The sequence below is a fragment of the Solibacillus sp. FSL H8-0523 genome, from assembly GCF_038051985.1.
In the GTDB taxonomy this organism is placed as follows: Bacteria; Bacillota; Bacilli; order Bacillales_A; family Planococcaceae; genus Solibacillus.
The window spans coordinates 3,055,402-3,113,072 of the sequence record NZ_CP150291.1; the positions used below are offsets into that span (position 1 = coordinate 3,055,402).

General features: G+C 39.4%; 53 protein-coding genes and 2 other annotated features (2 of these 55 only partly in view). Of the genes, 9 read left to right on the plus strand and 44 right to left on the minus strand.

Annotated elements, in window-relative coordinates; translation table 11 throughout:
* From pheT to NSQ62_RS15290, 7 genes are all read right to left on the minus strand, one after another.
* Window positions 1-2,014: the 5' portion of a phenylalanine--tRNA ligase subunit beta gene (gene pheT, locus NSQ62_RS15260; RefSeq protein WP_341320992.1), read on the minus strand. Its footprint begins 392 nt before the window's first position; the window shows 2,014 of its 2,406 coding nt (coding positions 1-2,014); its start codon is at window positions 2,012-2,014; its stop codon lies beyond the left edge, outside the window.
* Window positions 2,015-2,028: 14 nt separating this feature from the next.
* Complete coding sequence (gene pheS, locus NSQ62_RS15265) at window positions 2,029-3,066, minus strand: phenylalanine--tRNA ligase subunit alpha (RefSeq protein ID WP_341320993.1); 1,038 nt, start codon at window positions 3,064-3,066, stop codon at window positions 2,029-2,031.
* A gap of 126 nt (window positions 3,067-3,192) precedes the next feature.
* Window positions 3,193-3,431, minus strand: a binding site (T-box leader).
* A 64-nt stretch (window positions 3,432-3,495) separates the two neighbouring features.
* Window positions 3,496-3,777 carry a cytochrome aa3 quinol oxidase subunit IV gene (qoxD, locus tag NSQ62_RS15270; protein ID WP_341320994.1) on the minus strand — a complete coding sequence of 94 codons (282 nt, stop codon included), beginning with the start codon at window positions 3,775-3,777 and terminating at the stop codon, window positions 3,496-3,498.
* Between the two features lie 3 nt (window positions 3,778-3,780).
* On the minus strand, window positions 3,781-4,380 hold the full coding sequence (locus NSQ62_RS15275) for a cytochrome (ubi)quinol oxidase subunit III (protein WP_341320995.1): 600 nt from the start codon (window positions 4,378-4,380) through the stop codon (window positions 3,781-3,783).
* Window positions 4,380-6,344, minus strand: coding sequence for a cytochrome aa3 quinol oxidase subunit I (gene qoxB, locus NSQ62_RS15280; protein WP_341320996.1), 1,965 nt, complete (start codon window positions 6,342-6,344; stop codon window positions 4,380-4,382). Before qoxB ends, NSQ62_RS15275 begins: the two co-directional genes overlap by 1 nt.
* A gap of 30 nt (window positions 6,345-6,374) precedes the next feature.
* Complete coding sequence (qoxA, locus tag NSQ62_RS15285; protein WP_341320997.1) at window positions 6,375-7,256, minus strand: cytochrome aa3 quinol oxidase subunit II; 882 nt, start codon at window positions 7,254-7,256, stop codon at window positions 6,375-6,377.
* Window positions 7,257-7,843: 587 nt separating this feature from the next.
* Window positions 7,844-8,605, minus strand: coding sequence for an RNA methyltransferase (locus NSQ62_RS15290; protein ID WP_341320998.1), 762 nt, complete (start codon window positions 8,603-8,605; stop codon window positions 7,844-7,846).
* Between the two features lie 275 nt (window positions 8,606-8,880).
* On the opposite strand from NSQ62_RS15290, the gene sspI reads away from it, so the two are divergent.
* Both sspI and NSQ62_RS15300 read left to right on the plus strand, forming a co-directional pair.
* Entirely contained in the window at window positions 8,881-9,090 is a 210-nt protein-coding gene (sspI, locus tag NSQ62_RS15295) for a small acid-soluble spore protein SspI (protein ID WP_341320999.1), read from the plus strand.
* A gap of 395 nt (window positions 9,091-9,485) precedes the next feature.
* The gene (locus NSQ62_RS15300; protein WP_341321000.1) at window positions 9,486-10,511 is read left to right on the plus strand and encodes a PTS sugar transporter subunit IIC; all 1,026 of its coding nucleotides are present in this window, start codon (window positions 9,486-9,488) and stop codon (window positions 10,509-10,511) included.
* 40 nt (window positions 10,512-10,551) lie between these two features.
* Here NSQ62_RS15300 and NSQ62_RS15305 read toward each other — a convergent pair whose 3' ends face one another.
* Entirely contained in the window at window positions 10,552-11,088 is a 537-nt protein-coding gene (locus tag NSQ62_RS15305) for a TetR/AcrR family transcriptional regulator (RefSeq protein WP_341321001.1), read from the minus strand.
* 156 nt (window positions 11,089-11,244) lie between these two features.
* Between NSQ62_RS15305 and NSQ62_RS15310 the strand changes: the two genes are divergently transcribed.
* Window positions 11,245-12,066 carry a pirin-like C-terminal cupin domain-containing protein gene (locus NSQ62_RS15310; protein ID WP_341321002.1) on the plus strand — a complete coding sequence of 274 codons (822 nt, stop codon included), beginning with the start codon at window positions 11,245-11,247 and terminating at the stop codon, window positions 12,064-12,066.
* A 258-nt stretch (window positions 12,067-12,324) separates the two neighbouring features.
* Here the strand turns inward: NSQ62_RS15310 and argF are convergent, their stop codons facing one another.
* A complete protein-coding gene (gene argF / locus NSQ62_RS15315) occupies window positions 12,325-13,290 on the minus strand; it encodes an ornithine carbamoyltransferase (RefSeq protein ID WP_341321003.1) in 966 nt (321 codons plus the stop codon).
* A gap of 290 nt (window positions 13,291-13,580) precedes the next feature.
* Between argF and NSQ62_RS15320 the strand changes: the two genes are divergently transcribed.
* Window positions 13,581-14,027, plus strand: coding sequence for an SRPBCC domain-containing protein (locus NSQ62_RS15320; RefSeq protein ID WP_341321004.1), 447 nt, complete (start codon window positions 13,581-13,583; stop codon window positions 14,025-14,027).
* 42 nt (window positions 14,028-14,069) lie between these two features.
* Here NSQ62_RS15320 and NSQ62_RS15325 read toward each other — a convergent pair whose 3' ends face one another.
* The 3 genes from NSQ62_RS15325 to NSQ62_RS15335 form a co-directional block, all read right to left on the minus strand.
* Window positions 14,070-14,810, minus strand: a complete 741-nt coding sequence (locus tag NSQ62_RS15325) for a DUF3784 domain-containing protein (protein WP_341321005.1) — start codon at window positions 14,808-14,810, stop codon at window positions 14,070-14,072.
* A 121-nt stretch (window positions 14,811-14,931) separates the two neighbouring features.
* Window positions 14,932-16,020, minus strand: a complete 1,089-nt coding sequence (locus tag NSQ62_RS15330; RefSeq protein ID WP_341321006.1) for a M42 family metallopeptidase — start codon at window positions 16,018-16,020, stop codon at window positions 14,932-14,934.
* 93 nt (window positions 16,021-16,113) lie between these two features.
* Window positions 16,114-16,596, minus strand: a complete 483-nt coding sequence (locus tag NSQ62_RS15335; RefSeq protein WP_341321007.1) for a dUTP diphosphatase — start codon at window positions 16,594-16,596, stop codon at window positions 16,114-16,116.
* A gap of 90 nt (window positions 16,597-16,686) precedes the next feature.
* Here NSQ62_RS15335 and NSQ62_RS15340 point away from each other — a divergent pair, with 90 nt between their 5' ends.
* The 3 genes from NSQ62_RS15340 (at window position 16,687) to NSQ62_RS15350 (ending at window position 18,888) form a co-directional block, all read left to right on the plus strand.
* Window positions 16,687-17,067 carry a sigma-w pathway protein ysdB gene (locus NSQ62_RS15340; RefSeq protein WP_341321008.1) on the plus strand — a complete coding sequence of 127 codons (381 nt, stop codon included), beginning with the start codon at window positions 16,687-16,689 and terminating at the stop codon, window positions 17,065-17,067.
* Window positions 17,068-17,155: 88 nt separating this feature from the next.
* Window positions 17,156-17,833: an ABC transporter ATP-binding protein gene (locus tag NSQ62_RS15345; RefSeq protein WP_341321009.1), complete on the plus strand. Its 678-nt coding sequence runs from the start codon at window positions 17,156-17,158 to the stop codon at window positions 17,831-17,833.
* A 2-nt stretch (window positions 17,834-17,835) separates the two neighbouring features.
* Window positions 17,836-18,888 carry an ABC transporter permease gene (locus NSQ62_RS15350; protein WP_341321010.1) on the plus strand — a complete coding sequence of 351 codons (1,053 nt, stop codon included), beginning with the start codon at window positions 17,836-17,838 and terminating at the stop codon, window positions 18,886-18,888.
* A 374-nt stretch (window positions 18,889-19,262) separates the two neighbouring features.
* Here NSQ62_RS15350 and NSQ62_RS15355 read toward each other — a convergent pair whose 3' ends face one another.
* The 23 genes from NSQ62_RS15355 to citZ all read right to left on the minus strand — a co-directional run bounded on the left by NSQ62_RS15355 (window position 19,263) and on the right by citZ (window position 44,227).
* Window positions 19,263-19,529 (minus strand): DUF1294 domain-containing protein, encoded by a 267-nt coding sequence (locus NSQ62_RS15355; RefSeq protein WP_341321011.1) that lies wholly within the window; start codon window positions 19,527-19,529, stop codon window positions 19,263-19,265.
* A 78-nt stretch (window positions 19,530-19,607) separates the two neighbouring features.
* Window positions 19,608-19,967 (minus strand): 50S ribosomal protein L20, encoded by a 360-nt coding sequence (gene rplT / locus NSQ62_RS15360; RefSeq protein WP_341321012.1) that lies wholly within the window; start codon window positions 19,965-19,967, stop codon window positions 19,608-19,610.
* Window positions 19,968-20,043: 76 nt separating this feature from the next.
* Window positions 20,044-20,244, minus strand: a complete 201-nt coding sequence (gene rpmI, locus NSQ62_RS15365) for a 50S ribosomal protein L35 (protein ID WP_036156293.1) — start codon at window positions 20,242-20,244, stop codon at window positions 20,044-20,046.
* A gap of 34 nt (window positions 20,245-20,278) precedes the next feature.
* Window positions 20,279-20,782, minus strand: coding sequence for a translation initiation factor IF-3 (gene infC, locus NSQ62_RS15370; RefSeq protein WP_341323949.1), 504 nt, complete (start codon window positions 20,780-20,782; stop codon window positions 20,279-20,281).
* A gap of 118 nt (window positions 20,783-20,900) precedes the next feature.
* Window positions 20,901-21,044, minus strand: a sequence feature (ribosomal protein L20 leader region).
* Window positions 21,045-21,365: 321 nt separating this feature from the next.
* Window positions 21,366-23,297 carry a threonine--tRNA ligase gene (thrS, locus tag NSQ62_RS15375; protein ID WP_341321013.1) on the minus strand — a complete coding sequence of 644 codons (1,932 nt, stop codon included), beginning with the start codon at window positions 23,295-23,297 and terminating at the stop codon, window positions 21,366-21,368.
* Window positions 23,298-23,640: 343 nt separating this feature from the next.
* A complete protein-coding gene (dnaI, locus tag NSQ62_RS15380) occupies window positions 23,641-24,582 on the minus strand; it encodes a primosomal protein DnaI (protein WP_341323950.1) in 942 nt (313 codons plus the stop codon).
* A 2-nt stretch (window positions 24,583-24,584) separates the two neighbouring features.
* Entirely contained in the window at window positions 24,585-25,952 is a 1,368-nt protein-coding gene (locus NSQ62_RS15385) for a DnaD domain protein (RefSeq protein WP_341321014.1), read from the minus strand.
* Window positions 25,953-25,968: 16 nt separating this feature from the next.
* Window positions 25,969-26,436: a transcriptional regulator NrdR gene (gene nrdR, locus NSQ62_RS15390; RefSeq protein ID WP_341321015.1), complete on the minus strand. Its 468-nt coding sequence runs from the start codon at window positions 26,434-26,436 to the stop codon at window positions 25,969-25,971.
* A gap of 189 nt (window positions 26,437-26,625) precedes the next feature.
* Window positions 26,626-27,645: a glyceraldehyde-3-phosphate dehydrogenase gene (locus NSQ62_RS15395; RefSeq protein ID WP_341321016.1), complete on the minus strand. Its 1,020-nt coding sequence runs from the start codon at window positions 27,643-27,645 to the stop codon at window positions 26,626-26,628.
* Between the two features lie 421 nt (window positions 27,646-28,066).
* Complete coding sequence (gene coaE, locus NSQ62_RS15400; protein WP_341321017.1) at window positions 28,067-28,663, minus strand: dephospho-CoA kinase; 597 nt, start codon at window positions 28,661-28,663, stop codon at window positions 28,067-28,069.
* A 15-nt stretch (window positions 28,664-28,678) separates the two neighbouring features.
* Window positions 28,679-29,551, minus strand: coding sequence for a bifunctional DNA-formamidopyrimidine glycosylase/DNA-(apurinic or apyrimidinic site) lyase (gene mutM, locus NSQ62_RS15405; protein ID WP_341321018.1), 873 nt, complete (start codon window positions 29,549-29,551; stop codon window positions 28,679-28,681).
* A 12-nt stretch (window positions 29,552-29,563) separates the two neighbouring features.
* Window positions 29,564-32,191, minus strand: coding sequence for a DNA polymerase I (gene polA, locus NSQ62_RS15410; RefSeq protein WP_341321019.1), 2,628 nt, complete (start codon window positions 32,189-32,191; stop codon window positions 29,564-29,566).
* A 155-nt stretch (window positions 32,192-32,346) separates the two neighbouring features.
* Complete coding sequence (locus NSQ62_RS15415) at window positions 32,347-32,784, minus strand: DNA polymerase I (RefSeq protein WP_341321020.1); 438 nt, start codon at window positions 32,782-32,784, stop codon at window positions 32,347-32,349.
* Between the two features lie 182 nt (window positions 32,785-32,966).
* Window positions 32,967-33,677, minus strand: a complete 711-nt coding sequence (locus NSQ62_RS15420; protein ID WP_341321021.1) for an ABC transporter permease — start codon at window positions 33,675-33,677, stop codon at window positions 32,967-32,969.
* Window positions 33,674-34,525, minus strand: a complete 852-nt coding sequence (locus NSQ62_RS15425) for an ABC transporter ATP-binding protein (protein ID WP_341321022.1) — start codon at window positions 34,523-34,525, stop codon at window positions 33,674-33,676. Before NSQ62_RS15425 ends, NSQ62_RS15420 begins: the two co-directional genes overlap by 4 nt.
* Window positions 34,526-34,658: 133 nt before the next feature.
* Entirely contained in the window at window positions 34,659-35,588 is a 930-nt protein-coding gene (locus tag NSQ62_RS15430; protein ID WP_341321023.1) for a LytTR family transcriptional regulator DNA-binding domain-containing protein, read from the minus strand.
* 173 nt (window positions 35,589-35,761) lie between these two features.
* Window positions 35,762-36,826, minus strand: a complete 1,065-nt coding sequence (gene hflC / locus NSQ62_RS15435; protein ID WP_341321024.1) for a protease modulator HflC — start codon at window positions 36,824-36,826, stop codon at window positions 35,762-35,764.
* Window positions 36,826-37,791, minus strand: coding sequence for an FtsH protease activity modulator HflK (gene hflK / locus NSQ62_RS15440; protein ID WP_341321025.1), 966 nt, complete (start codon window positions 37,789-37,791; stop codon window positions 36,826-36,828). The genes hflC and hflK overlap by 1 nt, the downstream gene beginning before the upstream one ends.
* 369 nt (window positions 37,792-38,160) lie before the next feature.
* Window positions 38,161-39,699, minus strand: coding sequence for an ATP-binding protein (locus NSQ62_RS15445; RefSeq protein ID WP_341321026.1), 1,539 nt, complete (start codon window positions 39,697-39,699; stop codon window positions 38,161-38,163).
* Window positions 39,699-40,409, minus strand: a complete 711-nt coding sequence (locus NSQ62_RS15450; protein ID WP_341321027.1) for a response regulator transcription factor — start codon at window positions 40,407-40,409, stop codon at window positions 39,699-39,701. The genes NSQ62_RS15445 and NSQ62_RS15450 overlap by 1 nt, the downstream gene beginning before the upstream one ends.
* Window positions 40,410-40,607: 198 nt before the next feature.
* Window positions 40,608-41,546, minus strand: coding sequence for a malate dehydrogenase (gene mdh, locus NSQ62_RS15455; protein WP_341321028.1), 939 nt, complete (start codon window positions 41,544-41,546; stop codon window positions 40,608-40,610).
* 223 nt (window positions 41,547-41,769) lie between these two features.
* A complete protein-coding gene (icd, locus tag NSQ62_RS15460) occupies window positions 41,770-43,032 on the minus strand; it encodes an NADP-dependent isocitrate dehydrogenase (RefSeq protein ID WP_341321029.1) in 1,263 nt (420 codons plus the stop codon).
* A 79-nt stretch (window positions 43,033-43,111) separates the two neighbouring features.
* Window positions 43,112-44,227 (minus strand): citrate synthase, encoded by a 1,116-nt coding sequence (gene citZ, locus NSQ62_RS15465; RefSeq protein WP_341321030.1) that lies wholly within the window; start codon window positions 44,225-44,227, stop codon window positions 43,112-43,114.
* A 324-nt stretch (window positions 44,228-44,551) separates the two neighbouring features.
* On the opposite strand from citZ, the gene NSQ62_RS15470 reads away from it, so the two are divergent.
* The gene (locus tag NSQ62_RS15470) at window positions 44,552-45,457 is read left to right on the plus strand and encodes an AI-2E family transporter (RefSeq protein WP_341321031.1); all 906 of its coding nucleotides are present in this window, start codon (window positions 44,552-44,554) and stop codon (window positions 45,455-45,457) included.
* Here the strand turns inward: NSQ62_RS15470 and NSQ62_RS15475 are convergent.
* The 8 genes from NSQ62_RS15475 to NSQ62_RS15510 all read right to left on the minus strand — a co-directional run bounded on the left by NSQ62_RS15475 (window position 45,441) and on the right by NSQ62_RS15510 (window position 56,185).
* On the minus strand, window positions 45,441-45,830 hold the full coding sequence (locus NSQ62_RS15475) for an FxsA family protein (protein ID WP_341321032.1): 390 nt from the start codon (window positions 45,828-45,830) through the stop codon (window positions 45,441-45,443). The two genes, NSQ62_RS15470 and NSQ62_RS15475, sit on opposite strands and share 17 nt — an antisense overlap.
* Before the next feature lie 647 nt (window positions 45,831-46,477).
* Entirely contained in the window at window positions 46,478-48,238 is a 1,761-nt protein-coding gene (gene pyk, locus NSQ62_RS15480; protein WP_341321033.1) for a pyruvate kinase, read from the minus strand.
* A gap of 26 nt (window positions 48,239-48,264) precedes the next feature.
* Window positions 48,265-49,224, minus strand: coding sequence for a 6-phosphofructokinase (gene pfkA / locus NSQ62_RS15485; protein WP_341321034.1), 960 nt, complete (start codon window positions 49,222-49,224; stop codon window positions 48,265-48,267).
* 159 nt (window positions 49,225-49,383) lie between these two features.
* Window positions 49,384-50,337 (minus strand): acetyl-CoA carboxylase carboxyltransferase subunit alpha, encoded by a 954-nt coding sequence (locus tag NSQ62_RS15490; RefSeq protein ID WP_341321035.1) that lies wholly within the window; start codon window positions 50,335-50,337, stop codon window positions 49,384-49,386.
* Window positions 50,330-51,202: an acetyl-CoA carboxylase, carboxyltransferase subunit beta gene (gene accD / locus NSQ62_RS15495; RefSeq protein ID WP_341323951.1), complete on the minus strand. Its 873-nt coding sequence runs from the start codon at window positions 51,200-51,202 to the stop codon at window positions 50,330-50,332. Before accD ends, NSQ62_RS15490 begins: the two co-directional genes overlap by 8 nt.
* A 28-nt stretch (window positions 51,203-51,230) precedes the next feature.
* Complete coding sequence (locus NSQ62_RS15500) at window positions 51,231-51,866, minus strand: GntR family transcriptional regulator (protein WP_341321036.1); 636 nt, start codon at window positions 51,864-51,866, stop codon at window positions 51,231-51,233.
* 283 nt (window positions 51,867-52,149) lie between these two features.
* Window positions 52,150-55,224, minus strand: coding sequence for a DNA polymerase III subunit alpha (gene dnaE / locus NSQ62_RS15505; protein WP_341321037.1), 3,075 nt, complete (start codon window positions 55,222-55,224; stop codon window positions 52,150-52,152).
* Between the two features lie 19 nt (window positions 55,225-55,243).
* Entirely contained in the window at window positions 55,244-56,185 is a 942-nt protein-coding gene (locus NSQ62_RS15510; RefSeq protein ID WP_341321038.1) for a bifunctional oligoribonuclease/PAP phosphatase NrnA, read from the minus strand.
* Between the two features lie 92 nt (window positions 56,186-56,277).
* On the opposite strand from NSQ62_RS15510, the gene NSQ62_RS15515 reads away from it, so the two are divergent.
* Window positions 56,278-56,589: a YtpI family protein gene (locus NSQ62_RS15515; RefSeq protein ID WP_341321039.1), complete on the plus strand. Its 312-nt coding sequence runs from the start codon at window positions 56,278-56,280 to the stop codon at window positions 56,587-56,589.
* 64 nt (window positions 56,590-56,653) lie between these two features.
* Here NSQ62_RS15515 and NSQ62_RS15520 read toward each other — a convergent pair whose 3' ends face one another.
* Window positions 56,654-57,671, minus strand: the 3' portion of a protein-coding gene (locus NSQ62_RS15520) for a DRTGG domain-containing protein (RefSeq protein ID WP_341321040.1). The gene runs 290 nt beyond the window's last position; only the last 1,018 of its 1,308 coding nucleotides appear in the window; the start codon falls outside the window, past its right edge — the gene reads right to left on this strand; the stop codon is at window positions 56,654-56,656.

Sequence of the window (57,671 nt, forward strand, 5' to 3'; positions counted from 1 at the left end):
GTTGCGCAATAACACCCACTTTTTCGCCATCTAAGAACACTTCAGCCGTACGACCTGGATGTAAGCCGTCTAACTGTGCTTTTGCGTAAGTTACGCGAGAAGTTAAGCCTAATTTTTCGAATACGGCTTCCACAATACCTTTTGCTACGAAGAAATCAACGTTTTTCTTCTCGCCTTGCCATGTGTTGTCAATCCATTTCCCTGTCAGTACAAGCGCTAAATGCTCTTCTTCAAATGGAAGTTCTTCAGCAGTTTGACCTAGGAATACCGAACCGATTTCATACATCGCTACTGTTTCTGCTTGGCGTGCTACGTTATAAGCTGCTGCTTCTACTAAGTGTGGAATTAAGCTTTGACGTAATGTCGAACGCTCTTCAGACATTGGCATTAGAAGTTTTGTTGTTTCTTCTGCTTGTAATGCAAACTTTTGAGAAAGTGCTGCAGACGTTAATGAATACGTCACGGCTTGGAATAGGCCTGCACCTTCCATAACGTTACGTACAATACGACGACCTGCTTGGTAAGGTGTTAAGCTACCAATTTGGTCACTTGCTGGTAAGCTTACAGGAATTTCATCGTAGCCATACATACGCGCGATTTCTTCCACGATATCTTCTTGAATTTTAATATCTTGACGACGAGTTGGCGCATCGATAATTAATTGACCGTTTGCTGCTTCAACGTCGAATTTTAAACGATTTAAAATACTTAGCATATCTTCTAACGAAATCTTCATGCCTAAACGGCCGTTGATGAAGTCAGGAGATACGACAACGCGAGCCGGTGCTTTGTCTAGCTCGTCTACTAATACGGTACCTTCTAATACTTCGCCACCAGCAAGTTCAGCAAGTAGCTGTGCTGCACGCTCAGCTGCTGGTAATACGCGGTTCGGGTCTACACCTTTTTCGAAACGAGCTGATGAATCAGAACGTAAGCCGATTTCTTTTGATGTACGACGCACTGACGCTGGGTTGAAGTAAGCTGATTCGATCACAACTGTTGTTGTCGCGTCAGATACCTCTGATTTTGCACCACCCATTACACCCGCAACGGCTTCAGCTTCTTGACCATTTGTGATCACTAAGTTATGAGACGCTAATGTACGCTCTTGATCATCTAATGTCGTAATTACTTCACCGTCTCGTGCCATACGTGTTACGATTTCGCCTGTTGCTAGCTTGTCATAGTCAAATGCATGAAGTGGTTGACCGTATTCCATTAATACGTAGTTTGTAATATCGACTACGTTGTTATGTGGACGTACCCCTGCTGCCATCAATGCATGTTGTAACCATAATGGTGACTCTTTTACTTCAATGTTTTTCACAACTTTTGCTGCGTACATTGGGTTCGCTTCTTTATCTTCTACAGATAATTTTAGAACGTCTGCTGCTTTTTGTGTTGACGTTGTATAGCTAATTTCAGGAAGCTTTACTTCTTGCTCTAAAATCGCTGCTACTTCATAGGCAACACCTAGCATGCTCATTGCGTCAGAACGGTTTGGTGTTAAACCAAGCTCTAGAACTGTGTCGCGTAAGCCTAAAACTTCTAATGCATCTGCACCAGGAGTCGTATCTGCTGGTAACACGTAAATGCCCTCAGCATATGCTTTTGGTACAAGACGACCTTCGATACCTAACTCTTGTAAAGAACAGATCATACCGTTTGATTCTTGACCACGTAATTTTGCTTTTTTGATTTTAATGCCGCCTGGTAATTTTGCGCCTGGACGTGCAACGATTACTTTTTGACCTGCATCCACGTTTGGTGCGCCACATACGATTTGTTGTAACTCTTCTTCACCAACGTCAACTTGGCATACATTTAATTTATCTGCTTCTGGATGCTTTTCTTTTGAGACAACGTGACCAACCACAACATTTGTCATGCCTGATGTGCGGTCGATTACAGCATCAACCTCGATACCTGCGCGCGTAATTTTTTCAGCTAGCGCGTTTGCTTCTAACGATGAAATATCAACATATTGGCTTAACCATTTTAATGAAACTAACATTTATTTTGTCCCCCTTACATTTCTGCCTGGTGGAATTGTGATAAGAAGCGAGTGTCATTTGTATAGAAATGACGAATATCATCCACACCGTATTTTAACATTGCGATACGTTCTGCACCGATACCAAACGCGAAGCCTGATAGCTTAGTTGAATCGTAACCAGCCATTTCAAGTACGTTCGGATGAACCATACCTGCGCCTAAAATTTCAATCCAACCTGTTTGCTTACATACATTACAGCCTTTACCTGAACACTTGTGACAAGAAACGTCTACTTCTACAGATGGCTCTGTGAATGGGAAGAATGATGGACGTAAGCGGATTTCACGCTCAGCACCAAACATTTTCTTCGCCAATGCATCAAGTGTACCTTTAAGGTCAGACATGCGAATGTTTTCGCCAATGACTAATCCTTCGATTTGCATAAATTGGTGAGAGTGCGTTGCATCATCTGTATCACGACGGAATACTTTACCTGGGCAAATTACGCGAATTGGCTCGCCTTTTTTCGCCTCCATTGTACGTGCTTGTACTGGTGATGTATGTGTACGTAATAATGTTTCTTCAGAAATATAGAATGAATCCTGCATGTCACGTGCTGGGTGACCTTTTGGTAAATTCATTGCTTCGAAGTTGTAATAGTCTTTTTCTACTTCTGGGCCTTCTACGATTTCGTAGCCCATTCCTAAGAATAAGTCTTCGATTTCTTCGATAACGCGTGTTAATAAGTGACGATTTCCTACGCGTACTTTTGCGCCTGGTAATGTTACATCGATTGACTCGCCTTCGAGTTGTTTAAGAATAGCAGCCTCTTCTAAAACGGCAACCTTCTTTTCAAGCTCGGCTGTTACGTTTTCGCGCACTGTATTCACAAGTGCCCCCATTTTTGGGCGTTCTTCAGCAGAAAGCTTACCCATTCCTTTTAAAAGATCCGTGATTGGTCCTTTTTTACCTAAGTACGCAACACGAACGTCGTTTAATGCTTTTAAGTCAGCAGCTTCTGCAATTTTCGCTAAAGCTTCTTGTTCTAATTGCTTTAATTGTTGTTCCATTGATAAATTCCTCCTACATAAAGATTTGGACATAATGTTATTATTGCTACCCGTTGTTTTCTAACAATCAGGCACAATTAATCACAATTATTCCATTTTTGAAAACAAAAAAACCTCGCCCCCTAAAAAAGGGACGAGGACGAGTTTCGCGGTACCACCCTAGTTATTGCAGAATATGCATTCTACAATCACTTCATTTGAGCTAACGACTATCTCTAGCCGGCGTTCCTTTCACCAAAACGGCTCCCGGACGCTGCTCGCGGGGTGAACTTCATTATACGTTTTGTTAGCATACTTTCAGTCAGTGGCATGCATTTCCTAAAAACAAAACTTGTACAATTACTCTTCCCGGTCAAAGCATTTAGTAATTATTCTTCAACTAGTCTACTTGATTTTCGACAATTTTTCAACTAGTTGAAGTAAGTTTGATTACATATCCCAAAGAAGGATTAAAAGTGTACCAAGAATTGTAACAACTACTAAACCTAAACCGTAAACGATGTTTGAGTAAATCGACCAACGATCTTCTGTTTCACCAGCATGCATGAAGATGGCGAACTGTAATGTTGCTTGTAAGAAAGCTGTTACTAAAAGTACGATCATTCCTGTTGTGAATGACATGTCCGTATAGTATACAAGTAGCGCGATTACAGTTAAAACTAGTGAAGACACAAAGCCCATAATTTGGCCCATTGGAAAGAACTTAGCCATAGATTACATCATTCCTTTCAGGTAAATGAAACTGAAGATGAAGATCCATACAACATCTAGGAAGTGCCAGTAAAGTGAGAAGACGAATGTTTTACCCGCTGTTACTGAGTTTAGACCACGTTTCGCAATTTGATAAATCAGGAATGAACCCCAGAAGAAGCCCATTGTTACGTGTAGTCCGTGTGTTCCTAACGTTGTTAATAATATTGAAGTGAAGGCACTAACTGTTAAACCTGCACCGATGTGTACATAGTGTACGAATTCATAAATCTCAACGCCTAAGAATACAAGACCTAAAGCAAGTGTAATTGCCATAAATGAAATTGTACCTTTTTTACTACCTAGACGCATTGCATGAATCGCTAAACCAATTGTAAAACTTGATGTTAAAAGAACGAATGTTTCGATTAACACTGGTGTAATTTCGAAAATTTCCGCACCAGTTGGGCCCGCACCTGTGCGGTCAACTAATGTGAAGTATGATGCGAATAATGTACCGAATAACATAATTTCCGCACCTAGGAATACCCAGAAACCAAAGATTTTCAGGTTGTTTTCCTCAGTAGAGTACTCTAATGGAACATTGTTGTTAACCTTACCCATTATTTCGCACCTCCTTTTTTAGCGTGATTTTTCTCGTCTTCTTCAATTTCTTTCACATGGATATGGTAACCATGATCGTCTTCCATTGAACGGTATGCCATACAAGCAAGAACTCCGATTAAACCGAAGATTGCTAAGTACCACATACTGAATACCATTGCGAACGATAAGATGAAGAAGAATACAGACATAATGAACGGTTGACCTGAGTTATTAGGCATATGAATTTCTTCAATTTTACCTTTAAACAGGTTAACACCATGTTTTTTAGAATCCCAGAATGCTTCTGAAGTTGCATCAGATACGTCTGGAGTAATTGCAAAGTTGTAGTGCGGAATTGGCGTATGAGTCGCCCATTCAAGACCACGTGCATCCCAAGGGTCGCTTGAAATATCGCGTGAAGAGTTTTTAAAGCTGTACCAGATGTTCCAAACTAACATTAAGAATGAAATTGTCATGATACCGGCACCGATGAACGCTACCATGTTTAAAGTTGAGAATCCTGTAGATTCTGAGAATGTGTACATACGACGAGCTTGGCCATCAAGACCTGTAATGTACATTGGGATGAATGATAGTACGAAACCAGTAGACATTACCCAAACAGTTGCTTTACCGATTTTTTCGTTAAGCATGAAGCCAAACATTTTTGGCCAGTAGAACGTTAAACCTGCTAACATCGCGTAAACAACACCAGGGATGATTACGTTATGGAAGTGGGCTACTAAGAACATTGTGTTGTGGTATTGGTAGTCAGCTGCTGACATCGCAAGCATAACCCCTGTTACACCACCAAGTGTGAATAAAGGAATGAAGTGCATTGTGTATAACATTGGTGTTGTCATCACAATTTTCCCTTTGTAGAGCGTGAATAGCCAGTTGAAAATCTTAACCCCGGTTGGGATTGCGATTGCCATTGTTGTAATCGAGAAGATTGAGTTCGTGAATGCACCTTGACCCATTGTGAAGAAATGGTGAGTCCATACAGCGAACGCGAAGATTGAAATTACAACCATTGACCAAACCATTGACGTGTAACCATATAAGTTACGACGAGCAAATGTTGAGATAATCTCAGAGTAAATACCGAATGCCGGTAAGATTAAGATATAAACCTCTGGGTGACCCCAAACCCAGAATAGGTTGGCCCAAAGCATGTCCATACCACCGTTACCAGTAGTAAAGAAGTTTGTATCGAATAGACGATCCATCGTACCCATAGCTAATGCTACTGTTAATACTGGGAACGCGAATACGATAATTAAGTTTGCAATAAGTGCTGACCAAGTGAACATTGGCATTTTGAATAATGTCATACCTGGGGCACGCATTTTCATAATTGTTGTAATGAAGTTAATACCAGTCATTAATGTACCAAGACCTGCAATTTGCAGTGATAACATGTAATAGTTTGTACCAACATGTGGAGAGAATTCATTACCCGCTAATGGGAAGTAAGAAGTCCATCCTGCATCTGGAGAACCACCCACGATGAATGAGATGTTGAATAATCCCATACCCATGAAGAATAACCAGAACGCTAAGTTGTTTAAACGTGGGAACGCTACGTCACGTGCCCCGATTTGTAATGGTACTAAGAAGTTAAAGAAGAATGTGATAAATGGCATTGCCATGAACAGGATCATTACAATCCCGTGTGTTGTGAATACTTCATTATAGTGCTGTGCATCTAAGAAAGTATTTTCAGGAACAGCAAGCTGCAAACGCATCATTACTGCATCGACACCACCACGGAACAGCATTAATAACGCTGTAACAAGGTACATGATACCGATTTTTTTATGGTCTACAGTTGTGATCCACTCACGCCATAAATAGCCCCATAATTTAAAGTACGTAACGACTGCTACTAGAGCAATACTACCAAGGATGATAGAAGCCATTGCGATATAAATTAATGTGCTTGGGTGTGGAACCGCAAACTGTGCAAAAAATTCGCTCATTGTAGTACTCCTTTCAAGTTTGATACTTGATTATTCGTGAGAAGAATGTCCTTCTTCTTCAGTTGCTTCTTCATCATCATGATCGTGATGAGGAGCTGGTGAGAACTCTAAGTGAGTTCCAGTGTAAGTTGATTTACCAAGGTGACCTGGCTCAAGTAATTCTGTGAATTTTTCTTCAGTGATAGGTTCAGCATTTGCATGAACTTCTGCTACCCACTCGTCAAATTCAGCATTTGTCATTGCTTGTACATCAAATAAGTTTTCTGCTGTACCACGACCTGAGAAGTTCGCGTTACGTCCCCAGAACTCGCCTGGGTTGTCAGCAGCTAAGTGTAAAGTTGTTACCATGTCTGCCATCGCGTATTTCTGACCACCTAATTGTGGAATCCAGAAACTTGAAATCGGACCGAAAGAATATAATTTGAATTCAACTGGTCGATCAGCTGGGAAGTTAACATAGTTTACTGTTTCAATACCTTGTTCTGGATAGCTGAAATGCCATTTCCAGTTAGATGATGAAGCATAAATAACGATTGGTTCCTTATCTTCGAAGCCTTGTGGAGTAGATTCTACGATGTAGTTACTACGTACAGACACTACAGATAAGACAATTACAATAAGAACCGGAATCCCGATCATAATTGTTTCTACAAGCCAGTGACCGTGAATGTGCGGTGGCTCGTAATCAGCACTTTGTTTTGAAGCACGGTATTTCACTAACATAAATACCATAATAGCTAATACGACAAGCACGATCGCACCCATAACGTAAATTAATAACATTGTGTCATCTGCTTGACGTTGTGCTTGAGGACCTTTTGGATCTAGTACGATTAATTTGTCATTACAACCTGCTAATAACATCGCACCTAGAGCCATGAAAGAGAGTAAAGTTCCCTTCAAATTTTTCATAGTTGGACTCCTTTCCAATAAATAGAGCTTGTTAGAATTGTGTTAAAGCCTGCAAGCAATGCAAAACAAAATAATAAAAGTTATGCATGTCATGGGAAAATGTTTCTGCCTTTCCCACTATGGCAATAGTAGAAAACAAAAAATATATTCCTGGTATACATACACAATGATTGGGTATGTATGTTTTTTAAATGAAACCGTTTTATAACGATTCCAAATAAATAATATTACTTTGCTTAGCATGTTGCGTTAATTAATTTTCTAACCTTCCTCGATTTTAGTGAAACATCAAATAAGTGTCAAAACATCAAATTGGAAAAATGCCTTGTTTATGACTATTTTCTCTTTAATATTTTTCCCTATTTTGAAATAATGATGACAAACACAGTAAAACCGCGCAATTACGAGCATTAAAAATCACTGTGTCAAAAATGACATTTCTATGAACTTCTTAAAGTAATTTTTTTCAGAACTATCAGAACAATCCATAGCTTGTAACCGTTGGATTTTTTTAACATTAAATTCCCAATAATAGCTAATAAATAAAAAAGAGAACGATAAGCACTATACTTATCATTCCCCAAAATTTATTTTACAAAAGCATATAATAAAATTCCTGTTGCCACAGCAACGTTTAATGATTCAGCGCCACCTAAAATTGGAATGATGACGTTTTGATCCGTTTTCGCTAAAATTTGTGGATTGATGCCACTACCTTCATTCCCTACAATTAGTGCAAATGCATTACTTGGCTCAACTTCCTTGTAAGAAATCGATTCTTCTAATGATGTGCCGTACACTTTCACATCATCTTGCTGTAATTGCTCGATCCATTCGATTAAGTCTCCGCGCACGACTGGGATATGGTAATGAGAGCCTTGTGCTGAACGTAATGTTTTTGGATTGAATGCATCCACACAGCCTTTTCCTAATACAACTGCATCGATTCCCGCAGCGTCCGCTGTACGAATCATCGTACCAATATTCCCCGGGTCTTGTACGGCATCTACTAATAACACTTTGCGCCAATCGTATTTCTCATCTTCTGAAATTTCACGTTGCTTACAGTGCGCAAATACACCTTGTGAATTTTCAGTTTCTGCAATTTCTTTCGCGACTGCATCATTCACATGTACTAGTACGACATCATCAATTGCCCATAATAATGGTAAATCTACACCATCACGCACGATAATTTGTACTATTTGGTCTTTATGCTTTAAGGCCTCTTCTACTAAGTGGAAGCCTTCGATAATGTATTCGCCTGATTTTTCACGTTCTTTACGTTGGGTTGCAAGCTTTTTCCAGTGTTTAACTAATGCATTTTGAGTTGATTCAATTCGTTTCATAATTTCCCGTCCTTTATAAGTACTCGAAATTTTATTCTATCATAAATAGAGAAGATTCCATAACGAGATGTCATGTATAAAAATGATTTCGTTGGAACAGACTTCATAGGAAAAGCGCTAAAGCGCCCTTTAAGCTCCGAGAGGCATTAGATGGCCCGACGCAAAAGTAAACGCTCTCCCACTTTTGCATGAGGGTTCGAAATGTCCGAGGGGCTGTCGCTTTAGCCTAGACACTGTTATAACAGTCATTTCATCTTAAAAAGGAGGCGTTTTTAATGGATTTTCAAATTCGACAAGCAATTACCGCCAATGTGTCGGGCTCAGATGCAGCAGAGTTTCAGGATATCGTAAACGATGCGATTAATCGCGGAGAGGAACATTTACTACCTGGCTTAGGTGTATTTTTAGAAACTTGGTGGCAATCCGCAACAGAACAAGAAAGAACACAATTTGCAGAACAATTAGCTAAGAAATTTGCGCACTAAAAAAATCGACGCGTTCGTCGCGTCGATTTCCCCATTATTCTTTTGATACATTCAAGACATCATCACTACTCGATGGATAAGGTACATAATTTTGAACGTTTCACTAACCTCTACTACCGCCCCACCCCTCTTCCAGTGTAATTATTTGTAAAATACTTCTACCCTCCTCTTCAAAAACACCCTCTTTTTTCTGAAAATTAACTTTTCACATTGAAATTTGTATGAACTTTTTCGCTACTCCAACTTAAAAATTTGCTATAAAACTACAAAATCATAATTACTTCCAGTTAATTGATTTAAATTTCAGAATATTCACTATTGAAAGATTATTATTCTAGTATTACACTAAAGCACATCAACTTAGAGACGCATTACGCTAGAAGGGAAATGAGTTTATGAAAAATTTTATTAATAATGTATTAACCGGAATGAGTATGGGGATTGTCGTTTGTTTAATTCCGAACGCACTGGTCGGAGAAATCTTAAAGCTCATTATTCCATATGTACCACAATTACAAATTGTTTTAGATACATCGATTATTGCTATGAGTTTACTACCAGTTGTAATTGGTGTGATGACAGGAATTTGCTTTAAGCTAACACCAATTCAAACATGTAGTGTCGGACTTGCTTCTTTTATCGGGAGTGGCGTTTATACGATGCAAGAAGGTACATTAACACTTGCGGGGATTGGGGTCGTAATTAATATTGGTCTTACAGCAGCACTTGCTGTTTTATTCGTTCAATTTTTAGGCAATCATTTAAAGGATTTCACACTGATTGCGATGCCGGCATTAACAATGTTTGTACCCGGCTTAGTTGGGGCGGCCTTCCTACCTTATGTAAAATCAGCTTCAGGTTGGGTTGGGGAAGTGATTATGTATGCAACATCACTACAACCCGTATTAATGGGGTCAATTATTGCGATGATTTTCGCAGTGCTTATCATTTCACCAATTTCTACAATTGGTGTTGCAACGGTAATTATGCTGTCAGGTATTGGTGCTGGTACAGCGAACTTAGGTGTTTGTGCTTCTGGGGTTGGGATGTGTATCGCCAGTTACCGTGCAAACAACTTTGGTACAGCCATTGCACATGTCGTTTCAGCGAAAATTCAAATGCGTAACTTCTTTATGAAGCCAACGATTGCCTTTCCTATGATTATTACCGCTGCGATTTTAGGCGCACTTGGTGGATACTTTGAAATTGTTGGTACGCCGTATAGTGCAGGATTCGGGTTAGGTGGCTTTGTTGGCCCATTAAAATACCTTGATTTAGTAGGCTGGAATATGACATCGATTACGTTGTCATTAACAATATTTATCGCACTACCCATCATTTTAAATTTAATATTATTAAAGCTATTTGAACGTAAATTTAAATGGATTAAATCAAGCGATTACGCTGTAAATTACGAATGATTCTTAAACCACGCCGTGTCAGACAACACGGTGTGGTTTTTTAAATTAATAACAGGAGGGGCTGTGCGACTTGTTTAGCATAGATTGCTGCATCCCCACCTTTATGATGGTCCCAATCGCTATACATGCCGTACAGTCCCCAGCCAATTATTACCGCATTGGCTCTGTGTTCGGTTGGCAATCTTTTTTCAATCGCTTGTACTAAATACTGTTTTAATTTTTCATCAATTGTATGTGTAAACGAATTGTAACCTCTTCGGCAATTGGCATACATTTGATCATGCACACGCACGATGCCTAAAAAATATTGTACAACTACCTGTTCAGACAGTTCTTCTGTCTCGATTCCCTCTAAACTTTCCTTCATAATTCGCTCGATTAATTCTGTTAAGACTTCTTCAAGCAAGGCATATTTATCAACAAAATGTGCGTAAAATGTGGCACGGTTAATCGTTGCGCGTTCGGTAATATCTTTAACCGTCATCTGTTCAAAGCCTTTTGTGACAAGCAGCTCATTAAAGGCATCTATAATTAACTGGCGTGTACGAATCGTTCGTGGATCGGTTGCTTTCACCATGAAAATCCCCTCTTTTCCCAACAATATTTGCGAAGTGTTGCTTACACAACGAACGAAGCTAGCTGTTCATTGTAGGTCATAAGTAAATTTACTATGATACAAGTATACAACGCGTATGCTTTAGTTCACAAATACTCATAAAGGTAGGGGAATTTCATGTTAACGATTAAAACAACGCAGCATATTGATTTACAAAAAAGTGATGGCCGTAACTTGCGCTATACATTACGTCCAGACGATTTAATGGACAATGACCCATTCATCATTTTAGCGGATGACAAATTTGCACATAACACATTTGCCGACCACCCACATAAAGGGATTCAAACGGTGACGTATGTGCTTGAAGGTAGCTTAGAGCACTATGATAGTCGCACTGGTGGTGGCGGTCGCTTAGCAGAAGGTGATTTTCAAATTATGACGGCCGGTCGTGGCATCATTCACAATGAAAACCCAGACCGTGGCGAGGAAGTTCGCGTCTTACAGCTATGGGTGAACCTCTCACCAGAACATAAAAAAGTTGAAGGACAGTACGAGGATTTAAAATACGCTGACGTTCCCGTACTTGAATTCGATGGTGGGAAATTTGAAGTGTATGCTGGTGAAGTGAACGGCGTCGCTTCTCCAATGAAATTATTCACACCGTTTCTATACACAGCCGTAACTGTTCAAAGTGCTTCGAACGAAATAACGATTCCAGCCGGCTATAACAGCTATTTATATGTACTTGAAGGCGATGTTGAAGTAAACGGACAGAAAATCAACACATTCGATGTCATTCATTTCGAACAGGCCGAGCAAGACGACTCGATTGCATTTATCGCTACAAACAACGCAAAATTCATCGTCTTTGCAGGCGAACCGATTAAAGCACCCGTTGTCGCACGCGGACCTTTTGTAATGAATACCGAACAAGAAATTATTGAAGCGTTTGAAAGCTATCGTAACGGATCGTTTTTAGACGGGAAGCCGTATTAAATAACAAAAGCACTTTAGCCTAGACGAAAAAATAAAAAAGCAATCCAGCGTCTCCCGGATTGCTTTTTCTATGTAGTGATGGGGCATTCCATCTTGAATACAGACATCACTGTAGAACGCCACCTTTTGTCACAGCGTCTCCCGTTTCAAAAGGTTTTGTTCTACTACCTCACTTGCTCGCCCTACCTGCTTACAAGTGCTGCACATTTTTGACTAGATAAACACTACAACCCGTAGCACACTTTATCTAGTTGATCTTTAAGCTAATAAAGATACTAATACTGCTTTTTGGGCATGCAGACGGTTTTCTGCTTGCTCAAATATATAAGAATTTGGTCCATCAATAACTGATGTCGCAACTTCTTCCTCTCTGTGTGCTGGTAAGCAATGAAGGAACATATAGTCTGGCTTTGCATGTGATACCAATTCATCATTGATTTGGTAGCCTGCAAAGTCTTTTAAGCGCTTTTCTGTTTCCTCCTCTTGCCCCATTGACGTCCAAACGTCTGCATAAATCGCATCAGCATTTTTCACTGCTTCTACTGGATCGTTTGTAACGTAAACGATACTGCCATTACGCGCTGCAAGTTCTTGCGCTTTTTCAATAATCGTATCGTCACATTCATAGCCTTCTGGTGTCGCGATTGAAACATGCATGCCAACATGTGCTGCTGCAACTACTAATGCATGTGCAACGTTATTTCCATCACCTACATATGCAATTTTTAAGCCTTTTAACTCGCCTTTATTTTCAGCAATTGTTTCAAGGTCTGCTAATGCTTGGCAAGGATGATCAATATCCGTTAATCCATTGATTACTGGAATCGATGCATATTCAGCTAACTCTTCTACCATCGCATGTGAGTTTGCTCGGATCATAATGCCATCTAAATAGCCTGATAACACACGGCCCGTATCTGGAATCGGCTCCCCGCGTCCAATTTGCATATCGCGTGCATTCATATACATACCGTAGCCACCTAGCTGTTGCATGCCAACCTCAAATGAGACACGCGTACGAGTCGAGCTTTTTTCAAAAATCATGCCGAGCGTCTTACCTTCTAGTAGACGAGGACATTTGCCCGCTTTTGTAATCGTTTTTAACTGCGTTGCTAGTGACAGTAACTGTTGTACCTCTTCACTCGTATAATCTAGCAGCGTTAGTAAGTCCTTACCCTTTAGGCTTTCGACTGGCTTTAACTGCACTTCTTCTAATAATTTCATGTCTTACACACCTCTGTAATGTTTATGTTGATTTTTATTTTACATATGCATAAATATAAAGTCAAGCGAATTAATATAAATATTTATAATTAATTAAATTATTCGATAATTATACATATTCGGTTTTTATGGATTTAGAATAAGAATTTTACCTAAAGGAGAAATTTTAATGTTTTTATAGAAATTAAGACTTAAACCATTGAATTACCATTCTTTTTCTAGCATAATAAAGTCAAGATATTCTTTGGGAATATTTTACTTAGTCTAAACAATTCGGGGAGGAATCGTTCATGCCACAAGCAACGCATAATGTGATGGTAAACGCAGCACCAAACGCTGCATGGGATTTTTTAAAGGAGTATGAAAACTGGGCGCCATTAATTCCAGGATACATCGCACATGAGGTTCAAAGTGATAATCAATTTACTTGGATTTTTTTAGCGGATTTAGGCTTTACGAAAAAAACGATCAAACTGGGTGTAACGGTTGCCGATTTAGTGGAACCAACTGATGTGAAATTTGATTTAAAGGGCATTTCAGACAATTTTAATGGTAATGGCTATTTCAAAATTGCAGGTGATACACAAGCTGAAGTAACAGGTAGCTTAGATTTAGCAGCTGGTGGCATGATGGGCATGATGATCAACTCGGTATTAGAAAACTTCGTACCAAAAGCAACAAAGGAATTTACGGAATCCATCCAAACAAAAATTTCAGAACTGCACGGTGTAAAATAAAAAAATGCGGCATTCGCTCACAAGTTGAGGAACGCCGCATTTTTATTTTGTCTGATTGCTTAGCTTTTCATACAGTGCACGCGTTTCAGCCTCTGTTGATAAATTGAAAATGACGGTTTTGCCTTCATTAGTAAATTGAATGAATGGTGGAAATTTTTTATCAACAAAAAGCTTTGCCTTCTCACCATTTTCAAATTTAAAATATCCTTCAAGCTTCGAGCCTACCGCTGAGCCATTTGTACGCATTGCGATTTCAGGAAGCTCCTCTAACAGGGTCAGCTGCTTCATTTTTGCAAATTCATACGTATCTCCATACATGCCCGCAATTTCAATCGCATCGTCTGTTAAGCTCACTTCGGTTGGCTGTAGGGCAAAATAGAAAATCACCGCTACCCCAATAAGCGTAATTATTGAAATAATCGCCGGACGCTTAAAGTTTTTACTCGCGCCCTTCTTCCACTTGCCGTTTTCATCAACTAAGTTGTGATTGTACTTTTGCGCTTTCACGACAACGATTACTGTAAAAACAACAATAAGTGCAACAAGCGGTAGTATCAGATTGGTATACTCTAAGTACGCCACAATACCAATGACAATAAATAATGCTGCGAGTGCGTAAGAATACAAGCCGAATAGCTTTGCCATCCCTTCGACATCAACGTTTTGCTTTTGCTCCTTGGTCATTGTGTTATAGCCTGAAATTAAAAAATACCATTTTAGCTTCGTCATCGCGAAGCCTAAAAAGATAAAGAGCAGTGCGAGCAAGATCCAAATGATTTCCATCAAAATCCCCCTTTCTATATGTATATTTATAAATTGAATAAAGGCAGATTCGTTCTAAATAAGAACAAACCTACCTTTTATTATAGTATAAGTGGTACCAAATTATGGCGTTTTATGCAGTTTAGTCGAATTTAATCTTATCCACTGCTGCACGGTCTAAACGCTTAATCACTTCAACGATTAACTTCACCGCATTATCATAGTCATCACGGTGCAGAATGCCTGCGTGTGAGTGGATATAGCGTGTTGCGATACCGATTGCAAGAGCTGGTACACCGTTTTGTGTGATGTGGATAGAACCAGCGTCTGTACCACCGCCAGCGATTGCTTCGAATTGGTACGGGATACCTGCTTCTTCTGCCACATCTAATACGAATTCGCGTAAGCCTGTGTGCGATACCATTGAAGCGTCAAAAATCACGATTTGTGGACCTGCACCCATTTTAGACGTTGATTCTTTTGCTGTTATACCTGGTGTATCCCCAGCAATACCAACATCTACTGCGAAGCCGATATCTGGTTGTACTTTGAATGTCGACGTTTTCGCACCGCGTAGGCCAACTTCTTCTTGTACATTCCCAACACCGTATACAACGTTCGGGTGAGTTTCACCTTTTAATGCTTTTAAAACATCAATTGCGATCGCACAGCCAATACGGTTATCCCATGCTTTTGCTAATAAATGCTTTTCATTTTTCATGACGTGGAATTCGAAATATGGTGTGATCATGTCGCCTGGACGAATGCCCCACTCCATTGCTTCTTCCTTAGAAGTCGCACCGATATCAACGAACATTGTTTTCACATCTACTACTTTATTACGTTGGTCAGCAGGTAAAATATGAGGTGGCTTTGAACCGATTACCCCAATAATTTCTTCGCCTTTACGTGTTGTGATCGTTACGCGCTGAGCAAGCATCACTTGGCTCCACCAGCCACCTACTGTTTGGAAGAAAATGAACCCTTTATCATCAATGCGCGTTACCATGAAGCCGACTTCATCTAAGTGACCGGCAACCATGATTTTTGGACCGTTTTCGTCACCCACTTTTTTAGCGATTAAGCTACCTAAGTTATCTGTTTCAATTTCATCCGCGTACGGCGCGATGTATTTTTTCATGACTTCACGAGGCGCACGTTCGTTCCCTGGAATACCGTTTGCATCCGTTAAATCTTTGAACATTTGTAATGTTGGATCAAGCTTTGTCATAAGAAATTGCCTCCTAAATAGATTCACCTTTTATTATAACGATATTATTTCGAAAAGTGAAATAGTTTTGTGCAACTATTCAAAATTCAACAGTTAATAACCGTTACGCTGACGCTCATAGTTTTTCTCGTTTTTTTCTTTGTAGGCTTCAATAATATCTTCTACCGTAAAGCCTAAGTTATAAGCAATTAAGCTATATTGCTTCCAAATTGCTTTGTAGTTGCCTTCTGTTTGTTGCTGCAAAAATGTTAATACCGTTTGCGTGGCATCGATAAATGCTTGTGTCAAATCCGCTTCCTTCTCAACGACCGGCCACTCCTCTAATGTGAAATCGCGCATATAACCAAGTGACAGCATAAAATGAATGGAATCCACAAACTCCTCTAAAATGACGCTTTTTTCAGATGGTCCTTTCGTTGACCAAAACTTAAAGCAGCGTGTTTCGTTTGCTAATTCTCCTAATTCAACGAGGAGCGCTAACCCCTTTTCGTTGAATACATCCTTGTTGATGTTTTGCGTTTCTTCAATAAATTTGTCTAATGCACGTTGCATGTCAAATAACTCAATAAATTCCATAAAAAATTACCTCTTTTTCTAAAATAAATGAAACTTTTCTTACTAGTTAATCGTATAGCATGAAAACACAGTAAGCAAGGAGGAACTTAGGTGGCATTATTTCTACGCTTTGCGATCATCATCCTCATCATCTACATATTCTACAAAGGCGTTCGTTACTTAATCGACCCAAAACGAAAGCTAGATGAGGCACATGAAAACGGCGATTATTATTTTTATGATGACGTGAAAAATATTCGAAAAAACTTTTTCATTACGTATAAAGGGGCTTTTTTTGAAGGTGAGAAATATTTAGGAACAACTGAAAATGCCTTTGAAGTCATTAGTATTTTTGTATTTGTTCACGATGCGATGAAGCTACAGGGCTTTACGAAAGAAGATTTCGTCTATCTGGAGAAAGAAATCTTAATGAACTATCCAAATGCTAAGATTAATTGGAAAAATCCGATTGAACAATTAATGAAAGACTGACCGTTCATTAGCGAATCGTAACTATGCGATTCGCTATTTTTTTGAAACTTATTGCTACTATAGCCGTATAGTAATTTGAGGTGAATTTATGGACATACATATTCAAAAAGCAGGCTATGCAACAAATGAACCAAGTATTGAACAGATCGATTTCTCAATAAAGCCCGGTGAAATTGTCGGCTTAATTGGTGGCAATGGTGCTGGTAAAAGTACTACCATTCAATCAATGTTAGGTGTTATCCCTTATTTTGAAGGTGACGTTTCCATTCCTTCATACGGTTATGTACCAGAACGCCCATTATTATACGAACATTTCACATTGCGCGAGCATCTTCAATTTTTAATTGATGAATTTCAAGATGATACGTTGTGGCATAAAGCACAGAATCTATTAACGCTCTTTCAAATTGACAAGCGCCTTGATGATTTACCTATTTACTTCTCAAAAGGGATGCAGCAAAAGGTAATGCTTGTGTTAGCGTTTTTAATCGAACGTCCGCTTTACATATTAGATGAACCATTTATGGGACTTGATCCCCGAGCAACGCGCGAACTACTTACGCTAATCGGCGAACGTAAACAACAAGGTTCGAGCTTTTTACTTTGTACACACCAATTAGAAATGGCTGAAAAGCTTTGTGATCAATATGTATTATTGCATGAAGGACAACTACAAGCACAAGGAACATTACACGAATTACAGCAAATTGTTGGACAACAAATTTCTTTATTAGACATTTTTTACGAGTTACAAGGTAGGTTATAGTCATGTTTTTAAAACGACTTTATCGCTATTATCACTTTAATTTTAAACTCTTTAAATCTGTCTTTGATTGGACGGTACTTCTTTACATAGCACTTCCCACTGTTGTCATTAGCTTTTTCTTATATCGTGACATTTCAATCGCATTTCAAGCTATTGAAATTCAGCCCAATGTATTACTCGCTTTATTATTTGGACTAAGTTTTATTTTAATCAATTCTTCTTTGCGATTATTTTTATATGACGCTGACCTGTTATTTTATAAGCAGATTGCCACGAGATTACGTAACGTCAAACTTTGCGGATATATCTATTCATTTTTACGATATAATTTTGTACTATTTGTCGTACTATTACTCGCTTCTCCTTTTATTGTACTGCCCTTATTCAAAATTATTCTCGCTTTTAATAGTATTAGTACGCTTCACATCATCGTTCTATACAAATACCAAAAGTGGTATATGAAATGGCCTCTGTTATTCATCAATCATGCCCTTATTGCGTTCAGTCTTTTTCTATTACCAATTTGGGGATATAGTGCCTTACTTATTATTGCACACGCGATATTATTGAGTTTCGTATTAAGCAATCGCTACTGGACAACAGAGGTTCGCTGGGAATACGAGGCATTTTATCAATGGATGAAGCGCCTGTATTTATTTAGTATGGAAATGCGCTATTATTTGCCTGCCAAAACAAGGCTGCCTTACATTCTACTGGCTAAAAGAACTATTTTAAGCAAACATCGCATTGACAATTTAGTTTATAAAACGTTGCTACGTAAATTACATTATTTGATTTCACCGCTTCAGCTAATCGCGATAAATATTGGTCTGTTTTTTATTTTACCGACATGGGCTAAAGTTATTGTATTTGGATTTTCATTAGTCGGTCTGAATGTAGCATTTCGATCCATTATAAATGACATAAAACAAGCTCCATTTTTCCAACTGGTGACAGTCGATGAAGAAGAATGGTTGAAAGCTCAATCACGGCTCCAAAATCGATTGCTCCTACCAGCCGTTATCATTTTGACACTGTTATTTTTTGTACTTTAAAATTAAAAGACGGATGCTACCAATACTGTAGCATCCGTCTTTTATCGATTATGTCCATAATGACCTGGGTTGAGGTTTATCCGTTAATTTCGCTGTACGATAATTATACGTAAGTTGATCGACTCAGCCTGGATCTTTTGTTATCCCACGCAAAACATCGCTATGTAACGTTAAGCAGTTAAAGATATTCCTTGATGACACAACCAAACCAATCATTTCTTTATCGGCAATTGATAAATAGCATGTTTCTTTATTAAATAGCGTATTTAAATTCTAAAAATCCTTTATACTGCGCTGCATTAAGTGATAGTACCATAAATAAAATATTCACAAAGCCATTTTCCTCTAATTGTTTTTCAACCTGTACTAAATGATTACATTTTATATAGCTGTACTAATAGAAAAACGTGAACCGCGGCCATCAAAGGAAAGCCAAACGCAAAGGCATTGTGCTTTGTTTTGTGTCGGAATAAATACATGCCTAACACACCACCACATGCCCCACCAAAAAAACCTAGTGTTAACAAGGTTTTTTCTGAAATACGCCATTCTTTGTTTTTTGCACGCTGTTTATCTAAATACATATATACACATAAAATGAGTGAAACGATCACCACATATGCAAGTGCTGCTAAAGCCATACGATATCCCCCCTGGATTTAAAAAAAGACTGATAAGGAAAGTTCCCTATCAGTCTTTTATAAAATAATTAATTAAAATTATTTAGCGATTGCTTTTTTAGCAGCGTCTGCTAATTGAGCGAATGCTGCTGCATCAGTTACAGCTAGGTCAGCTAACATTTTACGGTTAACTTCGATACCTGCTAATTTTAAACCGTGCATTAAACGGCTGTATGAAAGTTCATGCATACGAGCTGCTGCATTGATACGAGTGATCCAAAGACGACGGAAATTACGTTTCTTTTGACGACGGTCGCGGTATGCATATTGACCTGATTTCATTACTGCTTGGTTAGCTACTTTGTATAATGTATGTTTTGAACCGTAGTAACCTTTAGCTAATTTTAAAACTTTTTTGCGACGAGCGCGTGTTACTGTTCCGCCTTTTACGCGTGGCATAGAAATTACCTCCTGCTTATTCTTTCGAATATTAGTTGTATTTTTGTTTGTGAATAACCTTTTAAACGGTCAAAGATTATTTCATGTAAGTTAATAATGTACGAATACGTTTGAAATCGCCTGAAGATGCAACTTTAGCTTTACGTAAATGACGTTTTGCTTTAGTAGATTTGTTAGCGAATAAGTGAGAGCCGTAAGCACGGTCAAATTTTAATTTACCAGTACCTGTTTTTTTGAAACGTTTCGCAGCTCCACGGTGAGTTTTCATTTTTGGCATGTCGATTTCCTCCTAAACTGTTTCTACATACGTATTATTTCTCGATCTTCGGTTGAAGAACTAAGAACATGCTTCTGCCTTCCATCTTCGGTTTTTGTTCAACCGTAGATACTTCAGCACAAGCTTCAGCAAAGCGATCTAGCACACGCTGACCAATTTCTTTGTGTGTGATTGCACGACCTTTGAAGCGGATACTACATTTAACTTTATCGCCTTTTTCAAGGAACTTGATGCCGTTACGTAGTTTCGTTTGGAAATCATGTTCATCGATTGTTGGGCTCAAACGAACCTCTTTCATCGAAATTACTTTTTGATTTTTACGAACTTCTCGGTCTTTCTTTTGCTGTTCGAACTTAAATTTACCATAGTCCATGATACGAGCGACTGGTGGTTTGGCTTGAGGGGCCACAAGGACAAGATCCAAGTTAACACGAGTAGCAATTTCTAGCGCTTCATTACGTGTTTTAACACCAAGCTGATCACCGTTATGGTCGATTAGACGAAGTTCACGTGCACGAATGCCTTCGTTTACATACATGTCTTTGCTAATAATAATCCACCTCCAAGGGTTTGTCGCGAATACATGAGTTGGTGTAAAGTATAACCCGGTCGAACGGTACACCTCCACGTCATGTCCATATAATCTTTTTTATTTTTGCAAACAAAAAAGACGGACATTCGAGATGTCCGCCCGCTATATGTGCATACGCATGAAAGCGCAAAACAATTCAACGTGTCTGTACCTGTAGATAACATAATGCATCATTCAGGTGAGAAGCGGGCAGCCTCTACTTGCTAACTAAGTATTCATAACTTAAACAATAATATCACGCAAACAAATTCATGTCAACAATCTATTACTATTTATTTTTGAAAAGAACATTTCTTTTCTTAACCTTACATACTATCTCACATTGAAGTTTTTTTTGCAACAAAAATTAATAATAATTAATAAAATTTTATTTATATAATAATTTAATCATCTTTTTATCTTAAAAAATTTGGAAATCTGCAATGTGGAGTAGTTCCTTAAGGTCGGTAGAATGCTACGGATACAGCAATTCACATTAAAAAACCCCTCACTTAAATGTCTCCATTTAGGTAAGGGGTCCAAATAATAATTATTTTGTAATTTCAGCTTTAATGTTTGTTAAGAACTCTTCAAATGATACCGTTTCAGAATCTTTTGAGCCGTAACGACGAATGTTAACAGCACCTTCTTCTACTTCTTTGTCCCCTAATACTAACATGTACGGGATCTTTTTCATTTGAGATTCACGGATTTTGTAGCCTAATTTTTCTTCACGGTCATCCATCTCTACACGTACGCCAGCTGCTTGTAATTTTTCTTGTAGTTCGCGCGCATAATCGTAGTGTACTGAATTTGATACCGGAATGATTGTTGCTTGTACTGGTGCTAACCACGTTGGGAAGGCACCTTTGTATTCTTCGATTAAGAAGGCAACGAAACGCTCCATTGTTGATACAACACCACGGTGAATAACTACTGGGCGTTGCGGTTGACCATCTTCACCGATGTAAGAAAGGTCAAAGCGTTGTGGTAATAAGAAGTCAAGTTGAGCAGTAGATAATGTTTCTTCTTTACCGATTGCTGTTTTCACTTGAACGTCTAATTTTGGACCATAGAATGCTGCTTCGTCTTCTGCGATGAAGTAGTCATAGCCTAACTCATCCATTGCTTCTTTTAACATTGCTTGTGCTGTTTCCCACATTTGATCGTCATCGAAATATTTCTCTGTGTTGTTCGGGTCACGGTAAGAAAGACGGAATGAGAAGTCTTTTAAATCGAAGTCTTTGTAAACTTCTAAAATTAACTCCACTACTTTTTTGAATTCCGCTTTAATTTGGTCTGGGCGTACGAAAATGTGCGCATCGTTTAACGTCATCCCGCGTACACGTTGTAAACCAGATACCGCGCCACTCATTTCGTAACGGTGCATTGTACCAAGCTCCGCAATACGGATTGGTAAATGACGGTAAGAGTGTAAGCCGTTTTTGAATACCATCATATGGTGAGGGCAGTTCATTGGACGTAAAACAAGTGTTTCGTTATCCATTTCCATTGGAGGGAACATGCCATCTTGATAGTGCTCCCAGTGACCTGAAGTTTCGTATAATTTCTTAGAACCAAGCACTGGTGTGTAAACGTGTTTGTAGCCTAAAGATAGTTCTTTGTCTACGATATAACGCTCAATTGTACGACGGATTGTCGCACCGTTTGGTAACCAAAGTGGTAAACCTTGGCCTACTGTTTGAGACGTCATGAATAAGTCTAATTCTTTACCGATTTTACGGTGATCACGTTCTTTTGCTTCTTCAAGCATTTGTAAGTGATGCTTTAACTCATCTTTCGTGAAGAAAGCCGTACCGTAAATACGTTGTAACATTTTGTTATCTGAGTTCCCGCGCCAGTATGCACCCGCTAGAGATAATAGTTTGAACTCTTTTAATTTGTTTGTTGATGGTACATGTACCCCACGGCAAAGATCGAAGAAATCGCCTTGGTAGTAAATTGATACTTGTTCGCCTGCTGGAATGGCATCAAGTAATTCTAATTTGTACTCATCGCCCACTTCAGTGTAAATCGCATGTGCTTCGTCACGCGTTACTAATTTGCGTTCGATTTCGATGTTTTCTGCGATAATTTTTTTCATTTCTTTTTCGATTGCTGATAAGTCTTCTGCTGTAATCGGTGTTGGTGAATCGATATCATAGTAGAAACCTGAATCGATAACTGGACCAATTCCTAATTTTGCGTCTGGGAATAAACGTTTTACTGCTTGTGCTGTTAAGTGAGCAGTAGAGTGGCGTAGGATTTCTAACGCCTCTGGTGATTTGTTTGTAATAATTTCGATTGATGCATCTTCTTCGATACCTGTTTTAGCATCAATTAATGTGCCGTTAATTTTACCGGCTAATGTTGATTTTTTTAGACCTGGGCTAATTGAACCGGCAACGTCTAATGTAGATGTACCCTTGGCAAATTCCTTTACTGCGCCATCTGGGAAAGTTAATTTGATCATTTCTGACATGGTGTTGTCCTCCTTATTTTTGGCAAAATAAAAAGCACCGTCCCTGGTAAAGGGACGATGCTGTAAGCTCGTGGTGCCACCCTTCTTCCTTCCCGCATAAAGCGAATAAGAAGCTCTAGGTCAGTTAACGTACTGAGAAACGTTGACGGATTCGCCCCGCCACTGCTCGAAGGTAGTAAAGTGAAACGCTTGTGCTAGGAAGCTTGCAGCCATGTCTTCCCTCTCTAAAAGCCAGTTCGTTAAACTTGTTGTCCTTGTCATTGCATTTTTTGTGTAATTACGTTAAAAGTATACGCCCGTTTTTTGAAAAACGCAACTAGGAAAAATGAATTTTTTCAACCATTTAATTCCTTCGGTTTACGCCATCCATTTGCACTGGAATCGTCACTGCTTTAATACGCTCCATTAAACGTGCTGCTTTAACAACTTCCACATCACCGCGCTGTGATTGTGCTAAGTGATGCTCTAAACCAGCGTAGTCAAAATTCGAGGTAATGAACGTCGGTAACTCTTCACTCATTCGATAATGCATGATTGTTCCTAAAATTTCATCACGTGTCCATGCTGACATCGTTTCTGCGCCAATATCATCTAACATGAGTACCGGTGCTTTTTTGACGAAATCAATTTTCCCATTCAATGAATTATCCCCAATGGCATTTTTCATTTCACGTAAAAATTCCGGCACGAATACGACTACCGTTTTCACCTTTAATGAGGCAAGTTCATTGGCAATCGCACCAAGAACGAATGATTTCCCGATACCGAATTTACCGTACAAGTAAAAGCCCTTTTTCGGTAGCTCACCTGTGCGCTTATAGGTTGCGACAAACTCTGCTGCTTGATCAGCAATTGTTAAACGTGAATGATTGTCGATAGCTAGGTCTTTTAATGTTGCCTTTAAAACATCCTTTGGCATATGCATACTTGAAATCATGTTCGCTACTTCACGACGCTCGTCTTCACGTAGCTTTTGCTCACACGGCACGTACGTCGTATCGATTACGTTATGTGTAATATATAACTTTGGTATATAGCCCTTGAGTAAATTTGTACAATTTTTCGTCTCGCCACAGCCACAGCATGTTATCGATTGTTGAATATACTCAGATAGCTTTGGAAGACTAATATCAACCATTTCTTTCGTTACCTGCTGTTCATGCTCGCGTAAAAACTCCTGTACCTTTGGATGTTCGATTGTTTCGCGGCGTATTGCTTCAAAACGCTCCTCAAATGAAGGCATGCGCTTTTTTATTTCGTTTAATTGATTGTTAATCGGTTCGATCGTTATTCACCTGCCTTATCAAGCTTTTGTAATATTTTTAAGCGCTCTTTTTCAAAATCAACTGCCACGTCTTGTGGTTTTTCTTGTGGCGGCTCTTCATTGCGTTTGTAAAACCAATCCGGGACTTGCTCATCGCGGCCACCTTTACGGTTATTATACGCCGGCTTCTTCGTTTGTGCTGCCGGTTTAGGCTGCGTGCTTTCTTGCTTCCACTGCGAGTATTTGTCACGTTCTTGACGCGCTAAATCCATCGCTTCTTTCGCCGATTTCAACTGCTTTCGATTCCAGTGGTCGGCAATTTTCTCAACGTACGCTTTTGGCAGCTTCATATCCGTTGACAGCATGACATATTCAAGCAACACATTGACGACACCAACTGGCATGCCGTACTTCATCACTAAATCCTCAGCTAACTGAATCGACGCAGGAATAGGCTCCTTGCCATTGTTAATATCACGTAATACTTGAACAGGTGCTGTTGTTTCTAAATACTGTAGCAGCTCCTGCTCTTTTGATAGGTTGTCCGCAACTAATGGATCGTTTGGCGTTTCAAATGTTTTCGTTAAAGTCGGTGCATCCGTTGACACGGTCAGCTTATAGAAGTCCGCTGCTGCGCGTTTTAATCGCTCTGTCGTTAATTTGTTGTGCTCATCGAGTGCGGTAATAACAACCTTTTGCATTTGCAGTGGTGTTAAATGATATAAAAATGCGAGTTTCGCAATATTATCACGTGCTTCAAGCGTTAAAGCCGCACTTGGGATAAGCTGCTCTGATAATCCTGCTTGCAGCAATTTAAAATCAAATTCTTCATAGTAAAACGGATAATCCGATTTTACTGTTTGGCTTTCCTCTAAATCATCCACCGGTAAACTTTGATTGATTGGACGATACACATCGGTAAATGTGCGCGTCACCTCATCAAATTTTGCTTTATTTGGCGTTGTTAAAAAGCGTTGGCGCAGCTTACGATAAGCCCCTTCACCAATTTTACTAAATAAGAACATGGATAATAGTGGATCTTTGAAAAAGCTCGCAGCATCCATTGGTCGCATTAATTCATATATAAAATGGCGCCCATCCGCTACATCTTTCCGCCACGTACGAAGTAACCCAATGGCTTCTAATGCAACGCGTGCTTCAAATACTTGTTTTAACGGCAGTGATAACACTTGCATTAAATAATAATGATTCATTACCTGCACCTGGTGGCTTTCGGCTTCGGCCCATAGTGTTAAATACAAACTGACTGGTGTTGGACCAGTCAGTGGCTGATAAAACAAGGTAATTAATTGACGTTCATTTGTTGAAAGTGCATGAGGGAGCGTAATTTCAAAATGATCCGTAGGCTGCAATTCTTGGAAGTGAACCATTTTCGTCCCTCCTTCTTTATTTGTCGTCTGATTGACGGGTCATAATTTCTTTTAATTCATCGATAAATACAGTAATATCCTTGAACTGGCGATATACCGAGGCAAAGCGCACGTAAGCCACTTCATCGATTTTCGCGAGACGGTCCATGACCATTTCACCGACATCTTCTGAGCGTACTTCGGCGTTCCCTAAACGGCGTAGCTCTTTTTCGATTGCAAGTACAATTTCTTCTAGTTGGTCTAGTGCCACTGGACGTTTTTCACATGCACGAATAAGACCGCGCAGTACTTTTTCACGGCTAAATTCTTCGCGCGAACCGTCCTTCTTCACTACGATTAATGGTGTTTCTTCAATTTTTTCAAATGTCGTAAAACGAAAGCTACATGATTCGCATTCACGACGTCTACGAATTTCTTTATTATCATCAACAGGTCTAGAATCGACAACACGTGTACCGTTGTACTGACAAGCTGGACATCTCATATATTTTCTCCTAAGTGTTTAGTTATTTTCTATTATATCAAAAAGCGCGCCCTGACAATAGTGATTCATGCGCGTCCCCATTTCAAAAACGAATGCTCTCAAATTATATAGCTCGTTTGAAAGATACACAATGAAAAAAAGGACTGCCCCGAAATCTCTTTTTCGGACAGTCCTTCGCAAATTTAAAAATTAAGCGTTTACTACAGCTAATTCGTTTGCAATTTTTGCTGCTAAGTCAACTACGCGAGCTGAGTAACCCCACTCGTTGTCATACCAAGCGATTACTTTTACTTTACGGTCACCTAAAACGATTGTTGATAAACCATCAACCGTCGATGAAAACGTTGTTGTGTTGTAATCAGAAGATACTAATGGCTCTAGATTGAAGTTTAAAATACCGTTCATTTTGCCATCAGCATATGATTTGAATGCTGCGTTAACTTCTTCTACTGTTACATCACGCTCTAAATCAACGACTAAGTCTACTAAAGAAACATTTGGTGTTGGTACACGTAATGCCATGCCGTGAATTTTACCATCTAATTCTGGTAACACTAAGCGTAATGCTTTCGCTGCACCAGTTGAAGTTGGAATAATTGACGATGCACAGTTACGCGCACGACGTAAGTCTTTGTGTGGGTTGTCGATGTTGTTTTGGTCGTTTGTGTAAGCGTGAACTGTTGTCATTAAACCGTTTACGATACCAAACTCATCGTTTAATACTTTCGCTACTGGAGCTAAGCAGTTTGTTGTACAAGATGCATTTGAAATGACGTCATGTTTTGATAAATCTAACTTGTCGTCGTTTACGCCTAATACAACCGTAATATCTTCATTTTTACCTGGAGCAGTTAAAATAACTTTTTTCGCGCCAGCTTCTAAGTGCATTGCTGCTTTCGCACGGTCATTAAATTTACCAGTTGCTTCAATAACAATATCTACGCCCATTTCAGCCCATGGTAATTTTAACGGGTCACGTTCGCTTACTAATTGAACGCGTTTGCCGTTTACGATTAAAGCACCCTCTACAGCTTCCACTGTACCTGGGAATACGCCGTGATTTGTGTCATACTTAATTAAATGTGCTAACGTTTCAGATGGGTAGCTAGCATTTACTGCTACGATATTTACGTCCCCGCGCATCATTGCTTGTCGGAACACCATACGACCAATACGGCCGAAACCATTAATTGCAATAGAAACTGTCATATTATTTAAATCCTCCTAAAAGTACATATCATTCGTTTTGTTTATCCGAGCATTAGTATAACATATATTTTAAAAAGTGAAACACATTTAACATACATTTAAAAAGTTATTATATTCTGATAATAAAGTGTTGAATTTTCGAATAAAAAGTACATAAATTTCTACTTTAGCGATTCAATATCGCTTGTGATATATTTTTTTGCAACGGTAGCTTTTGAAATAGAGATGGGTATTTCTTCATTAAGTGATTTCATCTTAATCATAAAGGAAAATAGCCAAAACAAAGAGTGTAAGCAATACATACATCAGTCGTTGCATCTATTATGCCTCCCTTTCACGCTTTTATTAATGACTACGTTGCAGGATTCATGTACATGGAAAAAGCCCTGATTGAATCGATTAGTTCAATCAGGGCTTTCCATTATTTCAACACATTCCACTCGTACAAAATGTTTTGCAGTTGAATGGCGGTATCTTCAAGCGTGCCGTTATTGTGAATCACCGCATCCGCTAGCTGTTCTTTGTCTTTTACTGGAATTTGCGTTGCGATACGCGCTTTTGCTTCTTCTTCAGTGAAGCCGTTACGTGCCATTAAGCGCTGCAATTGTACCTCTTCATTTACGGAAACGACTAGGATCTTTTCAACGAAATGCTCGAGCTTACTTTCGAATAATAACGGGATATCCATAAAGATATTTTTTTCTCCGTACGACATCAACTCGTCACGCTGGCGTAGCATTTCCTCACGAATCGCAGGATGGATGATACTATTTAATGTTTGGCGCATCTCTTCGTTATGAAAGATGATGCTACCGACTTTCGCGCGGTCCATTGAGCCATCTTCTGCGATTACTTCTTTACCGAACGCTTCGGCAATTTTTTGAAGTGTCGGTGTGCCCGGTTCTACGACTTGGCGTGCCACTAAATCCGCATCGACGATTGGTAAATTATATGATTGAATCATTTTTGCGACCGTACTTTTACCGCTCGCTATGCTTCCTGTTAATCCAATAATCACAAGCCCATTCCCCTTTTACTTCTGGCATTGTGGACAGAATGTTGAGGTTCTGCCCGCAATGACCATTGATTCTGTTGTTGTTTCACATGTTTTGCACTGTTTTTTACCATACATTTTCAAGCGATGCTGCATCGTACCCGCGCCGCCGTTTATGCTACGGTAATCCGAAATTGTTGAGCCGCCTGAATCGATGCTTTCTTGCAGGACATCGCAAATAACCTGAAATAGCTCAATTTTCCGCTCACGGCTCACTTCACTTGTCGGTTTTGCTGGATGGATGCTCATTTTGAATAGTGATTCTGTTGCGTAAATATTGCCACAGCCTGAAATAACTTGCCCGTCCATAATGACTTCTTTAATAGCCTTTTTGGCAAATCGTGGTTTCTCGCTTTGTGCTAAGAAAAAATCACAAGCCTGTTCATCAAACGGCTCCGGTGCCATTTTCAGTAGCGGTGCATGATCCGCAATCTCATTTATAAAACGCAACTCTCCAAAGCGGCGAATGTCTGAATACACAAGTAGCTCACCGCTCGTTAATGTGAAAATCGCATGGATATGCTTACGGAATTTTTCTTCGGTAATTTCAAGGATGTCGTTTACGACAAACCATGCACCCGTCATCCCTAAATGATTCACTAAAATAAAGCTTTCTCCGTCCTTCGTTACATGAAAGAAAATATATTTCGAACGTCGCTCTAAACGCGCAATCGTCATGTTTTGTAACATTTGTTCAAAGTGTGGCGGTGCGGCATTTTTTACAATCGCTTGTTTTCCGGCTTCATGCGACATGTATACTGTTTCAGATAATGTGACATACTCTATCGTTTTGCCTTCTACAATCGGGCGTAAATCGCGCACGACTCCTTCGACTTCTGGTAATTCTGGCATTGCACTTACTCCTTACTTCGCGTCGTACCACGTAGGGCCGTGTGAATAATCCACTTTTAACGGCACGATTAACTCAATCGCGTGCTCCATGACTTCTGGTACAATACGCTCTAAAATTTCGATTTCTTCTGGTGGTGCTTCAAAAATTAATTCATCGTGCACTTGTAATAATAGTTTTGCTTGAAGGCCTTCTTTTTCTAATCGCGCGTTCATATCAATCATTGCTTTTTTAATAATGTCTGCCGCGCTCCCTTGAATTGGCGTGTTCATAGCTGTACGCTCAGCAAAGCTTCGTAAATTGAAGTTCGAGCTTGTAATATCCGGTAAATAGCGACGGCGATTTAAAATTGTTGTTACATAACCAGCTTTTTTCGCGTCTTCTACGATTGAATCCATGTAGCCTTTTACGCCTGGGAAGCTTTTTAAGTAATTATCAATAAACGTCGCTGCTTCTTTACGTGTAATATCGAGATTTTGAGAAAGACCATAATCACTAATGCCATACACAATCCCAAAGTTTACGGCTTTCGCTGTACGACGCATATTGCTCGTTACGGCTTCTGCTTCGACGCCAAATACGTCCATTGCTGTACGAGTATGAATGTCCATACCTTGCTTAAACGCGTCAACTAGCGCTTCATCTTGACACATATGGGCTAACACACGTAACTCGATTTGCGAGTAATCGGCAGCAAATAACATCCACCCCTCTTTTGATGGTACAAATGCTTGGCGGATTTTACGACCTTCCTCTAAGCGAATCGGGATGTTTTGCAAGTTCGGATCTGTCGAGCTTAGACGACCCGTTGACGTTAACGCTTGTTGGAACCGCGTGTGTACCTTTGCATCATCTTGGTGAATTTCTTTTGTTAACCCTTCAATATACGTTGAATTTAATTTTGCTAATGTACGATACTGTAAAATATGTTTTACGATTTCGTGCTCGGATTGTAGTTTTTCTAGCACATCAGCTGCTGTTGAATAGCCGGTTTTCGTCTTTTTAATGACGGGTAAGCCTAATTTATCGAACAGAATGACACCTAGCTGCTTTGGTGAATTAATATTGAATTTCTCACCCGCATGGTCATAAATTGTTTGCTCCATCACATCTAGCTTCGATTTTAGCTCATCGCCCATTTGTTTCAGTGTATCGATGTTAACCGTAATTCCTTCGCTCTCCATCTTGCCTAAAATATGTGCAAGTGGTAGTTCAAGCTCTTTATACAACTCAAACTGCTGGTTTTCTTGTAGTTTCATTTCTAAAACCGGCTGCAACTTCCAAACAGCAACCGCTTTACGGCTAACATGCTCGGCTAAAGCGTCCGCTGTCGGCAGTGTCCACTTTGCCCCCTTACCGTAGACCGCTTCGTTTGACTGGACATCCTGATAGCCAAACTCTTTTGCGAGCGTTGCGACATCATCCCCTGAAATCGACGGCTTTAAAATGTAGGCAGCTAATAGTAAATCGAAATCCACACCTTTTAGGGTAATCCCAAAACGCTGAAGTCTTGCTTGTGTTGCTTTACTATCGGCAATATATTTTTTCTTAGTCGGATCTTCTAACCACGCTTTTAACGCCGTGTTTTCGAACTCTTCACCGATGGACATGAAATAGGTTTTCTCACCGTCTGATAATGCGAGGCCAAGTGCTTTACATGTGTGATAATGCTCGTCTTCTAGTTCTAAATGCAGCGCCATTGTCTCACTCAGCATATCTGATGTAATTGTTTCGACTTGAGTAAATTCAATTTGTGCTTGCTCGGCTTCTTCTACTTCAAAATCGCTTTTTTCGATTAATGATTTAAAGCCAAGCTCTTTCCACACGTCGATTAACGCTTCTTCGTTTGGCCCAGCATATGCCAAATCGTCGATACCGATTGTAATCGGTGCTTCTGTATGAATGGTTGCGAGCTTTTTTGATAAATGCGCAAGTTCTTCATTGTCGACAAGTTTTTCTTTCATTTTCGAAGCTTTCAATGAATCGATTGCCTCATATAACTTCTCAACTGTGCCATGTTCTTTTAGCAACTTAATCGCTGTTTTTTCACCAACACCTGGAACGCCTGGGATATTATCTGATTGGTCGCCCATCAGTCCCTTCATATCTATAATTTGAAGCGGTGTTAGGCCGTATTTCTCTTCGATATGTCCAGGTGTGTATTTTTCGATATCAGTAATGCCCTTTTTCGTAATGTAAACCGTTACATCATCGGTCGCTAATTGCGTTAAGTCTTTATCACCCGATACGATAATCACTTCGATTCCTTTGCCTGCTGCTTCTTTTGCTAATGTGCCGATAATGTCATCCGCCTCATATTGCTCTAGCTCGTAGCGTTTAATGTTGTAGGCATCAATTAATTTACGGATGTACGGGAATTGCTCCGATAATTCTGGTGGCGTTTTTTGACGACCGCCCTTATATTCACCGTAAGATTCATGTCGGAATGTCGTTTTCCCTGCATCGAATGCGACTAACATTTGGGTTGGATTTTCTTCACCGATAATTTTTTGCAGCATCGTCGTAAAGCCATATGTCGCATTTGTATGAATACCGCTCTCATTTGTTAATAAGGGTAAGGCGAAAAAAGCGCGGTAGGCTAAGCTGTTACCGTCTAATAAAAGTAGTTTTTGTTTTGTCATGCTTGTTCCTCCATTTACATCCATTTGTTAAAAAGTACGATTATATGTTCTCTTTCTACTTTACCGATTGTTCGCAGGAATTACCAACATTTAATGAGCAATTGCATGGATTTTTTCAAGCACGAAAAAAAGCCCCCATCATTAGGAGCTTCTCGTTATTTCAATTTCTTGAATTTAAATTGTTCCACCGTATCACGTTTTTCCTCGTAAAAAACTTCTTCAAAAATAACAGTGAATAAAAACGCATTTAAAAATGACAAGATGACATACATCGGCATGCCTGCTAGGTTATAGTGCATCAAACCGCGCGCAAATACTTCGACAAAACCAATTTGTGTAAAGAAGAAAATCATCCCAATTCCTACTTGCCAAATTGGACGTTTATCTTTGCGCTTTTCAAACCAAAGCACCTTTTTAAACGAATTTCGTACATCCTCTGCAACGAAAATGCTTACACTAAAGATGACAATAATTAATACTGGTATATGAATAATTTCAGCTTTCATAAACTGAATGTTTGATTGGAAAAATAACGCTGTAACCGAAGTAGCCATAATAAAGGCGATTAGCGTGTTTTGAATCTTTCTACTCATGTAGTGAACTCCTTTTAAATATACTACTAATATTATAACAGTAAAATAATATGAATTAGTATTATATTTTGAAGATTTCATGAAGGCAGAAAATGTTAGCATACATTTGAGGTTACTTGAACTGGCGTAATTTAAAAAACAATACCAACTCCCCTTCTATTTTAGTGAGTTGGTATTATTCATTACTTATCCATTAATCGTTTCTTATAAAGAACAATCGAAATAATTGTCACCACAATTGTCCAGATCAGTAAGATACCTAAGCCCTTATAGGCATCTGCCAACTTAGAGCTTACTTGCATAACATCTAGTAAATTCACATATTGAGAGCTTGGGAAAAATTCTAAAATACGTAAAAATGGAAAACGATCTTCAAATTGACTACCGAAAGAACTCATCGTAAAGATAATGATAACAGGAAATATTGCTAAGGATGCCTCCATTACGGTTTTCGAATAAAGCCCACAAATCGTACCTATTGCCGTATATAAAATAATTGATAAGCCCGTTGCACTAATAAATACAACATAATTACTAGGAACATACCCTAAAATATATACCGCTATTGAAATGACAACAGCTGATAATACAAATACTAAAGCACTTTTCCCTAATAACACATCGAAAATACTTGCCGGTGTCATCATTAAAGAACGCAGTGTATTTTTTTCTTTCTCCTCTGCGATTAAGCACGCTTGAATGAAGCTTGTTACCATCGCAAATGAAAAATTCAGGACAAAGCCAGTCATAAATAGTTGTGTCGGATCATCACTTCGATAAAAAAAAGCAAATAAAATTGGGAAAATGAGAATAATTGAAATCGAATAATTTCTAGTAAACTCCTTAAAATCTTTCGAAAAAATGGCTTGAATACGTTTGTAAGAAATGTTCATGATAATTCACTCCCTGTAAGTTTCATAAATACATCACCTAAGCTCGGTTCTTTTGTATGAATCGCATCAAGCTGATTCGTTGCAAGCCATTGTGCTATTTGATTACCTGAATGTTCATTCATTAATAATTCATGAACTTGTCCGTCCTTTAATTCAACGTGAATAACTCCATCCCTATGCTGTTTTTTCAATTCTTTTGGTGCGCCAAGTGCTTGAATTTCACCCTTATGTAAAATCGCCACTCGGTTACAAAGTAATTCCGCTTCTGCCATATCATGCGTCGTTAAAAAGATGGTCGTGCCACACTCATTTAAATAGCGCAATCCCTTATAAATATGCGCCGAATTCATCGGGTCTAGTGCAGAAGTCGGTTCATCAAGAAATAGCAATTCAGGCTCATGGATAACTGCACATGCAAGCGTTACACGTTGACGCATTCCCTTAGACAATTGATTTACCTTCTTTTTTCTATCCTCTTTTAAATTGACAAATTCCAACACTTTATCAACAGCACTTTTAGGTAGCTCGTATAATTGACGAAAAACCTCTAAGTTTTCTTCAATTGTTAAGCGTTCATACAGGCCGCTATTATCTGTTAAAATACCAAAACGCTTCTTTTGCTCAGCTGCCTGCATTTGAATAGCTGATGTACCAAGCACAGTTGCTACTCCTCCTGATTGTTGAAGCTGTGCTGTTAAAATTTTAATGAGTGTTGTTTTACCAGAGCCACTTGGACCGAGGAAACCAAAAATTTCTCCTTTTGGTATTGAAAAAGATACATCGGATATAGCCTCTTTTTTGTTGAAGCTCTTTCTAATATTTTGAACAGAAATTACGTTCACTTCCATCACTCCTTCAAGTTGTTACATTTAGTTTAAAAAAAGAAATGCATGAACGCCGTTGTTTTCTGCTGAATTGTAGCTTTTTCATGTTGAACTGTACCTAAGGAAGGCTAAAAATGTTGGATTATTTCCTAGGAAATTAAAGATTTAATAAATCTCTCAATTCCTGCAATTTCGCACGTGATAACGGGACAACAGAATCCTTCCCTAAATTAAGTCGTAAGCTATAACTATTTTTTGTCCATGTAATAATTTCTCTTACTTTTTGAAGATTGACGATATACGATCGATGGCATCTAAAAAAGCCATATGATTTCAGTTTTTTCTCAAGTTCTATTAAAGTCATCGCACATGAATAATTTTCTCCACCTACATGTATCAATACAGAGCCCTCCAAACTTTCGATGTAATCAATTTCTGGAGGATCAAAAAGGATAACTTTTTCATTTTTCTTCGTGGATATTTTTTCTATTTTAAAGTTAGGTTGTTCTTCTGTCGTTTCTTTTGGCACATCTGAATCGACAATATCAAGTTGCCTTAATCCCTCACTGTCTAATCGGTAAATTTTATGACAAGAAATTAATGCATCCTCTAAATTGGATGTTAATACAATCAGTTTTTTTGTACTAGAAAGCTCTAATAGTAGTTCATGAGTTATTTTACGTTCCGCATCGTCTAAATAAAAATAGGGTTCCTCTAGCACAATTGTCGATTGTGGCGCAAAATAAACGCGCAGCAGCTTAATAAACATTTGTCTAGAATATGGTAGGTCTTTTATTTTTATATTTTGGATATCCCCCAAATCAAATTTTTCTATTAATAAATCTACCTTATATGTACTGTCCGTAATTGCTAGTATAAATTTCAATAGCTCCTTTACGGTATGTCTCTCATACTCTCCCGTATTTCCAGTAAAAATGTAACTACTTCCTTCTGTCTTTAATGCCTCTAATAATACTTTCTTTCGTTGAACATTCGTTTGAATTCCAATAATCTCCTGCAATTGTACAGTCAATTCGATTTTAGGAACGAATATTTTTCCCTTTTGAAATACTTCATCAATTATCATTTTTACCTCCAAAGCGTCATTACATCTAAAATAACGTCATATTATTTTGGTAAATATTTCATTGTTTTATTATATTTTTTGATTTCATATAAAACAAGTGCTAGAGAGACAAGTCAAAATAGCAAAAAGAACGCAACTGAGCAAATTTGTTCAGCTTGCGTTCCTTTATCGTTTTATTGCCCTGACAGCAATCTTGCATACGGTGAATTTGCCGGAATAATAATGACCGTTTCATCACCAATCGTTTTCTTATACGATTCAAGCGTTCTAAATAAGCTGTAGAACTCTGGGTCTTTTGAATACGCATCATTATAAATTTTAGCAGCCTGCGATTCCCCCTCCGAACGAATGACGGCTGCCTCTTTATTCGCTGTGGCTAAAATGACCTGTACTTCTTGGTCTGTTTGCGCCTCTTCCGTACGCTTTCGGGCATCCCCTTCAGACAGATACGTTTGCGCAATCGATTGACGCTCTGAAACCATACGTGTATAAACCGATTGTTCATTTTCTTGTGGTAAATCGGTACGACGAATACGTACATCGACCACTTCAATTCCTAATTTCGCTTCCGTAATCAGTTCGTTCACACGCTCCGTTACACGGTCATTAATATTCCCACGCGATGCGCTCTCTTCTTTAATAATATTGTCATAGTTTGTTTGGCCAAACTCTGCACGTAATGCCGAATAAATATACTCTTCCATCCGACTTTCCGCATTCAGTAATTGACCCGCATTCGAAATTAAGGCTTTCGGATCCGTAACACGCCATACCGTGTAATTATCAATAATGATACGCTTTTTATCGCCTGTGCTAATCTCTTCTTCCGTCATATCATGCGTCATTAAATTACGTGGTAATGTCGTAATACTTTGAATGAACGGAATTTTCATGTGCAGACCTGGCTTTGTTTCATATTTCACGACTTCACCAAATTGACGAACGACCTTGTATTCGTTTTCTTTTACCACATACAGATTCGCAAAAACTAGGATTAGGGCCGCAAAAACAACTGTAATAATTGTTGCAGACGCCGCCCATTGTTTCAAGGTAACCGGTTTTCTATCTTTTTTAATTGGTTTTGGTTCCTTTTTTGTTTGCTCATCTGATGATGGTTGTTCATCATTTGGCTCTGTTGGTGGCACTTTACTTGCCATCTTTTGCTCTTTTTTATTACCAAAAAGCTTTTTGACAAACTGTTCTAAATCACCATCGAAATTATTTTTATTATTACTCATTAGTTCGAACCTCCTTCTTTTTTCGTTTCAGTAGAAGTATTCGCTTGTGTTGGTTGGAGCGGTAAATATTTTAATGTACTACTGCCATCATCATTCATAATGTAAATTTGTGCATTCGGTAGCACAGCCTCTAATGTTTCGAGTACGAGACGCTCGCGTGTAATTTCTTTATTCAAGCGGTATTGTTCATACAGTTCATTAAATAGGGCAACTTCCCCTTTAGCCTGCTCGATACGGGATGTTTTTTCACCTTCTGCTTTTGATAAAACGGCATTCTTTTCACCTTCCGCTTCATTTATGCGTTGGTTTTTATACTTTTGTGCTTCGTTAATTTTTGTCGCTTTCATTTCACGCGCATCGGTTACTGCTGTAAACGCTGCACGTACCTCTTCATTCGGCACCTCTACATCTTGTAGTTTTACGCCGACGATACTTATCCCTATATCATATTTTTCAATAAGGGAAACTAACAAATCACGTGTTTTTGCTTCAATTTCCACTTTACCATCCGTTAAGGCATCATCAATTTTTGAGCTACCGATAATTGAACGAATCGCGCTTGATGTGGCACTATGTAAAATTGTACGCGGTTCAGAGGAATTAAATAAATATTTCTTCGGATCGACAATACGCCATTGGACAACAAGGTCTGTTAACACAATGTTTTCGTCACCTGTAATCATTTTTGTTTCTTTATCAAATGTCTCTAATGTCCCGTCTGCGCTTTCTTTATAACCAAACTGTAAACTATACGTTTCTTTTGATAACAGTTCTACGGATTGAATTGGCCACGGCATTTTAAAATGTAAGCCTGAGTCTTGAATGGTTTCATCTGCTTGACCAAATGTGATGACAACGGCCTGCTCTGATTCATCAACGGTATACCATGATGTTGTGACAGCAATCAGTGCAACAATTGCAATTAAAATGAGACCAATCCACATTAATGTTCGTTTTACACTCACACGAAAAACCTCCTAATATTTTTAACATTCTAATAATTTTACGGATGACAACGTAAAAAGTTTCAATTATTTCCACTAATATTATATTTCAGGAAAATAAGATGAGGCTGTGCGAAAAGTATTCACTTTTCGCGCAGTGCTTCGTTCATGTGTTAATTAACCGCTTTAGGGCGGTGCTTCTGCGGTGGTCAGAATAAATTCTCACCATCCTCGGCGCAAAAAGGGATTGTCCTGAATGCTCTGGACAATCCCTTTTTGCTAACGTATTCATTTCTTTCATGCATTACTTTTGAAACGGGGGTTTCTATATATAACAATAGCACCCCAATATAAAGAAAATATATCAGTATTGTAAAAGAATTGTTAAGCTCATTTTTTCAAAGGCAAGTATACTTTCATACTCGTACCTTCCCCTACTTCACTCGTTACTTGGATTTTTCCGTGATGCGCCTCTATTAAGTGCTTTGCAATAGAAAGCCCAAGTCCTGTACCTCCAGAATTTCGACTACGCGCTCGGTCTACACGGTAGAAACGTTCAAATATGCGCGAGACTTCTGCCTTTTCAATACCGATACCTTCATCTTTGACTTCAAAGATCCCGTATTCATCATTAGCACTAATACGCAACGTAACCGTCGTTTCCTCTTTAGAATAAGAAATCGCGTTGTTTACTAAATTCGTAAAAATTTGCATGAGGCGATTAACGTCTCCTAAAATGACTGCATCCTGCTCAATCTCCACTTCAAACTGCATGTGCTTACTTTCTAGCTGCGCACTCGTTAAATCGACTATCCGCACTAAAATATCCTGCAGTTTTGTCGGTATAATATCTAACGTAAATCCGTGGCGTTCAATTTTAGAAAGCTCCAGTAAATCATTTACCAACACTTCAATACGATTACTTTCATCATGGATAATCGTTAAAAATGACAACAACATTTGCTCGTCTTTAAATGCCCCGTCCAGTAACGTTTCCGAAAAGCCTTTAATTGACGTAATCGGCGTGCGTAATTCATGCGAAACATTGGCCACAAAGTCTTTACGAATTTGCTCAAGTCGTACGAGCTCTGAAATATCATGCATGACAATAACAACACCTAGCCATCGCCCGTGTTCTCCGACAACCGGTGCCCCGTACACTTGCTCATTGTACTCCTCATCACCAATTTCCATCACAAGCTGCTGACGATACGGCATTTCCGTTAAGAAAACATGATCGATAAACTTCTCTAGCTGCTTTGGTAACCCTAAGGCCATAAAGCTTTTCCCGATTAACTGTTCAGTTGGGAGTTCAAATAGCTTTTGAAACTTTCGATTCACAATGGAAATATTCCCCTCCCGGTCAATCATCATGAGCGCACTCCCCATATTTTCAATGAGTGTTTTTAAGCGCTCTTCTTCAATCATCCGTGTTTTTGTAATATCTTGAAGATTACGGGCTAGAATATTGATAGAGTTCCGGAGCTCTACGACAATTCGAGGCCCATTTGCAAAGGCACGCGCGCGGTAATTGCCCCTAGCTAGCTCAAATGCGGTTTTTGTAATATTAACAATCGGCGTCACAAAGTTTGATGCCACTTTGTGCGCCATAAACGCCATGATGATTAGTCCGACGATCAGTAACGTAGTAACAATTACATAAAGCTTCATTTTCAATTGCATATAATCATCGGATTCAATATCAACCGTATACGTTTCCGTTAATGCCTTTTTTTGCGTTTCTGTTAATTCAATTTGTTCATCTGCTAATACTTGCTCCATTTGGACAATATTTTTTTCTTTTGCAATCGTATAATATTCATCTGCATAAAAAGGAAAAAGCTGTCCTATGAATAACCCTAGAACAGCTAAACCTGACCCAATAACAAAAATGAACGAATAAAATAAACGATTTTTCATCATATTCATTATTTCTTTGGCTCCTCAAATTTATAGCCTAATCCCCGTATCGTTTTAATGTAGATCGGTTTACGGCTATTTTCTTCAATTTTATCGCGTAAATGACTAATATGCACATCGACAATACGCGTATCTCCAGCGAAATCATAATTCCATACTGCGCTTAGTAGTTGATCACGCGTTAAGACACGATTTTTATTTTCTAATAAATACACTAAAAGCTCGAATTCCTTCGGTGTAAATTCTAAAGCCTCTTCATTTATAAATGCTTCAAAGCGTTCTGGATATACTTTTAATTCGCCAAAAGCATGCACGACTTCACTCGACTCCGTAACTTCCTCAACAATCGGACCAGAAAAACGACGTAATACGGCCTTCACGCGAGCAATTACCTCACGCGGACTAAACGGCTTTGTCATATAATCATCTGCACCCAGCTCTAAGCCTAATACTTTATCAAACTCGTCATCACGCGCTGTTAACATAATAATTGGGACATTAATACGTAAACGACGAAGTTCTTTACACACTTCTACCCCGTCTAGCTTCGGTAGCATTAAATCTAAAAGCATTAAATCTGGCGTGCGTTCAACTGCTGTATCAAGTCCCGATTGACCATCATGTGCCAGTAAAACATCAAAGCCAGCTTGCTCTAAATTATATTTTAATAATGTAGCAATCGGTAATTCATCTTCTACTACTAAAACCGTTTTCGTCATGTCTATATCCTCCAAAATTGATTTGAAACCCCCATCTCAAATCAACGACTTCATTTGTCTGGTAGTGAAACGATTCTTTGAAATACGGTAACTCAAAGCGTTACTCTCATAGTAACAACTTTTTTCAAAAAGTACAATTATTGAAAAGCTCATAAAGAAAAGCTTAAGCACATGGATATGCTCAAGCTTTGATTATTATTACACTAATGCCTTCATGACATCTCGAACTGCGTCTGCCGAATGATCTAATGCTTGTTTTTCGTCAGCCGTTAATTCGATTTCAAATACTTTTTCGATTCCCTCAGCGCCAAGTAAAGCCGGTACACCTAAATAAATACCCTCGTAGCCATACTCGCCTTCTAAGTAAGCAATCGATGGTAAAATACGTTTTTGATCTTTTAAAATAGCTTCGGCCATTTCAACCATTGCTGCAGCTGGTGCGTAATATGCAGAACCATTTCCTAGTAAGTTAACGATTTCACCACCGCCACCGCGTGTACGTTGCACGATTTCTGCTAAGCGTTCTGCTGAAATTAAGCTTTCAAGTGGCACACCGCCGATTGTTGCAAGACGCGTCAGTGGTACCATAGTGTCACCGTGACCACCTAGTACTAATGCCGTAATATCTTTAACGGATACATTTAACTCCTCTGCTACAAATGCACGGAAGCGCGCTGTATCCAAAACACCCGATTGCCCAATAACACGGTTTTTCGGGAAGCCCGATTCTTTGAATACCGTATACGTCATGGCATCTACTGGATTTGTTAACACAATAATAATCGCATTCGGTGATGTGCGTGCCACTTCTTGCGCAACTGTTTTCATAACACTTTGATTGATTTGCACTAAATCATCACGGCTCATGCCTGGTTTACGTGCTACACCCGCTGTAACTAACACAATATCCGAGTCTGCAATATCATCATAATTTGATGTACCATGCACATAAGAATCAAAGCCTTGAACCGGTGCCGTTTCCCACATATCTAACGCTTTCCCTTTTGTCGGGTTTTCTGATGCGGGTAAATCTAAAATCACAACATCACCTAACTCTTTTTGTGCTGCGATAAATGCTGCTGTTGCTCCTGTATAGCCACTACCAATAACTGCGATCTTTTTACGTTTTGTACTCATTGTATTCGCTCCCTTTTAATAGCTAGTGTAATATCTCTATTTTTCTATACAAAAAAGGGAGAAAACATAAAGTCTCTCCCTTTTGTTGTTACTATTTATTTTGAAACGGATAATTAGTAAAGTCAATCGTTGCCAAGTAAATGATTTATTATGTTCACAATACTATTCAAAATTGAATAATTTGTTAATAATTTCACATAAAAAGGCAAAAATTAAGCGCTAATTAGAAGTTTTCGATTAATTTAGTAGCGAATTCAGAACATTTAACTTCTGTAGCGCCATCCATTAAACGTGCGAAGTCATAAGTTACATATTTAGAAGAGATTGTTTTCTCTACTGAGTTTGTAATCATGTCCGCAGCTTCTTGCCATCCTAAGTGCTCAAGCATTAATACGCCTGATAATAATACTGAAGATGGGTTTACTTTATCTTGACCAGCATATTTCGGAGCAGTACCGTGAGTAGCTTCGAAGATCGCGTGACCAGTTACGTAGTTGATGTTAGCTCCTGGAGCGATACCGATACCACCAACTTGTGCAGCTAATGCGTCAGAGATATAGTCACCATTTAAGTTCATTGTAGCTACTACGTCGAACTCATTTGGACGAGTTAAGATTTGTTGTAAGAAGATATCAGCGATAGAATCTTTAATTAAGATTTTACCAGCAGCTAAAGCAGCGTCTTGTGCAGCGTTTGCAGCAGCTTCGCCTTGCTCAGCTTTGATAGCGTCATATTGGTTCCAAGTGAAAGTTTGATCAGCAAATTCAGTTTCTGCTAATTCATAACCCCATTTTTTGAATCCACCCTCAGTGTACTTCATGATGTTACCTTTGTGCACTAAAGTTACAGATGGTTCGTTATGCTTGATAGCATACTCGATTGCAGAACGTACTAAACGGTGAGTACCTTCTTGAGATACTGGTTTAACACCGATACCTGAAGTTTCTGGGAAACGGATATTTTTTGTACCGAATTCTGTTTGTAAGAAGTCGATGATTTTTTTAGCTTGTTCAGAACCAGCTTCGAATTCGATACCAGCATAGATATCTTCAGTGTTTTCACGGAAGATTACCATTTTCACGTCTTCTGGACGTTTAACTGGAGAAGGTACACCTTCGAAGTGACGTACTGGACGTAAGCATACATATAAGTCAAGTTGTTGACGTAATGCTACGTTAAGTGAACGGATACCGCCACCGATTGGAGTTGTTAAAGGACCTTTGATTGCGATTAAATATTCGTTGATTTTATCTAAAGTGTCTTGTGGTAACCATTCACCAGTTTGGTTGAATGCTTTTTCACCAGCTAAAACTTCTAACCACTCGATTTTCTTTTCGCCATTGTAAGCTTTTGCTACTGCTGCGTCGATAACGCGAGAAGCTGCTGCCCAGATATCTGGACCGATACCGTCACCCTCGATGAATGGGATTACTGGTGTGTTTGGAACGATTAATTTACCGTTTTCTACTACGATTTTGTTAGTCATTGGAAATTTGCCTCCTAATAATCATAAATCTAGGACTGTGACAATTCACAGTCCTAGATATTTTAACATACTTTTTTGATTAGCGCTCGTTAATTGGAACGTATTTTTGCATATCTGGACCAACATATTCCGCACGTGGACGGATTAAGCGGTTGTTTGCATACTGTTCTAAGATGTGCGCTACCCAACCTGAAGTACGAGATACTGCAAAGATTGGTGTGAATAAGTCATGCTCGATACCTAAAGAATCATATACTGATGCTGAGAAGAAGTCTACGTTTGCAGGTAATTTCTTTTGCTCAACGATCATATCGTGGATTTTCACTGACATATCGTATAATTCTGGTTTACCAGTTAACTTAGTTAACTTTTCAGACATTACGCGTAAGTGAGGTGCACGTGGGTCTCCACCACGGTAAACGCGGTGACCGAAGCCCATGATTTTTTCTTTGTTATCTAATTTGTTTTGTACCCAAGATTCAACGTTCTCTAAAGAACCAATCTCAGTTAACATTTTCATAACTTGCTCGTTTGCACCACCGTGTAATGGGCCTTTTAAAGCGCCGATAGCTGAAGTTACACCAGAATATACATCTGATAACGTAGCTACACATACACGTGCTGTGAATGTTGAAGCGTTTAATTCGTGGTCAGCGTGTAATACTAACGCTTTGTCGAATGCTTCGATTTCGATAGGTGCTGGCTCTTCGCCTTTTAGCATATATAAGAAGTTCGCTGCATAACCTAATTCAGGTTTTGGAGCTACTGGTTCTTTACCTTGACGTACACGTGCGAAAGTAGTTACTACTGTACCAATTTTCGCTTGTAAGCGGATTGCTTTACGGTAGTTTGCTTCAGCTTCCATAACGTCTGCTTCTTCGTCAAATGCACCTAACATAGATACAGCTGTACGTAATGCAGCCATTGGGTGAACTGTGTTTAATGGCATAGATTTAAATAAATCTGTGATTGCCGCTGGAATTTCCATGTTTTTAGCTAATTCTGCTTTTAAGTTAGCTAGCTCTTCAGCGTTTGGTAAACGAGTATTCCATAATAAGAATACTACTTCTTCAAAAGTTGCGTTGTTCGTTAGGTCGTCGATGCCATACCCTACATATGTAAGTGTATCATCGATAATTGAAGAAATTTTCGATTCTGCTGCTACGATACCTTCTAAACCTTTAGTTGCTGACATAAAAAATCGCTCCTTCACTTTATAAATTAGTTTTGTAAGTGCTTTCTTTTTATTACATTAAAAAGAACTACACTCATACTGTTCTGCTCAATGAACCTATAAGTAAATCGCTTACATCATTCATTATAATCAATTTTGACGGCTTTGTGAATGAAATAGTTCGATTTTAAGAAAAAAATGTATATCTGATAGATTATGTGCACGAAAGAGAGTATCTCGTTAATAACGAGATATATATGGCATATTTTAGGAGTGATTTGAATCGAAGTAAAAAAAAACACCACAACCTGGCTATTAAAAATTAGGAATATAGGCGTTTTCTTATTGTATATGATGCTCTTCTATTTTATACCACCTATCATATTTGGCCTATTTTTTGCTTACTTAGTGTTTCCGATTTTTAATTACTTTGGACGCCTTTTCCGAATCCCCTTTTTTCTTGTAGTTGCTGTATTCTCCACTTTCTTATTTGCTGTCATTGGCGCGATACTGTTTTTAATCTTACATAGCTTAGTCATACTACTTCCCACGCTGCAATCTACTATTCATCTATTAGAAACAAATTACGATAGCCATCCATTGTTTCCGTTTATACTCGATAAATTCTCAAGTGTACTCAATGAGTTCATGCTGTATCTAGTTGATTTTATCAAAAATAGTTTACATTCTGTTTTTGAATTGCTTATTTTTATTGTGACGTTTTATTTTGCACTATTTGAAAGCAAACGAAATCGGATGTGGTTCTTTGCTTATATCCCTCGCATGTACCGGGAAACTTGGTCTCGCTACTTTCAAAAAGCGATGCAGCTCATTAGCTATTTCTTGCTCGTTGAAATGCAGCTGTTTACCTTAACGTTTTTACTACTGAGCCTCGGGTTTTATTTATTGCAGTTCGAAGCCTTTTTCATGAAAGCCTTTTTAATCGCTTTTGCAGACTCCTTACCGTTTTTAGGCATCGGTATTTTTTTAATTCCACTAGCCATTTATTTTTTTATAGTAGGACAGCCTGTTGTTGGCACACTCATAATTGCACTCTATATTTTTGTCCAAATAATAAGACAGCTAACTGAATCGATGCTGTGGAGTCATACGTTTCATTTACGTATGATCCACACCTTTATCATCAGCGCTGCCTCGGTTTTATTATTTGGTTTATACGGAATTATTTTAAGTCCCATCTTACTAATGCTTGCCATAAAAGCAAAGCAACATCCTATCTTTGCACGATAATAACATTGCCGCTTTTCATTTTTTTACGTAAGAAATAAAAAATCATTGGTTTAAATACATTACGCGTAACGCCTAGGACGAACAATAAACCAATCACGTCTGTAATAAAGCCAGGCGCCACCATCATGACACCACCGACAAAAATCATAAATGTTTCAATCATCGCAACACCGGGTGGCTGCCCTTGCTGGATACTTTTTTGAATATCTTGATACGATTTCATACCACGTTTTTTAGCAATCATAACACCTATGACTGATGTTAAAACGATTAATAATAATGTATAGAAAACGCCGATAGCTTTACCAATCAGTATGAACACGGCAATTTCTGCAAATACAAGCGCTAAAAAGCCCCATAATAACTTTTTCATATAAACTGCCTCCTCTTTACTAATGTATACGAATTATAGTAAAAAAAGTTTCAAAATTGCTCATAAACCTAACATTTGATTGATTTTTCTAATAGAATTTCACTTGATTTATTTGTGGGCTACGGCATGACAGCATTATGGCCACGTGGTACGTGTCCATACTACTGTCTTTAATGCCGTTTGCGATGCCCACCAACCCATCATTTTCCTCTCGTCATAAAGTTAAGAGCACAAAATCAAGCCGCTTGCGCTAACGCGAGGCGGCAGATTGTGAAAAGGTTTGGCGCGGAATGAAGGAATACTTCGAACACATTGCTTCAACGAAAGGAGTTGGACGGAGTGGAGGGGCCGACTTCTAGAGGATAAGCGTGCGCGGAAAATCCAATGTGAAGTGCCACCGTCAGAGGCACTTCACATTTAGTTGGAGCCACGCCCTCAGAGTAGAAGAACGAATGCTAAGTGCGCCACGTCCTGTGGCAACGCATTCGTGACCAACATCGTGTTGACCTCCCGCAGCGCAGTACAACGGACTCGAGCTTCAAACATCCTTGCTTCAACACGTTTCCCACGTAGCAGAACAGCTCTAAATTAAATGTATAAAAAAATCCATTTTCACAACGGAAAATGGATTTTTATTTGTTTAGCTTTTATAGTACGCTCGCATGGCCTTTATAAATAACGCCTGTTTCTGCGTCCATTGTGATTTCTTGGCCGTGGCGGATTAATGTTGTTGCTTCTTTTACGCCGACGATTACAGGAATCCCAAGGCTTAAGCCCACTACTGCTGCGTGCGATGTTAAACCACCCGCTTCGGTAATAATCCCTACACAGTTTTCGATGGCTGGCATCATTTCACGGTCAGAACCAACCGTAACGATGATAGCGCCTTCTGTATCATACGCTAATGCTTCGCCTGCATTTTTCGCTACGATTGCTTTACCAACAACCGAAGATTTCCCAATGCCTTGTCCGCGCGCTAGTAAGTCACCGATGATGTGCACTTTCATTAAGTTTGTTGTACCAGCTTCACCAACTGGTACACCCGCTGTAATCACGACAACATCTCCGTGTTGGACGAATCCATGCTGTAATGCCTCGTCAACTGAAAGCTCTAAAATTTCATCTGTCGTTGTTACGCGGTGCGTTAAAATTGGTTTTACGCCCCACACTAATGTTAATTTTTGCGCTGTTGACGCTTGACTAGTTACAGCGATGATTGACACACCTGGACGGTATTTTGCGATCATTTTTGCTGTGTTACCACTTTCGGTTGGTGCTAATACTGCCGCTACCCCTAAATTGATAGATGTGAACGCTACTGCTTGTGAGATTGCTTCTGTCATGTTTGCTTCTCTTTCGCGGCTACGTTGCGATACGATTTGACGATAATCCAATGCATTTTCTGTTCGTTCAGCAATTTTGTTCATCGTTGCAACAGATTCTACTGGGTAAATACCAGCCGCTGTTTCACCTGAAAGCATAATTGCATCCGTTCCGTCCATGATGGCATTGGCTACATCTGATGCTTCTGCACGTGTTGGACGTGGGTTACGTTGCATAGAGTCTAACATTTGTGTTGCTGTAATAACTGGTTTCCCAACTTGGTTACATTTTTTAATTAGTGATTTTTGTACAAGAGGTACTTCTTCAGCTGGAATTTCTACCCCTAAATCACCACGTGCCACCATTAAACCATCTGACACTTCAATAATGGCATCAATATTGTCTACGCCTTCTTGATTTTCGATTTTTGGAATAATTTGAATGTGGCTACCGTCATTTTGCTCTAATAGCTCACGGATTTCTAATACATCTTTTGCCGTACGCACGAATGAAGCGGCGATAAAGTCAACACCTTGATCAATACCGAATAAAATATCAGCTGCATCCTTTTCCGTAATCCCTGGTAATTTCACAGAAACACCCGGTACGTTAACACCTTTTTTATTTTTTAAGATGCCCGCATTTTCAACGATTGTGTGAATTAACCCTTTATCAACATCTTTCGCTAATACACGTAATTCAATTAAGCCATCATCTAATAAAATAACGTTGTTTTGTTCGACATCTTCGATTAAACGTTCATATGTTACAGAAAAACGAGACTCATTTCCAAGTACTTCTGTCATTGAAATATCAATTACTTGACCTGTCACTAAATGAATTTCGCCGTTTTCCATTGAATGCGTACGAATTTCAGGACCTTTTGTATCTAATAAAATGCCGACTGGTTTTTTCATACGATCAGATGCGTCACGGATCGCTGCAATGCGCACTGCATGTTCTTCATGATTACCATGCGAGAAGTTTAAGCGGGCTACGTTCATACCAGCCGTGATTAATTTATCTAGCATTTCTGGTGATTCACTTGCAGGACCAATCGTACAAACAATTTTCGTTTTTCTCATAGTTTTGTCATCTCCGTTTTTCCACTCTAGATTGAAAGTTCTTGTGATAATGTGTAAAGACTTAAATCAGCTTGATGTTTTGTTTCAAATGCTTCTTTTAAATCATAATCGATTACTAGATGATTTTTCACGCCAACTGCTCGGCCACCTTGTTTTTCAAGTAAAAGTTCAACAGCACGCGCGCCAAAACGACCAGCGAGTACACGGTCACGAGCTGATGGAGAGCCACCACGTTGTATATGCCCTAGTACCGACGTACGAATTTCTACACCCGTGCGTTCTTGTAATTGCTTAGCAAGCTTATGACCGTTCATAACACCTTCTGCAACGATGATGATACTATGACGTTTACCACGCGCTGCACCTCGTTCTAAGCGTGTCACAATATCCTCGATGTCAAAGGCTTCTTCAGGGATTAAAATCGATTCTGCACCTGCAGCGAGCCCGGCCCATAATGCGATATCCCCTGCATCACGGCCCATCACTTCAATAACAAATGTATTTTCATGACTTGTTGCTGTGTCACGGATTTTATCGATCGACTCAACAACTGTATTTAGAGCTGTATCAAAGCCAATTGTATATTCAGTACCTGGAACATCATTGTCGATTGTCCCCGGCACGCCCACACATGGGAAGCCCTTTTCAGTAAGCTGCATCGCGCCGCGGTAAGAACCATCGCCACCAATAACAACTAAACCTTCGATGCCTTCTTGTTTCATGCGTTCAATCGCTTTGTACTGATAGTCGTCTTCTTTAAATTCTGGAAAACGAGCAGAGTATAATTTTGTACCACCACGTTGTATAATATCGCCAACTGCACCGATATCTAAAAGTTCATAATTGCCTTTATACAAACCTTCATAGCCGTTATAAACACCAACTACGTCAACTTCGTGAAAACGCGCCTTACGAACAACCGCACGAATCGCAGCGTTCATTCCCGGTGCGTCTCCTCCACTCGTTAATACCGCAATTTTCTTCATACGCTATTTTCCTCCTACTTGTCTCATACTATTCACATTAACAGAAAAATGGTCTATATGTAACTATTCTGGAAAACAAAAAATACAATGTTAATAAAAAAATTAAAGAATGCGCTTTCACGCATTCTTTGTAAATTAATTTAACATTCAGTCGTATTTTTATTCTGAAAACTGACCGATATTTTTAAATTTTATATAGCGATCTTCAATTAATTGATCGGCAGTTAAACTACTTAATTCAGATAAATGAAGTTCAAGTGCTTGCTTCATAAAGATTGCTTGCGCCGCTAAGTCTTTATGTGCGCCGCCTGCTACCTCTGGAATAATGCCATCAATAATAGCTAACTCCTTCAAATCGAGCGCCGTTATTTTCATAGCCTCGGCTGCTTGCTTCGCGTAGCTAGCATCTTTCCATAAAATTGATGCCGCGCCTTCTGGTGAAATAACCGAATACGTTGAGTTTTCGAGCATTAAAATTTTGTTCGCAACACCCAGCGCTAATGCACCACCACTACCACCTTCGCCAATGACAATACTTATAATTGGTACCCTAAATCCAGCCATTTCAAACAGATTTCGTGCAATCGCTTCACTTTGTCCGCGCTCTTCGGCAGCCTTGCCTGGATACGCACCTTTCGTATCAATTAGGCAAATAATTGGACGGTTAAATTTTTCCGCCTGCTTCATTAAACGCAGTGCTTTTCGGTAGCCTTCCGGATGCGGCATCCCAAAATTGCGACGAATATTTTCCTTCGTTGTTTTCCCACGCTGATGGCCAATAATCGTTACCGACTGTCCATTAAAGGATGCAATGCCCCCAACAATTGCGGCATCATCTTTAAATGTGCGGTCGCCGTGTAATTCAATAAAATTATCGAAAATACGTTCAATGTAATCCAGTGTTGTCGGTCGTCCCACATGGCGAGCAACTTGCACACGATCCCATGGTTCGATATTGGCGTACACAGATTTTTCAAGCTCACTAAGTCGTGTTTCGAGCTTTTCAATTTCGCCGCTCATATCGACTTCTGCTTCCTGCGCAATCGTCTTTAATTCCACGATTTTTTCTCTAAGCTTTACAACGGGTTCTTCAAACGCCATTAATTTAGACATGTGATACGCCTCCTTCAACATGTAGCTTTACAATCGTTGCAATTTTGTCACGCATCTCATTACGACTAAAAATGGCGTCTAATTGACCGTGATCAAGTAAAAATTCTGCTGTTTGGAAATCATCCGGCAGTTTTTCACGTACCGTTTGTTCGATAACACGACGTCCGGCAAAACCAATCAACGCTTGTGGCTCTGCAATATTGTAATCGCCAATCGATGCAAAGCTTGCAGATACCCCACCAGTCGTTGGATGTGTCAAAATCGAAATATACAATAACCCTTCTTCACTATGTCGCTTTAACGCGACACTCGTTTTTGCCATTTGCATCAGTGACAGCACACCTTCTTGCATCCGTGCGCCACCACTTGCTGTGAAAATAATAAACGGCACGCGAAGATTCGTCGCCTTTTCCACTGCACGTGTAATTTTTTCCCCTACAACTGAGCCCATTGAGCCCATACGGAACGTCGAATCCATGACCGCAACAACAACGGGCATCCCCTTTAATGTACCTGTGCCTGTTAGTACCGCTTCATTTAATCCGGTTTTCTTTTTATCGACTTCAATTTTTTCAATATATGCTGGGAACTGCAATGGATTGGTTGTTTGTAGGTGGTCGTCCATTGATGTAAACGAACCCTCATCTATAAAAATCGCCATACGCTCTTTTGAGTTGAGCGTAAAATGGTGCTCACATTTCATACATACTTTTAAATTTTTCTCTAATTCTTTTGTGACATGAATCGCTTTGCATTTTGGGCATTTTGTGACAATGCCTTCTGGAAATGCCTTCTCATCTTCCCTTTTTGAAATATTACCATTATTTTTTTTACGACTAATTGAAAATAAATCACGAATTGCCATCATACATCCCCCTTTGATTGACTGTGCCTTAGCGCTCGAGTAATCCCATCCATTTTTCATATGCTTGTATCGCTTCATACGTATAGCCCATTTGCATTGCCTTGAGCATCATTTCGACTTCAAGCTTTTCATCTTTTGAAATGGCCTCTGTTAGTAAATCCCCACTAAACGAGGCAAGCTGCATCCAAATTTTTAACGCTAATCGGTTGCCACTTGTAATGATGCATTCACGCAGTAAATCTTCGCGAGACACTGGCTCACCTAGCTCAACTTTAATAAAAAAACTGTCCCAAATCGGTAAGGTACGTAACTGCGTAGACTGACAAATAATATGAATCGCTTCTCTTTCATGCATTTGCCTCGTTGCTAAAACATCGGACGCTGATTTTTCATCTTGTAAAATAAACGAACTCAAAATTTCAACGAATTGATGCTGCTTCATGCTTGCTAAATACGTTCCGCCACCATGCTTCGTTTCGATTAAGCCTAGTAGCTCTAAACTACGCAGTGCTTCACGAACAGATGAACGCCCTACCTGCAATTGCTCGGTTAGAACGCGTTCAGAAGGTAATTTTTGCCCCGCTTGAATGTTTTGATCGGCAATCAATTCACGCAGTTGCCTTACAATTTGCAAAAACATTTTTTTCTCTGGCTTGTGCTCCACTGTCCTCACCTCAATCTCAATAACGCCTCGGCATTACTTTGTGTAGATTCACCTTGCGTCAACGCAATAAAATTAAACCAGACTAAAAGTGGTCTGACCAGTTTTCCTATAACTAAGAATACAAAATGTTTTTGTCGTTGTAAAGGAAATTCCACACAAACGATTCATCGCTATAAGGATATTTATGTATAGCACATAAATTTTACGATTTTTCGATGAATAATTTTTCATACAGCAAAAAGAGCGCTTTCTAGCAATCACTAGAAAACGCTCTCAATATTATTTAATGAATAGTAATCTGTTTTACTTTAATTTGTGCTTTCTTAAATCGTTGCTCTAAAAAGCCTTCCACATAGAGCAGCACATCTTCTTGTAGCTTGCCGACAACCTGCTCATATTCTTTTGGGAATAGTGTACAAGAAACCGAACCAAATTCGTCTTCAATCGTGACGAACGCCATTAATTCACCGCGCTTCGTACGCAGTTGACGGAACTCGCTTACAATACCAATAATCCGAATGTAGGCGTTATCTTTTAATGTCGGGAGCGTCTGCATGGTCGCATTGACCTCTTGAAAATGGGCACGCATGCGCACAATCGGATGATCCGATAAATAAAAACCAAGCACTTCTTTTTCATATTGTAGTTTGATTTTCTCTGGCATCCCTGACATTTCATTGTACTTCGGCTTGCCAAATGCCATGATTGCCCCTTCAAATAAATCATCGCCACCCGGTCGCATAAAATCGGCCTGCTTTTGTGCGCCCTCAATGGTTGCTAAAAGCGTGGCACGGTCTTTGCCGAATTCATCAAATGCCCCTGCTTTAATGAGCGGCTCTACCACTTTACGCTGAAAATGCGCGGTTGTTAATGTAACCGCTAAATCAAAAATCGAGTCAAATGGCTGTTGCCGCTCTTTTCGTGCTTGCATCAACTGCTGTAAAAACGGCTGTGAAACACCCTTAATAGCGGATAAACTAAAACGAATTTTACCATTTTCAACTTTAAAATGACGCACGCTACGGTTGATTGACGGTGGTAAGACTTCAATGCCATTTGCCTTTGCCTCGGCTAAAATTTGCATCAACTTATCGCTATTACCCGTTGCATTCGTTAGTAGTGCGGCATAAAAATTAACAGGGAAGTTCGCTTTTAAATAAGCCATTTGATAAGAGATAATACTGTACGCAACCGCATGGCTTTTTGGGAAACCATAATCCGCAAAACGGACGATTAATTCGTAAACTTCCTGGGCGACTTGCTTTGTGTAGCCCTTTTTTAGCGAGCCTTTGACAAAAGCGTCTCGTTGCTGTTCGAGTACTTCCCGCTTCTTCTTACTTACCGCGCGTCGTAGCAAATCGGCCTCACCAATCGTAAAGCCCGCCATGACATTGGCGATGCGCATGATTTGTTCCTGATACACGATAACCCCGTACGTTTCCTGTAAAATCGGTGTCAAATCCGGGTGTGGCATGACAACAGATTCTAGCTTGTGTTTACGACTTGCATAGACGGGAATAAACTGCATCGGACCCGGACGATAAAGCGCGTTGACTGCCACAATATCTAAAAAATGCGTCGGCTTAATCTCACGTAGTGCATTTTTCATACCGTCTGATTCAAGTTGGAAAATGCCGACTGTATCGCCGCGCTGTAGCAGTTCAAATGTTTTGGCATCGTTTAATGGGATTTGATTGAACTGGAGTTCGATTTGATGCGTAAATTGAATAGATTTACGGATTTGATCTAAAATCGTTAAGTTTCTCAAGCCTAAAAAGTCGATTTTTAGTAAGCCCGTTTGCTCGATTTCAAGCATCGGCCACTGCGTTAAATAAATATCATCATGCCCTTGTTCAATCGGCACAACATCCACGAGTGGTACCGGACTTAAGACGACCCCCGCTGCGTGCGTTGACGCATTACGCGGTAAGCCTTCTAAACGGAGTGCGGTTTGGAACCATTTATGGCGGATTGGCTCAGCGTCCATCCATTTCCGTAAATTTTCCGAGTTCGCATATGCTTCTTGCAGTGTAATGCCCGGCTTATTCGGAATGAGCTTCGAAATCATCTCGAGCGTTTCTGATTCAAAGTTAAACATACGCGCCACATCACGTGCGACAGCCTTTGCCGATAATGTACCAAACGTAATAATTTGTGCGACGTATTGCTTGCCGTATTTTTTAGCAACGTATTCAATGACCTCATGACGACGTGTATCTATAAAGTCGATATCAATATCGGGCAATGTCACACGCTCTGGATTTAAAAAGCGTTCAAATAGTAAATCGTAGTACAGTGGGTCCACTTGTGTAATTTCAAGTGCATAGGCAATGAGTGACGAAGCAGATGAGCCACGTCCTGGGCCTGTTAAAATGTGTTGATCACGAGCAAAGTGCATAAAATCTGCAACGATTAAAAAGTAATCCGAGTAGCCCATTGATTGAATGACTTGTAGCTCATAGTGCATGCGCTCTGCATACTGATGTGGTAGCTGTTCGGTTTGTAGGCGTCTCTGTAAGCCCATATGTACCTGCTGCTGTAACACATGCTCCGCAGTCTCCCCTTGTTGGAGTGGAAACTTTGGCATATACACATCGTTTAGGCTTATTTCCACCTGACAACTCGCCAATAGTTGCTCCGCCGCTTGTAACCAATTCGGTTGATCAGAAAAACGCGTATGCCATTCATTTGCCGTTAATACGTGGCTGTCATATTGCTGTTCGTAGTCACGGTCATTTAGCTTTACACCCGATTCAATCGCTTGGGCAACTTCATAAGCAAATACGTCTTGTTCATACATATACAAGCTTTCATGGGTTGCGATTACTTGTAACTGGTGACGCTGTGCCAGTTCTACAGCTTGTACCTCAAACGGATGGACGCCATTGACACGTGAAATTCCCACGTATACATTCGCTGCATTTGCTTCTTTTAGTGCTTGTACAACCTCTTGTGCTTCTGGCTGTAGCCATGCTTGCTGGTTTTTAAATGGTAGTACCACAAAGGCGATGTCCTGCGCATAGGCGGTTAACCAGCGCAGTGGTAACGTTTCGTTTGGACGAATTGCAATACTGCTTGCGATTTTCAATAAATTTTTATAGCCCACATTCGTTTTTGCATATAACACGAGCGGGAGTGTTTCTTGTTCGGTTTGCTCGAGCTCAATCGTTAAGCCAGCAACTGGGTGAATGCCGGCCTTTTTTAGCTGAAACATAAAAGGCAAAAGCCCGTACAATTTTGTATTAACCATTGCACAGCTTTTTGCCTGTTGTTGTTGTAAAAAAGGGATGAGCTCATCGATACGAATCGTACTTTTCAATAAATCGGCACTCGTCCGAATTTGTGGATAGACGGTCACCTTTCATCCCCTCCTTCATTTATGCGTTTTGACAAATCTCTTTTAAATCTAGAATTACTTGTTCTACCTCGTCCCAAGAATGCGCAGTTGCACCAGACGCAAGCGGATGACCGCCGCCGTTGTACTTTTTCGCTAAGCCGTTAATGACTGGCCCTTTTGAACGTAGGCGTACACGGATTGTATCGTTTTCTTCGATAAACATCACCCATGCACGAATATTTTTTACATTGCCTAGTGAACCTACTAATAATGACGTTTCAGACGGTGTTGCATCAAATTCTTTTAACACATCCGTTGGCAATTTAATATATGCCATACCGTTTTCATCCATCATAAAATGCTGATAAATATAGCCCTGTAAATTCAGTAGCTTACGTTCCATTTCGTACATGCCGTCAAACACTTGATTGCGATCGAAGTTGTACTGCACAAGCTGACCTGCTGTTTCAAATGTTTTTGGACTCGCACTTGGGAATAGGAAACGACCTGTATCCCCTACAATCCCCGCAAATAACAGACGTGCTGCTGCATCAGACATAATCCAGCCCGCGTAATCCTTTGCTTCATCATATAATTCATAAATCATTTCACTACAAGAACTTGCCGATGTTTCTACCCACAGTAAATCACCGTATGCATCATCATTTGGATGGTGGTCGATTTTAATTAAGAAATCACCTGTCGTGTAGCGTTGATCGTCGATACGTTCTGTGTTTGCTGTATCCGTTGCAATGATTAAGGCACCTTCAAATGTCGCATCGGTAATTTCTTCAGGATGCGCTAAAAATGACAGTGATTCATCATGTTCCCCAACGGTATACACCTTTTTTTCTGGAAAGTTGGCGCGGATTAATTCCGCTAAACCAATTTGTGATCCGTATGCATCTGGGTCTGGACGCACGTGTCGGTGTAGAATAATTGTTTCGTATTGTTTAATTTTGTCAATAATTTGACGTTTCATAAAGTTTCCCCCTAAGACATCATGAATACCTATCGCAATTTCCAGAAAAAGCCGTTACAATACTTAGTAGTTTTGCGATTGGGAGGTTCATTATGGTTTATTTAAATTTTTTGTTAGTAGCTTGTATTATTGCTTCACTTGTCTTTTATTTTTACTTTAAAACAAAACAGTTCCGTTCGACTTTACCGATTCGTTCGAAATGGTATAAGGCAAAGTCAGGTGTAGCACTTGCTTCATTTATCATTTCCTTTGGTTTAAATGCAACCATTCTTTACCCTGACGTAGTTGGCTATATCGTAGCGATTGTATTCTTAATAATTGGTATCGGTGTCGGTACGAATAGCTACAAACGCATGCGTCACGAAGGGCGCTTTGTGCAAGAAGAGTATGATTTAAATAACTAATGGTAAAGGGCCACTACAAGACGTAGCGGCCCTTTTACGTCTGAGTTAAAATGTCTGTTTGTTCTTAGCGCTCTAATAGCTGGAATGTCATCATGGCTTTCCCGACTAAAACGGTTCCATTAAATACTTCGAAATCCATTTTCACGAATTTACGAGACATATCTAAAATACGGGGTTGTACCGTTAATACGCTTTCCATTTGCACTGGTTTAATGAAATAAATATTCATATTTTCAACCACTGCCTCACCGCGTTTGCGACGTTTTAAAGCAAATGCCCCAACTTCTGATAAGAGTGTGGTAAAAGCACCATACGAAATGGCACCAAATTGGTTGGTCATTTGAGGTGTTACCGTAAATTCAACAACGATATCCTCTTCACCTTTAACGCGCATTTCATTTTTCACTAAATCATCAATCGTTTCACCTTGCTGTGGCTGGCGCTGTGCAAGTTGAATTGCCTTTAACACGTCCTGACGACTAATAACACCACGTAAAGCCCCGTCTTCATCGATTACTGGAAGAAGATCAATTCCTTCCCAAATCATACGGTGACCTGCTGTTGCGACACTCGTCTTCATTGACGCCGCGATTGGGTTTTTCGTCATTACTTTGTCGATTGGCTCATACTCGTCTTTTCCGATTACGTCTTTACTCGTAATAACCCCGACTAGCTTATTTTGTACTGTAACAACGGGGAATGCCCCGTGTGATGTACGTAAATTTTGTTTATGGAAATCTGCAATCGTATCGGTATTTTTTAATACCGCTGTATCTTCAATTGGTACATACACATCTTCAATTAATAAAATGTCTTTTTTAATTAATTGGTCATAAATGGCACGGTTAATCATCGTCGCTACCGTAAATGTATCGTAGCTTGTTGAAATAATCGGTAAATCTAACTCATCTGCTAACGTCTTATTTGCATCTGTCGTATCGAAACCACCTGTAATTAATACAGCTGCGCCTGTTTTTAGTGCATATTCATGCGCTTGCGTACGGTTTCCGACAATCAGTAAACTCCCTGCATCCGTATAGCGCATCATATCTTCAAGCTTCATCGCACCGATAACGAATTTC

Excerpts from the sequence above, each read along its gene's own strand:
- NSQ62_RS15305 (WP_341321001.1), bottom strand. The coding sequence starts at position 11,088 with ATGGTGAAAGCAACCGATCCACGAACGATTCGTACACGCCAGTTAATT.
- NSQ62_RS15430 (WP_341321023.1), bottom strand. The coding sequence starts at position 35,588 with ATGATAATTGATGAAGTATTTCAAAAGGGAAAAATATTCGTTCCTAAA.
- NSQ62_RS15445 (WP_341321026.1), bottom strand. The coding sequence starts at position 39,699 with ATGAATATGATGAAAAATCGTTTATTTTATTCGTTCATTTTTGTTATT.
- NSQ62_RS15420 (WP_341321021.1), bottom strand. The coding sequence starts at position 33,677 with ATGAACATTTCTTACAAACGTATTCAAGCCATTTTTTCGAAAGATTTT.
- qoxD (WP_341320994.1), bottom strand. The coding sequence starts at position 3,777 with ATGGCTAAGTTCTTTCCAATGGGCCAAATTATGGGCTTTGTGTCTTCA.
- NSQ62_RS15300 (WP_341321000.1), top strand. The coding sequence starts at position 9,486 with ATGAAAAATTTTATTAATAATGTATTAACCGGAATGAGTATGGGGATT.
- NSQ62_RS15415 (WP_341321020.1), bottom strand. The coding sequence starts at position 32,784 with ATGAGTAGAAAGATTCAAAACACGCTAATCGCCTTTATTATGGCTACT.
- citZ (WP_341321030.1), bottom strand. The coding sequence starts at position 44,227 with ATGTCAGCAACTAAAGGTTTAGAAGGTATCGTAGCAGCAGAATCGAAA.
- NSQ62_RS15310 (WP_341321002.1), top strand. The coding sequence starts at position 11,245 with ATGTTAACGATTAAAACAACGCAGCATATTGATTTACAAAAAAGTGAT.
- icd (WP_341321029.1), bottom strand. The coding sequence starts at position 43,032 with ATGACTAACAAAATCGTAGTAGAAAACGGTAAATTAATCGTTCCAAAC.
- NSQ62_RS15335 (WP_341321007.1), bottom strand. The coding sequence starts at position 16,596 with ATGGAATTTATTGAGTTATTTGACATGCAACGTGCATTAGACAAATTT.
- qoxA (WP_341320997.1), bottom strand. The coding sequence starts at position 7,256 with ATGAAAAATTTGAAGGGAACTTTACTCTCTTTCATGGCTCTAGGTGCG.
- pheS (WP_341320993.1), bottom strand. The coding sequence starts at position 3,066 with ATGGAACAACAATTAAAGCAATTAGAACAAGAAGCTTTAGCGAAAATT.
- rpmI (WP_036156293.1), bottom strand. The coding sequence starts at position 20,244 with ATGCCAAAAATGAAAACTCACCGTGGAGCTGCGAAACGTTTCAAAAAA.
- pyk (WP_341321033.1), bottom strand. The coding sequence starts at position 48,238 with ATGAGAAAAACGAAAATTGTTTGTACGATTGGTCCTGCAAGTGAATCA.
- NSQ62_RS15350 (WP_341321010.1), top strand. The coding sequence starts at position 17,836 with ATGTTTTTAAAACGACTTTATCGCTATTATCACTTTAATTTTAAACTC.
- NSQ62_RS15385 (WP_341321014.1), bottom strand. The coding sequence starts at position 25,952 with ATGGTTCACTTCCAAGAATTGCAGCCTACGGATCATTTTGAAATTACG.
- NSQ62_RS15330 (WP_341321006.1), bottom strand. The coding sequence starts at position 16,020 with ATGACAAAGCTTGATCCAACATTACAAATGTTCAAAGATTTAACGGAT.
- thrS (WP_341321013.1), bottom strand. The coding sequence starts at position 23,297 with ATGTCAGAAATGATCAAATTAACTTTCCCAGATGGCGCAGTAAAGGAA.
- NSQ62_RS15290 (WP_341320998.1), bottom strand. The coding sequence starts at position 8,605 with ATGAAACGAATTGAATCAACTCAAAATGCATTAGTTAAACACTGGAAA.
- NSQ62_RS15325 (WP_341321005.1), bottom strand. The coding sequence starts at position 14,810 with ATGGAAATCATTTGGATCTTGCTCGCACTGCTCTTTATCTTTTTAGGC.
- NSQ62_RS15450 (WP_341321027.1), bottom strand. The coding sequence starts at position 40,409 with ATGACGAAAACGGTTTTAGTAGTAGAAGATGAATTACCGATTGCTACA.
- NSQ62_RS15490 (WP_341321035.1), bottom strand. The coding sequence starts at position 50,337 with ATGTCTAAATTAATGGCGTTTGAAGAACCCGTTGTAAAGCTTAGAGAA.
- polA (WP_341321019.1), bottom strand. The coding sequence starts at position 32,191 with ATGACAAAACAAAAACTACTTTTATTAGACGGTAACAGCTTAGCCTAC.
- pfkA (WP_341321034.1), bottom strand. The coding sequence starts at position 49,224 with ATGAAGAAAATTGCGGTATTAACGAGTGGAGGAGACGCACCGGGAATG.
- NSQ62_RS15275 (WP_341320995.1), bottom strand. The coding sequence starts at position 4,380 with ATGGGTAAGGTTAACAACAATGTTCCATTAGAGTACTCTACTGAGGAA.
- infC (WP_341323949.1), bottom strand. The coding sequence starts at position 20,782 with ATGTATGTAAACGAAGGCATTCGTGCACGTGAACTTCGTCTAATCGAC.
- qoxB (WP_341320996.1), bottom strand. The coding sequence starts at position 6,344 with ATGAGCGAATTTTTTGCACAGTTTGCGGTTCCACACCCAAGCACATTA.
- argF (WP_341321003.1), bottom strand. The coding sequence starts at position 13,290 with ATGAAATTATTAGAAGAAGTGCAGTTAAAGCCAGTCGAAAGCCTAAAG.
- accD (WP_341323951.1), bottom strand. The coding sequence starts at position 51,202 with ATGGCAATTCGTGATTTATTTTCAATTAGTCGTAAAAAAAATAATGGT.
- NSQ62_RS15425 (WP_341321022.1), bottom strand. The coding sequence starts at position 34,525 with ATGGAAGTGAACGTAATTTCTGTTCAAAATATTAGAAAGAGCTTCAAC.
- NSQ62_RS15475 (WP_341321032.1), bottom strand. The coding sequence starts at position 45,830 with ATGAAAAAGTTATTATGGGGCTTTTTAGCGCTTGTATTTGCAGAAATT.
- mutM (WP_341321018.1), bottom strand. The coding sequence starts at position 29,551 with ATGCCAGAATTACCAGAAGTCGAAGGAGTCGTGCGCGATTTACGCCCG.
- nrdR (WP_341321015.1), bottom strand. The coding sequence starts at position 26,436 with ATGAGATGTCCAGCTTGTCAGTACAACGGTACACGTGTTGTCGATTCT.
- NSQ62_RS15355 (WP_341321011.1), bottom strand. The coding sequence starts at position 19,529 with ATGGCTTTAGCAGCACTTGCATATGTGGTGATCGTTTCACTCATTTTA.
- mdh (WP_341321028.1), bottom strand. The coding sequence starts at position 41,546 with ATGAGTACAAAACGTAAAAAGATCGCAGTTATTGGTAGTGGCTATACA.
- rplT (WP_341321012.1), bottom strand. The coding sequence starts at position 19,967 with ATGCCACGCGTAAAAGGCGGAACAGTAACACGCGCTCGTCGCAAAAAA.
- NSQ62_RS15510 (WP_341321038.1), bottom strand. The coding sequence starts at position 56,185 with ATGAAACGTCAAATTATTGACAAAATTAAACAATACGAAACAATTATT.
- NSQ62_RS15345 (WP_341321009.1), top strand. The coding sequence starts at position 17,156 with ATGGACATACATATTCAAAAAGCAGGCTATGCAACAAATGAACCAAGT.
- NSQ62_RS15515 (WP_341321039.1), top strand. The coding sequence starts at position 56,278 with ATGGTTTATTTAAATTTTTTGTTAGTAGCTTGTATTATTGCTTCACTT.
- NSQ62_RS15320 (WP_341321004.1), top strand. The coding sequence starts at position 13,581 with ATGCCACAAGCAACGCATAATGTGATGGTAAACGCAGCACCAAACGCT.
- NSQ62_RS15395 (WP_341321016.1), bottom strand. The coding sequence starts at position 27,645 with ATGACAGTTTCTATTGCAATTAATGGTTTCGGCCGTATTGGTCGTATG.
- hflC (WP_341321024.1), bottom strand. The coding sequence starts at position 36,826 with ATGAGTAATAATAAAAATAATTTCGATGGTGATTTAGAACAGTTTGTC.
- sspI (WP_341320999.1), top strand. The coding sequence starts at position 8,881 with ATGGATTTTCAAATTCGACAAGCAATTACCGCCAATGTGTCGGGCTCA.